This window comes from Pseudomonas sp. SDO5215_S409 (assembly GCF_054071325.1).
This window is the reverse complement of the sequence record NZ_JBSVWN010000005.1, coordinates 1-55,200: the sequence shown is the minus strand read 5'-3', so window position 1 is coordinate 55,200 and position 55,200 is coordinate 1. Positions and strand designations below refer to the sequence as shown.

Genomic DNA, 55,200 nt, shown 5'->3' with positions numbered 1-55,200 from the left:
GTAAAAGACCTGACCCAGCAAATTGCTGACCAGCACGCCGAAAACGAGCGCCTGCTGGAGCGTAACCGTGTGCTTGACGCGGAAGTGCTTGAGCTGAAAAAGGGCACTGAAACCGTCGAAGAGCGCGCCCGCCATGAGTTGGGCATGGTCAAAGACGGCGAAACCCTCTACCAGTTGGCCCAATGAACACCTGTTTACCGGCCTTCTGGGCCGTGATTCCTGCCGCGGGCGTGGGTGCCCGTATGGCCGCAGACCGTCCCAAGCAGTACCTGCAACTGGGCGGGCGCACTATTCTCGAACACAGCCTGGGCTGTTTTCTCGATCATCCAGACCTTAAGGGGCTGGTGGTCTGTCTTGCCGCAGATGACCCCTATTGGCCGACCCTCGCCTGCGCGAACGATCCGCGTATCCAGCGTGCCGATGGCGGCTCTGAGCGTTCCGGTTCGGTACTCAACGCGTTGCTGCACCTGCATGCATTGGGCGCCAGCGATGACGACTGGGTGCTGGTGCACGATGCGGCGCGGCCCAACCTGAGCCGTGATGACCTCGATACCCTACTGGCCGAGCTGGCGCACGACCCGGTCGGCGGCCTGCTGGCCGTACCGGCTCGCGATACGCTCAAGCGCATCGACAAACAGGGGCGCGTGGTGGAAACCGTGGATCGCAGCCTGATCTGGCAGGCCTACACACCACAGATGTTTCGCCTGGGCGCGTTGCACCGGGCCTTGGCCGACAGCCTGGTGGCGGACGTGGTGATCACCGACGAAGCCTCGGCGATGGAGTGGGCGGGGCAGGCGCCGCGCCTGATCGAAGGGCGATCGGACAATATCAAAGTGACCCGCCCGGAAGACCTTGAATGGCTCAGGTCGCGCTGGGCCAATCGGCGTTAAGCCGCCGGGTTCAGCCGCTGTACTCGGGCCGTCCGGCCAGCCCCTCTTTCAAAAACTCCACCAACTTTCTCACCTTTGGCGACAAATGCCGCTGCTGCGGGTACAGCGCCCACACCGCCGTATTCGGGGGCTGATGGGCTTCCAGCAACGACACCAGCGCGCCCGTGTGCAAGTGTTCCAGCACGTAATAATCCGGCAACTGGCAAAGCCCCACGCCTTGCAGCGTCGCGTCCAGCACCGCTTGCCCACTGTTACAGCGCCAGTTTCCCTGCACCCGTTGCGAAAATTCCCGCCCATCCTGGGCAAGCTGCCAGATATCCGAACTGCCGATCAGGCAATTATGCCGACTCAACTCCGACAGGCTGTGTGGCCGTCCGTACCGTTCCAGGTAGGACGGCGACGCACACAGATACATGCGCCGCGGCGCCAGGCGGCTGGCCACCATCCGCGAGTCGGACAAACGACCCAGCCGAATCGCCAGGTCCAGGCCTTCGTGCACCAGGTCCAGTTGGCGGTTGGTCAGTTCGATGTCCACGCGCAGTTGGGGGTACAGCCCCATGAAGCGCGTCACCAGCGGCACGATAAACCGCTCGCCGTACGCCACCGCGCAGGTCATGCGCAACATGCCCTTGGGTTCGCTGGTCAGGTCGCCTACGGCCCGCAAGGCTTCTTCGCGGCCGTCCTGCAATCGCTGGCAATGTTGCAAAAACGTCTGGCCCGCCTCGGTCAGCGCCACGCGGCGGGTGCTGCGGTACAACAGTCGGGTTTGCAAGCGTTCTTCCAGGCGCGCCACCTGCCGGCTGATATGGGACGACGATACGCCCAGGCGCTCGGCGGCCGCGGTGAATTGGCTGCATTCCGCCACGGCCACGAACTCATCGATTCCTTCCCAGCGGTTCTCTAGCATGAGGATTATCCCTGTACAGCAATAAAGTTTTGCTTTGGGCCGGATTATTCATCAGTTTGCGCTGTTTTACACTGCCGTCCTCACGTCGTTAACCCCTGGAGATACCGGATGATCAAGTCCCGCGCGGCCGTAGCCTTCGAAGCCAAGAAACCCCTCGAGATCGTTGAAGTGGACGTGGCCATGCCCAAGGCAGGCGAGGTGTTGTTGCGGGTGGTTGCATCCGGCGTGTGCCACACCGACGCCTACACCCTCTCGGGCGCAGATCCGGAAGGCATTTTCCCGTCGATCCTCGGCCATGAAGGCGGTGCGGTGGTTGAAGCGATTGGCGAGGGCGTGACGTCGGTGGCCGTGGGCGATCACGTGATCCCGCTGTACACGCCCGAATGCGGCCAGTGCAAGTTCTGCCTGTCGGGCAAGACCAACCTCTGCCAGGCGATTCGCTCGACCCAGGGCAAGGGTTTGATGCCGGATGGCACTACGCGGTTTTCCTACAAGGGGCAGCCGATTTTCCACTACATGGGGACTTCTACCTTTTCCGAATACACCGTGTTGCCGGAAATTTCCGTAGCCAAGATTCCTAAAGACGCCCCGTTGGAAAAGGTCTGCCTGTTGGGGTGTGGCGTCACCACTGGCATCGGTGCGGTGATCAACACCGCCAAGGTGCAGCCGGGCGCGACCGTGGCCATTTTCGGCCTGGGGGGCATTGGCCTGTCGGCGGTGATCGGTGCCGTGAAGGCCAAGGCTGCCCGCATCATTGCTATCGACATCAACCCGGCCAAGTTTGAAATCGCCAGGCAGCTGGGCGCCACCGATTGCATCAACCCGAAAGACTACGATCGCCCGATCCAGGAAGTGATTGTGGATTTGACCGACGGCGGCGTGGACTTTTCCTTCGAGTGCATCGGCAATGTTCAACTGATGCGCGCGGCCCTGGAGTGCTGCCACAAGGGATGGGGCGAGTCGATCATCATTGGTGTTGCCGGTGCCGGTCAGGAAATCGCCACCCGTCCATTCCAACTGGTCACTGGCCGGGTCTGGCGTGGCTCGGCGTTTGGCGGCGTGCGCGGTCGCACCGAATTGCCAAGCTACGTGGACATGGCCCAGAAAGGCGAAATCCCGCTGGATACCTTCATCACCCACACCATGGGCTTGGAAGATATCAACAAGGCGTTTGACCTGATGCATGAAGGCAAAAGCATTCGCACTGTCATCCATTTTTGAGAAGTGGCGGCACGCGTGAAGCGTGCTGCTGGGAGCCTCCCCATGCCGTTGGAAAACCTGTCCTGCCAGAAAAGTTTCGGTGGCTGGCACAAGCGCTACAAGCATCATTCGGCGGTGCTGGGCTGCGACATGACCTTTGCCGTCTACCTGCCGCCGCAAGCGGAGCAGGGCGGCACGCTGCCGGTGTTGTACTGGTTGTCGGGGCTGACGTGCACCGACGAGAACTTCATGCAAAAGGCGGGCGCCCAGCGCATGGCGGCCGAGCTGGGGTTGATCATCGTGGCGCCAGACACCAGCCCCCGTGGGCCGGGCGTGCCGGGTGATCCGGATAACGCCTGGGACTTTGGCCTGGGCGCAGGCTTTTACCTCAATGCTACGCAGGAACCCTGGGCCAAGCATTATCGGATGCATGACTACGTGGTGCAGGAATTGCCGGCGTTGGTTGAAGCGCATTTTCCTGCTTCGCAAAAGCGCGGGATCAGCGGCCACTCCATGGGCGGCCATGGCGCGTTGGTGTGTGCGTTGCGCAACCCCGGGCGTTACCAGTCGGTGTCGGCGTTTTCGCCCATCAACAATCCGATGGATTGCCCGTGGGGCCAAAAGGCGTTCTCCCGTTACCTGGGCGAAGAGCGCTCCAAATGGCGCGAATGGGATGCCTGTGTGCTGATCAGCGAAGCCTCGGAAAAACTGCCGCTGTTGGTGGACCAGGGCGACCGCGACGACTTCCTCGCCGTGCAGCTCAAGCCGGAGACCCTGCAGCAGGCGGCAAAAGCGGCCCAGCATCCGCTGGAGCTGCGCCTGCAACCGGGCTATGACCACAGCTACTTTTTCATCGCCAGCTTTATCGACGACCACTTGCGGCATCACGCACGTGCTTTGCTCGGTTAATGTGAGGCAAAAGTAGGTAGAATCACGCCCTGAATAAAATCGGGGCGTTTTTTTATGCGTATTGGCCACGGCTACGATGTGCACCGTTTCGCCACAGGCGACTTCATCACCTTGGGCGGCGTGCGGATCGCGCACCACCACGGGTTGCTGGCGCATTCCGACGGCGACGTGCTGCTGCATGCCTTGAGCGATGCCTTGCTCGGCGCGGCGGCGCTGGGGGACATCGGCAAGCACTTTCCGGACACCGATCCCACCTTCAAGGGCGCCGACAGCCGCGTGCTGTTGCGTCATGTGGTCGGCCTGATCCACGCCAAGGGCTGGAAGGTCGGCAATGTGGACAACACCATCGTCGCCCAGGCGCCGAAAATGGCGCCGCATATCGAAGCGATGCGTGCGCTGATCGCCGCCGACCTGCAAATTGAACTGGATCAAGTCAACGTGAAAGCCACCACCACCGAAAAACTCGGCTTTACCGGCCGCGAAGAAGGCATCGCGGTGCATGCCGTTGCGTTGTTACTGCGCGCATGAACGAACTGCAACTGCTGGGCCCAAGGGCCTATGGCGAGGCCCTGGGCAACGCGGTGCTGAAGGCCACGGCCGAAGACTTCCAGGTGGACGAAGTGCTCGACATCCCGCTGACCGGCGAGGGTGAGCACCTGTGGCTGTGGGTGGAAAAACGCGGCCTCAATACCGAAGAAGCGGCGCGGCGCATCGCCAAGGCGGCGGGGGTGCCGTTGCGCACCGTCAGCTATGCCGGGCTCAAGGACCGCCAGGCGCTGACCCGTCAGTGGTTCAGCGTGCAACTGCCGGGCAAGGCTGATCCGGATATGTCCGCGGCGGAAAACGACACCCTGAAAATCCTGAAAACAGCGCGTCATAAACGCAAATTGCAGCGCGGGGCGCATGCGGCCAACGGCTTTACCTTGCGCCTGACGCAACTGGCAGGCGACACCGCCGCCATTGACGCCCGCCTGCAGCGGATCGCCGAACACGGTATCCCCAATTATTTCGGCGCCCAGCGTTTCGGTCACCAAGGCGGCAACGTCGTGGATGCACGTGGCTGGGCAGCCCGCAAGGCGTTGCCGGAACAGCGTAATGTGCGTTCGCGCCTGCTCTCGACCGCGCGCAGCTTTTTATTCAATAAGGTGCTGGCGGCGCGGGTGGCCGATGGTTCCTGGCAAAAAGCCCAGGTCGGCGACTTGCTGGCGTTTACCGACAGCCGCAGTTTTTTCCCGGCGGGGGAGGCCGAGTGCAGCGACCCGCGCCTGGCCCTCCTTGATTTGCACCCTACCGGGCCGCAGTGGGGCGAAGGTGATTCGCCCGCGTCGGGGGCAACCTTCGCGCTCGAGCAGGCCGTGGCCGCCGGTGAAGCGGACCTGCGTGATTGGCTGGTCAATGCGGGCATGAGCCAGGAACGTCGCATTCTGCGACTGCCCATTGGCGGGCTGTCGTGGCATTATCCCGAGCCTGACATTCTGCAATTGGAATTCGTCCTGCCGGCCGGATGCTTCGCCACTGTCTTGGTGCGCGAGCTTGTCGATCTGGTGCCGGTGGGGCAGACGGACAGCCCATGCGTATTCTGATATCAAACGACGACGGGGTCACCGCCCCCGGCCTTGCCGCGCTTCATGCTGCGCTGGCCGACTACGCCGAGTGCGTGGTGGTGGCGCCCGACCAGGACAAAAGCGGCACCAGCAGCTCGCTGACGCTCGACCGTCCGTTGCATCCGCACACGCTGGCCAATGGCTTTATCAGCGTGAACGGCACGCCGACCGATTGCGTCCACTTGGCGATCAACAGCCTGCTGGACCGCGAGCCGGACCTGGTGGTGTCCGGGATCAACCTGGGCGCCAACCTGGGCGACGACGTGCTGTATTCGGGCACGGTGGGCGCGGCGCTGGAGGGCCGTTTCCTGGGGCGGACGGCGTTTGCGTTTTCGCTGGCGTCGCGCCAACTGGACAACTTGCCGGTGGCGGCGTATTTCGCGCGCAAGCTGGTCGAGGCTCACGCATCGCTGAACCTGCCGCCGCGCACGGTGCTGAACGTCAACTTTCCCAATTTGCCCTTTGAACACATCCGCGGTTTCCAGCTGACGCGCCTGGGCCACCGCGCCCGTGCGGCGGCGCCGTTGAAAGTGGTCGACCCGCGCGGCAAGGAAGGCTACTGGATCGCCGCCGCTGGCGATGCCGAGGACGGCGGGCCGGGTACGGATTTTCATGCGGTGATGCAAGGCTACATCTCGGTGACGCCGTTGCAGCTCGATCGTACCTTCAGTGATGCCTTCAGTAGCCTCGATGGCTGGCTGGAGGGCCTGCGCTGATGGCTCGTGAACAAGACGACCTGCTGCGCCGGGGTATCGGGATGACTTCCCAGCGTACCCGTGAACGCCTGATCCAGCGCCTCTATGAAGAAGGGCTGTCCAACCCTCAGGTGTTGGAAGTCATCCGGCGTACCCCTCGTCATCTGTTTGTCGACGAAGCCCTGGCGCACCGCGCCTACGAAGACACGGCACTGCCTATCGGCCACAACCAGACCATCTCCCAGCCTTATATGGTGGCGCGGATGAGCGAGTTGCTGCTGGCGGCGGGCCCCCTGGACAAGGTGCTGGAGATCGGCACCGGCTCCGGCTACCAGACGGCCGTACTGTCGCAGCTGGTGGAGCGAGTGTTTTCGGTGGAGCGGATCAAGGTGCTGCAAGACCGGGCCAAAGAGCGCCTGGTGGAATTGAACCTGCGCAATGTGGTGTTTCGCTGGGGTGATGGCTGGGAGGGGTGGCCGGCATTGGCGCCCTACAACGGCATTATCGTGACGGCGGTGGCGACCGATGTCCCTCAGGCTTTGCTGGACCAGTTGGCGCCTGGCGGGCGCCTGGTGATCCCGGTGGGGTCAGGAGAAGTGCAACAATTAATGTTGATCATTCGCGAAGAGGACGGGTTTTCGCGCCATGTATTGGGGGCTGTGCGCTTTGTGCCACTGCTCAATGGTCCATTGGCCTGATCAATTGTCAGTGCGCAGTGAATTCTCTTGTCGGGTGTGTGTCTTACAGCGGGGTTCGGGTAGTCAACAAGTGCGCTGGCTGGAATAAACGCGAGGATTTTTTGTTTAAAATCGTGTCTCCAGTAAAAAGCCAGCGGCCCGTTATACTTGCGTCATATTTCAAGCCTGATACAGGCGTTTATAGTCAGCCACCACAAAGGGAGCGGCGGGTGAGTCTCACAGGTTTTGCGCAGCGTATGAGTCACACAAGTTTTCAGCGACTGGTGCTTGGCCTTGTCTTGAGTTCCCTGTTGGCTGCGTGTTCAAGCACGCCCTCCGGTGCGCGGGTGGTTGACCGCAATAATGCCGTGCCGCAGAAACCCACTGTTACAACTGGGCAATACGTCGTGCGCAAGGGCGATACGATGTTTTCGATCGCCTTCCGGTATGGCTGGGATTACAAGGCGCTGGCCGCCCGTAACAACATCCCTGTGCCGTACACGATACATCCGGGCCAGACGATTCGCTTCGACGGGCGCACCGGTTCAACGCCGACAACTGTAGTTACAAACACGGCATCCTCGCCCTCGTCGTCGAGCAAAACCACAATCATCACCCGGCCTGCAGGCACCGTCACGCCGGTGGTTGCGAGCAAACCTGCGCCTGCGCCACTGCCGCCTGCCGGGCCTGCACCCACCGGCTGGGGATGGCCGTCGAACGGTATTCTGATTGGAAAATTCTCTTCAAACGGTAGTTTGAATAAAGGCATTGATATCGCCGGAGATTTGGGACAGCCTGTTTTAGCTGCGTCTGATGGGACAGTGGTTTACGCCGGGAGTGGTTTAAGGGGCTACGGCGAGCTGGTCATCATCAAACACAGCGATACCTACGTGAGCGCCTACGGTCATAACCGCAGGCTGCTGGTTCGGGAGGGGCAGCAGGTCAAAGTCGGACAGACAATTGCCGAAATGGGGTCAACTGGTACAGACCGGGTGAAACTGCACTTCGAGATTCGCCGTCAGGGTAAGCCTGTTGATCCGCTGCAATTCCTGCCAAAACGTTGACGTGTTACCAGCCTGTTCCATCCCGTAGAAGGAACAGGCTCCAGCGCTGCCAAGGATAAAGGCGTCGCTTGAGCTTGAGGTCGAACTCACCAAAGGACTATAACAATGGCTCTCAGTAAAGAAGCGCCGGAGTTTGACATCGACGACGAGGTTCTCCTGATGGAGACGCTTGTCGAGACGGAATCGATGTCGAATGAGGGACCTGCTGTACCTTCAGTTCGCACCAAATCCAAGAACTCCACCGCGTTAAAGCAACACAAATATATTGATTACACGCGGGCGCTCGATGCGACCCAGCTGTACCTCAATGAAATCGGTTTTTCCCCCCTGCTGACCCCTGAAGAGGAAGTCCATTTTGCGCGCTTGTCGCAAAAGGGCGACCCGGCCGGGCGCAAGCGCATGATTGAAAGCAACCTGCGGCTGGTGGTGAAAATCGCCCGGCGCTATGTCAATCGTGGCCTGTCCCTGTTGGACCTGATCGAGGAAGGCAACCTGGGCCTGATCCGGGCGGTGGAAAAGTTCGACCCTGAGCGGGGCTTCCGCTTTTCGACCTATGCCACCTGGTGGATTCGCCAGACCATCGAACGGGCGATCATGAATCAGACCCGCACGATCCGTTTGCCTATCCACGTGGTCAAGGAACTCAACGTGTACCTGCGGGCAGCGCGTGAGCTGACGCAGAAACTCGATCACGAACCGTCGCCTGAAGAGATCGCCAACCTGCTGGAAAAACCGGTAGGCGAGGTAAAGCGCATGCTGGGCCTCAATGAGCGGGTGTCCTCGGTCGACGTCTCCCTGGGCCCAGACTCGGATAAAACCCTGCTGGACACCCTGACTGACGATCGTCCCACAGACCCTTGTGAGCTGTTGCAGGACGACGATCTGTCGCAAAGCATCGACCAGTGGCTTTCGGAGCTGACGGACAAACAGCGCGAGGTGGTGATACGCCGCTTCGGGTTGCGCGGCCACGAGAGCAGCACGCTGGAAGACGTTGGCCTGGAGATTGGCCTGACCCGCGAGCGGGTGCGCCAGATCCAGGTGGAGGGGCTCAAGCGTCTGCGCGAGATCCTGGAGAAGAACGGCCTGTCGAGCGAATCACTCTTCCAGTAATGCGGCTGAGCCCAATGTGGGAGCCGTTTTTGTAGGGCCAGCCTCTACACAAAACGGCTCCCACATTTTTTTGTGCCCGGGAAACCTCAAATCGCGGCCACAAAAAAGCCCCGCTTTTAAGGGCGGGGCTTTTGACTGATTCAGTACAAGTTAGATAACTTGAACTTCTTCAGCTTGCATGCCTTTCTGACCGCGGGTAGCGATGAAAGAAACCTGTTGGCCTTCTTTCAGGCTTTTGAAGCCGTCGGATTGGATAGCTTTGAAGTGAACGAACAGGTCGTCACCGGATTGTGGAGTGATGAAGCCGAAGCCTTTTTCATCGTTGAACCACTTAACGGTACCAGTTTGGCGATTAGACATGGTGTATCTCCTTGGACAAAGTTAACTGCGACTCAGGAAAAGCCCTGGCCGAGACTGAGTGCAAAGAGCAGGAAAAATTCTTGGAGATGGTTGGATCGAAATTCAACATATCGTGTAGAGATTCTCAGTGACACAAGCAGCACAGTGGCGCCACCTTAACCCTTTTTCCGGAACGTGCCAATGGTATTTCCCAAGGTTTTGCCTTTTTCGTGACTGGCGGCGCTCCGGGAGCGTATCGACCGGCCTGACCGGCCACCTGGCCCGTGCCGCACGGGCTACACGGGCCCAAGAAAAATGACCGGCCCTTTGAACCCCGGGGCCAGCCCCGGTAAGATGCCCCACAGAATTTTTTCACCTCGTTATTCAGGAAAAGCCGCCATGAGCATCAAATCGGACAAGTGGATTCGCCGCATGGCGCAAGAGCACGGCATGATCGAGCCCTTCGTAGAGCGCCAGATGCGCGGCGAAGGTGCCGAGCGCCTGATCTCGTTCGGGGTTTCCAGCTACGGGTACGACGTACGTTGCGCCGACGAATTCAAGGTGTTCACCAACATCAATTCGGCCACCGTCGACCCCAAGAACTTCGATGAAAAGAGCTTTGTCGACGTCAAGAGCGACGTCTGCATCATCCCGCCGAACTCCTTCGCCTTGGCGCGCACCGTCGAATTCTTCCGCATCCCCCGTGACGTACTGACCATCTGCCTGGGCAAGAGCACCTACGCGCGCTGCGGCATCATCGTCAACGTGACCCCGCTGGAACCCGAGTGGGAGGGCCACGTGACCCTGGAGTTCTCCAACACCACCACGCTGCCGGCCAAAATCTACGCCAATGAAGGCGTGGCGCAGATGTTGTTCCTGCAGTCCGACGAAGCGTGCGAAGTGTCCTATAAGGACCGTGGCGGCAAGTATCAGGGCCAGCGCGGCGTGACTCTCCCACGCACCTGATAGAAACCTCCTACACGCCGAAGGAATTTGTCGGCGATATCGGACTCTACTCAAGTGTACCGCCCGGCACGCGCCAAACGCGCCGGGCCACGCTTGAGGAGTGTCCTTATGAAGCTTGATCCGCGAATCAGCGCCGAACTTGCCCGGCTTGAACCCAACCAGATTGGCGTGCTCGCCTGGTCCTTGATGGCTGACCCCGCCGCTGGCGGCATTCCCGGCCAGCCCGAACCCGACTACCCCCAACCGACCGAGCCCGGTGAGCCGACCCTGCCGGACGAGCCGCCGCCCGCGCCTGTGGCCTGATGGCCCTGTGGGCGTCGGATAACCGGCGCCTACAGGGGCCAGATCGTCTGGTCACCCACCACCACGACCTGATGCCCGTCACCTGCCGTCACCCCGTACCCTCCAGTAAACGCGCCAAACGCCGGTAGCAGGCTCACCTGCTCACCTATCAGGAAACACGGCAGTCGCAGGCTCTGGCGCCCCTTGCCGCGCAGGCGGTACACCGGATGCACATGCCCTGCCAGCACGTGATGGCTTGGGTGTGCGTCGGGCTCATGTTGCAGGGCGAATGGCCCCATCAGCAGCGGCTCGGTCACCACCTCGATGTGCAGATCGTCCGGTGGGTCGCCCGCGCGTTTGTCGTGATTGCCGCGGATCAACGTCAGGCGCAGGTGCGCATGCTGCGCGCGCCACGCGCGTAGGGCGCCCAGCGTGCCGCTGGCGTGCGAGCCGGGGCCGTGGAGGAAGTCCCCCAGGAAAACGATCTGCTCACAGGCATAGCCCGCGAGCAGCCGGTCCAGGCGCTCCAGGTTATCGCTCGTGGTGCCTTGCGGCACGGGCTGGCCCAGCGCGCGGTACGCCGAGGCCTTGCCAAAATGCACGTCGGCAATCAGCAGGCAGCGCCGGGCAGGCCAATACACCGCCTTGTCGGCCAGCAGCCACAGGGTTTCGCCTGCCAGTTGCAGAGGGTAATGAGCGGGCATCAGGTTTTCCCGTTATCAGCGACTTTTTCCAAGTCCTTGACCATCCGAGCGATACGCTCCGACAGCTTCTCCGAACTCAGGCTCTCGCGAAACCGCTCCACCAGCAGCGGAAAGGCCAGCGGCGTGGGGCGCTTGAGCACGTGTACATCCAGGGTCAAGGCCGACAAATGACGCAAGGTGTCCTCCAGCCGTCGAATATCGAGTTCTTCGCGCAACACTTCTTCACCGGCCTGGGCCAGCAACAGGTTTTGCGGGTCATATTGCTTGAACACTTCAAAAAACAAGCCGCTGGAGGCCTGCACCTGGCGCGTGCTTTTCGGTGCGCCGGGGTAACCGGCAAACACCAGCCCGGCGATCCGCGCGATTTCGCGAAAGCGGCGCAGGGCTAACTCCCCGGCATTCAGGCTGGCCACCACGTCCTCCAGCAAGCCGTCGGAACTCAACAGCGGGCCCTCCAACAACGCGAGCCAGTCCACCGGCGTGGCGCTCAGCAATTCCAGCCCGTAGTCGTTGACCGCGATCGAAAACGTCACCGCCTGTTGCCTGCTGACCCGCCAGGCCAACAGGCTCGCCAACCCCAAGTGCACCTGGCGCCCGGCGAAGGGGTACACAAACAGGTGCCAACCTTCGCGGGACTTGAGCGTCTCGGCCAATAAATGCTCCCGCGTTGGCAGGCCGGACCAGCGCAACTGGGTTTCCAGCAGCGGCTGCACGGCGCGCATTTCCGGGCCCTCATAGTGGCCCTGCGCGGCCGCATCAAAACGTTCCACCACCGCCTGCGCCAGTTCGTTGGAGAGCGGCATGCGCCCGCCGTTCCAGCGTGGCACCGCTGCTTTTTTGGCGGTGCTGCGCCGCACGTAAGCGGTCATGTCCTCGACCCGCACCAGCTCCAGCAGGCGCCCGGCGAACAAAAAACCGTCGCCGGGCCGCAGCCGCGCAATAAAGCCTTCCTCGACACTGCCCAGGGTCTTGCCGCCGCCGCCCTTGCTCCAAAACTTCAGCTGCACCGTGGCATCGCTCACGATGGTCCCCACGCTCATGCGATGGCGCCGGGCAAGCCGCGCATCGGGCACGCGCCACACGCCGTGTTCGTCCGGTTCTGCCCGGCGGTAATCGGGGTAGGCGCTCAACGAGGAGCCGCCATGGCGCACAAATCCCAGCGCCCAGGCCCAATCCGCCTCGCTGAGGTCGCGATACGCCCAGGTGGTGCGCACCTCGGCCAGCAGCGCGTGCGGGGTAAAGCCGCCGCCCAGCGCCATGCTCACCAGGTGTTGCACCAGCACATCCAAGGGTTTGTGCGGCGATTGCCGGGCCTCGATGCGCCTTTGAGCGATGGCGTCCTGGGCAGCGGCGGCTTCGATCAGTTCCAGGCTGTGGGTGGGCACCAGCGTGACTCGCGAGGGGCGCCCCGGCGCATGCCCGGAGCGCCCGGCGCGCTGCATCAGGCGCGCAACGCCCTTGGCCGAGCCAATCTGCAACACCCGCTCCACGGGCAAAAAGTCCACGCCCAAATCCAGGCTGGAGGTGCACACCACGGCCTTCAGATGCCCGTCTTTCAAGGCGCGCTCCACCCAGTCACGGGTGTCCCGCGACAGCGAGCCGTGGTGCAGCGCAATCAACCCGGCCCAGTCAGGGCGCGCCTGTAGCAGTGCCTGATACCAGATCTCCGACTGCGCCCGCGTATTGGTGAACACCAGGCAACTGCGGCTGGCGTCGATTTCTGCCACCACTTGGGCGAGCATTTTCAAGCCGATATGCCCGGCCCACGGGAACCGTTCGATCACCGGCGGCACCAGCGTGTCCACGATCAGTTGCTTGACCGTCTGCCCTTGCACATTGATCCCGTCACCCTGTGGGATCAAAACCTGCAGCGCGTCAGCCTGGTTACCCAAGGTCGCGGAAATGCCCCACACCATCAGCCCCGGCTGCCAGCGCCGCAGCCGCGCCAGGGCCAGTTGCAACTGCACCCCGCGTTTATTGCCGATCAGTTCGTGCCACTCGTCCACGATCACCATGCGCACGTGGGACAGGCTGGTTTCGCTGTCGGCCCGGGCCAGCATCAGCGTCAGGCTTTCCGGGGTGGTGATCAACGTGGTGGGCAGGCGCCGGCCCTGGCGCGCGCGTTCGCTGCTGCTGGTGTCGCCGGTGCGCAGGCCGATGCTCCAGGGGATCTGCAATGCCTCAAGCGGTGCTTCAAGGGCGCGGGCGGTGTCGGCGGCCAGGGCGCGCATGGGCGTGATCCACAGCACCGTCAACGGTTCGGCGGGCGGTTTGCGTTTAGCGGGCGACGGCGGGCGGGTGATGGCGAATCGGTTGAGGGCGGCGAACCACAAGGCATAGGTCTTGCCGGCGCCGGTGCTGGCGTGGAGCAAGCCCGACTGGCCCGCCTTGACCGCCTTCCACACCTGCTTTTGAAAGGCGAACGGCGTCCAGCCTTGGGCGGCGAACCACTGTTTGGCGTAGTCGGGGGTTTTGGCCATGCGCAGATCTCTGAAGGTCTATTTCACAGACCTGCGCAAGCGGCCAAAGGTTTACTTCAGGTTGCCGCTCAAGAACTGTTGCAGGCGCTCGCTTTTCGGGTTGCCCAGCACGTCTTCCGGCGCGCCTTGTTCTTCCACCAGGCCTTTGTGCAAAAACAGCACCTGGCTCGACACCTTGCGCGCAAAGCTCATTTCGTGGGTCACCATGATCATGGTGCGGCCTTCCTCGGCCAGGCCCTGGATCACCTTGAGCACTTCGCCCACCAGCTCCGGGTCGAGGGCCGAGGTGGGTTCGTCGAACAGCATCACTTCAGGCTCCATCGCCAGCGCCCGGGCAATCGCCACGCGCTGTTGCTGGCCGCCGGAGAGAAACGCCGGGTATTGCTCGGCGACGCGGGCGGGCAGGCCCACTTTGTCCAGGTAGCGGCGGGCGCGGTCCTCGGCGTCCTTCTTGCTGCAGCCCAGCACCCGGCGCGGGGCCATGGTGATGTTTTCCAGCACACTCATGTGGCTCCACAGGTTGAAGTGCTGGAACACCATCGCCAGGCGCGTGCGCAGGCGCTGCAATTGGGCGTCGTCGGCCACGCGCATGCCGTGAGCGTCGCTGACCATGCGGATCTGCTGGCCGTCCAGGGTCATGGCGCCGTCGTTGGGCTGTTCCAGAAAGTTGATGCAACGCAAAAAGGTACTTTTGCCCGAGCCACTGGCGCCGATCAGGCTGATCACGTCACCGGTCTTGGCCTTGAGCGAAACCCCTTTGAGCACTTCATTGTCGCCATAGCTTTTATGCAGGCCTTCAACGGTCAGTTTGTACATGGAGCGTGCATCCTCAAGGCGAAAGTAGGTAGCCGCTGCGGTAGGCCTCAAGGCCTGCGACATGGGCGATGACCATGCCGGCGGTGGCCATGCGGCGCAGCGAGCGGGCATACAGCAGGCCGGCATTGCGACAATGCACCGGCGTGACGCGGTCGTTGATGGGGTCGATGATGTCGGCGATCAGTTGCCCGGCCTCCACGTATTCGCCGGGCAGCACGCTAAACACCAGCAGGCCGCCCACCGGCGTGGCCACAGGTTCCACGGCCGCCAGCGGCGTAGCGGGGTAGGGCAGGGCCGGCAGCGCGGCGGGTTCGCCGGCGATCGCGCCGAAGTGCGTCAGGTAATCCAGGATCGCCTGGCAGTCCAGGCCCGCCAGGCCATGGTTGACGTCGCCTTGGCCGCGCAGTTCGACGGTCACCGAAAAGCTGCCCATGGGGATGGGAAAGCGCTCGCCGAAACGTTGCTGCAACTGCCACCACACCAGGGTGAAGCACTCGTCGAACGACTGCCCGCCCGAGTCGGTGGCCAACAGGCTCGCTTCCGAGCCCAGATAACGCGCCAGCGGCTCCACCTGCGGCCACGCCTCGGGGGTGGTGTACAGGTGCGCCACGGCTTCGAAGTCGCAGTGCAGGTCCAGCACCATGTCGGCATCGCTGGCCAGGCGTTGCAACACCAGGCGTTGGGACTGCAACTGAGTCGCCGGTGTTTGTGCGGCCAGGGCCAGGGTCAGGGCATCGCGGATCAGTTCCACGTTGTGCCTGGGGTCATCGCCCAGCAGGTCTTGGACCTGGTTGCCCACCTCGTCGCCAAGGTCGACGAACAGGCGATTGAAGTTCTGCCCGCTTTCGAGCTCGTAACGCCCCAAGGGTACGTCCATGAGCACTTGCTCCAACCCCGTGGGGTTGGCGATGGGCACCAGCACCACTTCGCTCAGCAGGCGGCCGGCGGCCTCCAGTTCCTTGAGGCGGGCTTTTAAATGCCAGGCCACCAACATGCCCGGCAATTCGTCGGCATGCAGCGACGACTGGATATAAATCTTGCCCTCGGCAAGCTCGGGGCCAAAGTGAAAGCTATGAATCTGCCGCGCCGTGCCGGGCACGGGCGCGAGCAGTTCGTGGGTCCGATGACGCATGCGCGCTCCTTAGTGGCTGGGCCCGAGAAAGGCCAGCCAACGGCGCTCCGCCAGACGAAACAGACCGACCAGGGCAAAGGTCACGGTCAGATAAATCAGCGCAGCGATACCGAAAGATTGGAAAGTCATGTAGGTGGCCGAGTTGGCGTCCCGGGCCACTTTGAGAATGTCCGGGATCGTCGCGGTAAAGGCCACCGTGGTCGAGTGAAGCATCAAAATGACTTCGTTGCTGTAATACGGCAGCGAGCGGCGCAGGGCCGAGGGCATGATCACGTAGGTGTACAGCTTCCAGCCGGTCAGGCCATAGGCCTTGGCCGCCTCGACTTCACCGTGGTTCATGCTGCGGATGGCCCCGGCGAAAATCTCGGTGGTGTAGGCGCAGGTGTTCAGGGCAAAGGCCAGCAGGGTGCAGTTCATCGCGTCACGAAAGAACGCATCCAGTACCGGCTGCGCGCGCACGGCCGCGATGCTGTAGATGCCGGTGTAGCAGATCAGCAACTGGATATACAACGGCGTGCCGCGAAACAGGTAGGCATAAAATTGCACCGGCCAGCGCACCCAGCGGTTGCGCGAGACGCGGGCGATGGACAGCGGGATCGACAACACAAAGCCGATGGCGATCGAGGCGCTGAGCAGCCACAGGGTCATGGCCAGGCCGGTGATGTGCTGGCCGTCGCTATAAAGGAACGGGCGCCAGTATTGCTGCAAGAGTTCGATCATCGCACGGCCTCCCGGGACCCAGCGGCGTAGCGGCGTTCAAGGCGGCGCAGGACAAAGTTGGACGCGCTGGTGATCAACAGGTAGATCAACGCGGCGAGTACCAGGAAAAAGAACAGTTGGTAGGTGCTTTTGCCCGCATCCTGGGCGGCCTTGACCAGGTCTGCCAGGCCGATGATCGACACCAGCGCGGTGGCCTTGAGGATCACCATCCAGTTGTTGCCGATGCCCGGCAGGGCAAAGCGCATCATCTGCGGGAAGGTCACGAAGCGAAAGCGCTGCCAGCGCGTCAGGCCATAGGCCGTGGCGGCCTCCAGCTGGCCGCGTGGCACGGCCAGGATCGCGCCGCGAAACGTCTCGGTAAAGTACGCACCGTAAATAAAGCCCAGGGTGATGACCCCGGCGCCGAATGGGTCGATTTCGATGTAGTCCCATTCCATGAAGTCGGTAAAGCTGGTCAGCCAGATTTGCAGGCTGTAGAAAATCAGCAGCATCAGCACCAGGTCCGGGATGCCCCGAATCAGCGTGGTGTAGACCTGAGCGGGAACGCGCAGCAGGCGCAGGCTGGACAGCTTGGCGCTGGCGCCGAGCAAGCCCAGCAACACGCTCACGGCCAGTGACGCCACCGACAACTTGACGGTCATCCAGGTGCCTTGCAACAACAGCGGGCCAAACCCCTTCAAGCTGAAGGCGCCGAGCCCCAGGGTCTGCAAAAGATTTTCAAGCATGAATTCACAACCTATCGCGATAAAAAAGCGCCCATCGCGGGATGGGCGCCACGGTGTTATTTACCGCTGTACAGGTTCAGGTCGCCGAAGTGTTTTTTCTGGATAGTGGCGTAGGTGCCATCATCGTGTAACGCTTTGATACCTTTATCGATAAGCGCCTTGAGCTCTTTGTTACCTTTTTTGATACCGACCGCGGTTTTGGCGGGCAGCAGCGGGTCGTCGATGGCGCCACTCACTTCGTAGTCAGCACCGGCTGGCGACTTCAAAAAGCCCAGTTCGGCTTGCAGCATGTCCTGCACCGAGGCGTCGAGGCGGCCGGACGTCAGGTCGGCGTACACTTGGTCCTGGTTGGCGTAGGCCTTGGTGGTCACACCGGCCTTGTCCAGCACGGCCTTGGCGTAGGCTTCCTGGATGGTGCCTTGCTCGTAGCCCACGGTCTTGCCCTTGAGGGATTCAGGGGTGGAGTAACCCGCGCCCTTTTTGAACACCAGCGAGGTCGGGCCGGAGAACAGCTCTTCGGAGAAATCGATGGCTTTTTGACGCGCCTCGGTGACGGTCATCGACGAGATCACACCGTCGAACTTGTTGGCGTTGAGGCCCGGGATCATGCCGTCGAAGTCACTTTCGACCCATTTGCACTTCACCTTCAGCTCGGTACAGATGGCATTGCCCAAGTCGATGTCGAAGCCCACCAGGCTGCCGTCGGCGGCCTTGGATTCAAACGGTGCGTAGGAGGGGTCGACACCAAAACGCAGTTCCTTGTATTCCTTGGCCGTGGCGACACCCGCAGCCATGCACAGAGCCAGTGCAGAAAGGGTCAGCAATGCTTTTTTCATTATGTATTCCCTGGAAACCAAGATAAGCGCTTGTGGCGCGTTTAAGACTGTTACTGAACGGCGTCAGACGTTACACAAGTAGCAATTTCTGCACCATAGTGCCGAATGAGCGTTTTAAAAGGTGGGATCCAAGCAATCTGCCACTACCCCATGCCCGAAATCGGGCATGCAAAGTCCGGCGCACCAACTTGGTTCAAAAGCGGGCTCACTTGGCGTGGGCAGAGGTTAGCCGAGCAAGTCCTGCAGCGTGGCCAAACTGTCGGCGTCGTCCACGGTTTTGTCCTGGCGCCAGCGCAGCATGCGCGGAAACCGCACCGCAATCCCGCTCTTGTGCCGCTTGGACAGCGCAATGCCTTCAAACCCCAGCTCGAACACCAGGCTGGGCGTCACGCTGCTCACCGGACCGAACTTTTCCACGGTGGTCTTGCGGATAATCCCGTCGACCTTGCGCATTTCCTCGTCCGTGAGGCCCGAGTACGCCTTGGCGAACGGCACCAGTGTGCGATCACGGCTGCCGGGCGGCCCGTCCCACACGGCAAACGTGTAGTCACTGTACAAACTGGCGCGACGGCCGTGGCCGCGCTGGGCGTAGATCAACACCGCGTCGACGCTGAAGGGGTCGACTTTCCATTTCCACCACACGCCCATGTCTTTGGTGCGGCCCACGCCGTACAGGCCGTCGCGGGCCTTGAGCATCATGCCTTCCACGCCCAGGCGGCGAGAGGCTTCCCGCTGGCGGGCAAGGTCTGGCCAGTCGGTGCCGCTCAGCAGTGGCGAGGCCAATAGGGTTGGCTGGTTGCACTGCGCGATCACCTGCTCCAGCTGGGCGCGGCGCCGGGCCTGGGGGTGGCTGCGCCAATCCTGGCCTTGATGTTCCAGCAGGTCATAGGCCAGCACGGCGACGGGCGCCTCTTCCAGCACCTTTTTGCTCAAGGTCTTGCGCCCGATGCGCTGTTGCAACAGCGCGAACGGCTGCACCGACGGTTCGGCTTGTTCCAGCAGTGCGCCGGGCGCTGCCTTCCACACCACGATCTCGCCGTCGATCACGGTGCCATCCGGCAGGCCGTGCACCAGGTCATGCAGCTCCGGGAAACGTTCGGTCACCAGCTCCTCGCCTCGGGACCAGATCCACAGCCGCCCGTCGCGCTTGACCAACTGGGCGCGGATGCCGTCCCACTTCCATTCGACCTGCCAGTGGTGCGGCGCACCGATCAGCGCGTCGAATTGCTCCACAGGGTGCGCCAGCCCGTGGGCGAGAAAAAACGGATACGGCTGCCCACCGCGTTGGGCGTGTTCGTCGTCCGATTCGGCGGCGATCAACTTTAAGTAACCTTCGGCCGTAGGGCGATTGGACACGTCGGTGTAGCCCACCAGCCGTTGGGCCACGCGTTTGCTGTCCAGGCCTGCCATCGCCGCCAGCGCCCGCGTGACCAGCAACTTGGACACGCCCACGCGGAAACTGCCAGTGATCAGTTTGATGCACACCATCAGGCTCGGTGGGTCCAACTGCGCCCACAGCGCAGGCAAGCGTTCAGCCAGTGCCGAGGGCGGCAGGCCGCGCAGTGGCAGCAGCTTTTCTTCCAGCCACACGGCCAGGCCGTCTTGGGAGGTGTAGGGCGATTCGGGCAGTAGCAAGGAAATAGTTTCCGCCAGGTCCCCCACCGACTGATAGCTCTCCTCGAACAGCCAGGGCGCGATGCCGGCCGCTTCGGTGGCCATGTCCCTTAAAAGTTTTGTCGGCACCAATTGCCGAGGCCGCCCGCCCGACAAAAAGTACACCGCCCAGGCCGCGTCCTGCGGCGGCGCCTGGAGGAAGTAGGCTTGCAGCGCGGCGAGTTTGGCGTTGCTCGACGTGGTGGCGTCGAGGTTGGCGTACAGCTCGGCGAAGGCTTTCATGGCGTGGCCTCCTCTTCATCGTCGCCGTATTCGGTGGTGAACCCCCGGGCGTCCAGGCCTTTTTCCTGCAGGTGGCGCACCAATACGCCGACGGAGCCGTGGGTGACCATCACCCGTTCGGCGCCGGTCTGTTCAATGGCCCACAGCAGGCCGGGCCAGTCGGCGTGGTCCGACAGCACAAAACCCCGGTCCACGCCGCGCCGCCGCCGGGTACCGCGCAGGCGCATCCAGCCGCTGGCGAAGGCGTCGCTGTAGTCGCCAAAGCGGCGGATCCAGCTGCTGCCCCCGGCGGACGGCGGGGCGATGATCAGGGCCTGGCGCAGGAGCGGGTCGGTCTTTTGGATGTCGCCTGCATAAAGGGTGTCGGGAATATAGATGCCCGCCTCGCGGTACACCCGGTTCAGTGGCTCGACCGCGCCGTGGCTGAGGATGGGGCCGATGCTGGCGTCGATGCCGTGCAGGATCCGCTGGGCCTTGCCGAACGAATAACAGAACAACACGCTGGCCTTGCCCGCCGCGCTGTTGGCCTGCCACCAGTCGTTGATCCCGGCAAAAATCTGCGCCTGGGGCTGCCAGCGGTAGATCGGCAGGCCAAAGGTGGATTCCGTGATAAAGGTGTGGCAACGCACCGGCTCGAACGGGGCACAGGTGCCGTCGGGCTCGACTTTGTAGTCGCCGGAAGCCACCCAGACTTCGCCCTGGTATTCCAGGCGCACCTGCGCCGAGCCGAGCACGTGGCCCGCCGGGTGAAAGCTCAGTGTCACGCCGTGGTGCAGCAGTTGTTCGCCGTAGGCCAGGGTTTGCAGGTTGATGTCCTGGCCTAGCCGGGAACGCAGGATGCCCTCGCCGGGCGCGGCGGCCAGGTAATGCTGGTTGCCGGTGCGGGCATGATCGCCATGGGCATGGGTGATGACCGCGCGTTCCACCGGGCGCCAGGGGTCGATGTAGAAATCACCGGCCGTGCAATAGAGGCCTTCGGGGCGGGCGATGACAAGGTCCATGGCTGGCACCGGGGAAGTGGGCTTGTCAGTTATGAGGCGAAACGGGGGGCAGAAGTTCTAAAAAGCAGCGCAAGTCCCAGGGGCGGCGCCAGCATGCTGGCGCCCCCGCGGGCGGGTTACTTGCCGGGCACCAGGGTCAGGCGGGTGGTGCCGTAGGCCTTGTCAAAGTTCTGCGGCTGCATCGGGAAGCTCAGGTACTGGGCCTTCAGCCACGGGTTGATGCCGTTGAGGTAGTGCGGGCTGGCCGGGTTGCCCGACTGGCCGATGCCGATCTGCCCCATCATCGGCTCCACCTGGGCGAAGTCGACGATCATGCGCAGGGCCGGCACCTGGGTGGTGTCAAAACTCTGGCCCCAGTTGTACGGCGCGCTGTTGAGCGTGTTGTGGTCGCCGCCCGCCGCCAGTGGCCCGCGCAGGGTCTTGCCGCTGGCGTCTTTCCAGGTGTAGCTGTGCAACTTGCCCCACTGCCAGGCCTTGTGATCAGCGCCCAGCTGGCTGTCGCCTGCGGTGATGGCGGCCGCGAGGCTGCGCGCCAGAATCGCCGGTTTGTCGGTTTTCTGCTGGGTGCGCGCGTCGTTCCAGAACGGGCTGTCTTCGCGGCCCAGCAGGTGGTCGGCCAGGGCCGAGTACGACAGGTTGGCGTTGCCGATGAAGGCTTTCCAGGTGGCGCTGTTTTCCGGGCCCAGCTCGTCGAGGAAGATCTGCTTGGCGCTTTCTTGCAGGAACAGTTCATACATCGCCGCGTCAGCAGAGCTGGCCGACAGGCGCCCATCAAAGGCCATCAGGCGGTCCAGCGCCTCCCGGGCTTTTGCCCGTTCGGCGGGGGGCAGGGCCTCAATCGCCTGTTTGAGCGGCTGGGTCATGCCCGGCGCCTGGAACATGGTCTTGAGTTTGGCGGCGAACGGGGTGGTCTGGTCGTATTGCATGGCGATCAGGCTGCGGGTGTCATGCTTGCCGCTGCCCGCCAGTTGCGCGATGCGTTCGGCGCGCTCCGGTGCGGCCCACGAATTGGACAGTTGCATGCCATAGCCACGGGGCACGGTGCGCTGGTTGGCGGTGCCGATCCAGCCTTGCGGCGGGTCCTGATCGTAAGGGTGCAGCATGGCGTCGGCGTAGCCGTCCCAGTCGAACCGCCCGTCCCAGCCGGGGGAGGGCAGCAGGCCTTCGCCTTCACGACGGTTCGGAAAACGCCCGGTGACTTGCCAGCCAATGCTGCTGGCGTCGGCAAAGATCATGTTCAGGGCAATGGCGCGGATCTCGCGGGTCGCGTCCGAGGCCTTGCCGGCGTTTTGGGCGCGGGACAGGTCAAAGAACGCGTCCAGGCTCTTGTCGTCCTTGAGGTCGGCGGTCTGCAACGCCAGGCCATAGCCGCTGTTGAGCGACTGGGCACTGTTGAGCAGTGGCCCGTGGCGCGTTTCGTACACCGCTTCACGAATCGGCCGCTGGCCCTTGGCGAAGTAGGTTTCGTTACGCACGATGGCCGGCACCCACTTGCCGTTGTTTTCGTAGTAGAGCGCGCTGCCCTGGCGCTTGACCTTCTCCAGGAACAGGTCCTGGGTGTCGCCCGACACTTGGCTCATGCTCCAGGCCACCTTGCCGTTGAACCCCGACAGCAGCGTCGGCAACCCGGCAATCGACACCCCCGCCGCCTGGTATTTGGGCGCGCGGATCTGCACGTAGTTCCACAGCGACGGGGCCTGCATCGAGGTGGACAAGTCGTTGGCCATCAGGCTTTTGTTCAAGCGGCTGCGCTGCGGTGCAATCGCCCAGTTGCTTGAGCTGGAAACCCCCAGCGTATTGAGGGTGCCCAGGTGTTCGTTGACGGTATTGAGCGCGGCGAGGCCCGGGATCTGGCTCAGGTTGACGCCCTTGAGCTTGTCGGCCTCGGCCACCGGCAGCGGCTCGTCCGGGTAGCTTGGGGTGAGCCAGGCGAGTTTGTCGGCGCCGACCTTTTGCGCCAGCACCAGCGCAGACAGCTCTTGCTGAAGGTTGGTGGACTCACTGAAGTTCAGCAGGCAAAACAGCAGCGCCGAATCTTCCGGCTTCCAGTACTCGGGCTTGTAGCCGGTCTGGGCTAGGTCTGCGGGCAGCTTGTCGCGGTAGCGGAACAGGTAGGCGTTGACGCCGCGTGCGTACACCTCAAAAAAACGCTTGAGGCGCGGCGACGAGGCGTTGTACAGCTCGCCGGCGCTTTTTTTCAGGTTGACTGCCCGCATGAAGCGGTCCACGTCCAGTACGTCCGGCCCGGACATCTCGGCCAGGCGGCCCTGGGCCAGCAAGCGCAGGGTGACCATCTGGGTGATGCGGTCGCTGGCGTGCACATAGCCCAGGGAAAACAGCGCGTCATGGAACGTGTTGCTCTCGATCAGCGCGATGCCCTGGCTGTTGCGACGCACGGACACGTTTTGCGCCAGGCCCTTGAGGGGCTGCACGCCGGAGACAGGGGGCAAGGTGTCCTGGTTGCCCAGCGACTGGCAACCGGCCAGGCCCAAAGCCACTGCCGCGGCAACGCCCAACCGGGGGAAAAAATGTGAGAGGGCTGGCGAGGCCATGGCAAAGCTCCTGCGGGGGTGGCGTCAGTAAAGGCGCTACGTTAGTGAGCGCGGTGAAACGACGCAAGCAGGAGGCGCGGCTTATTTGCGGTGATCGCTCCCACACGAGGGTGGGAGCGAGCGCAGGCTTAAGGTTTGGGCGGGTTGACCTGCTGCACCAGCGCGTAGGCCCTGACCGTCGCCGGGCGTTGCTGGATGTGGTTAAACCAGCGTTGCACGTGTGGGAAGTCGGCAAGGTTCTGACCCTGGCGCTCGTGGGAAGCAATCCACGGGTAGATCGCCATGTCGGCAATGCTGTAGTCATCCCCGGCGACAAAGGCGCGGTCGGCCAGGCGGCGGTCCAGCACCCCGTACAGGCGGGCGGTTTCATCGACGTAGCGTTTAATGGCGTAGGGGATTTTTTCCGGCGCGAACAGGCTGAAGTGGTGGTTCTGCCCGGCCATCGGGCCCAGGCCGCCCATTTGCCAGAACAGCCATTGCAGCGCTTCCTGGCGACCGCGCAGGTCTTGGGGGATGAACTGGCCGGTTTTTTCCGCGAGGTACAACAAGATGGCGCCGGATTCAAACAGCGAAATCGGCGCGCCACCGTCGGTCGGGTGGTGATCGACGATGGCGGGGATGCGGTTGTTGGGCGCGATTTTCAGGAAGTCGGGCTTGAACTGGTCGCCCTGGCCGATATTGACCGGGTGCACCGTGTACGTAAGGCCCGCTTCTTCCAGGAACAGGGAAATCTTGTGACCGTTGGGTGTGGTCCAGTAATACAGGTCGATCATGAAGCGCTCCAGAGGGGGATGCTTGAATGGATGCCTGCCACTAGAGGTAGTGTTCGCCCGGCAAGAATTCAATGGGCCACCGCCCCCGGCGCACCGCTTTTTAGCAGGCCCCGTCCACCAACACCTGCAGCGTCTGCTGCGAGCACCGCTCGATCCGCACGTTCACGCCATACACCTGGGCAAACAGCTGCGGGGCCAGCACCTCATCTGCCGCGCCACAGGCAAACAACCGGCCCTGGCGCAGCACGGCCAGGTGGTCGGCGTAGCGGGCGGCCAGGTTGATGTCGTGCAGCACCACCACCGCAATCAGGTTGTGTTCGCGCACCAGGCCACGCACGCAGTCCATCACTTTGAGCTGATAGTTCAAATCCAGCGCGCTGGTGGGTTCGTCCAGCAGCATCACTTGCGGACGGCGGGCGATCAGTTGCGCCAGGCTCACCAGTTGCCGCTGGCCGCCCGACAGCGTGCTGAGCAATTGGTCCGCCAAGTGGGTGATGCCAATACGCTGCAACGCCTCGAAACCTTCGCGCAGACACGCCTCGCCCGACAGCGGGATGCCATCGACATTGGCCACCCGCAGCGCCGCGATCACGCTTTCCATCACGCTCAGGCCCAGGCCCGGCGGCAGGTTCTGCGGCATGTAGGTCACGCGGCGGGCGCGTTCGGCGACGGACATTTTCGTCAGGTCCACATTGCCCAGCCTGACCACGCCTTGCATCTTTTCCAGCCCCGCCACGGCGCGCAGCAAGGTGGACTTGCCCGCCCCGTTGGGGCCGATCAATGCCGTGAGGCTGCCGTGGGGCAGGGGCGGCAGGCTCAAGTCGTGGACAATCTGCCGGCGCCCGTAACTGACGTTGGCGTTGGAAATCGACAACCCCTGACTCATAACTGCCTCCCGCGCTTGAACACCAGCACCACAAAAATCGGCACACCCACCAAGGCGGTCACGATACCCACCGGCACAATCACCCCCGGCATGATCATTTTGCTGGCGATAGACGACAGCGACAGCAGCAATGCGCCGACCATCGCGCTGGCTGGCAGCAGGAAGCGCTGGTCTTCGCCCACCAGAATCCGTGCGATATGCGGACCGACCAGGCCGATAAATCCGATGGTGCCCACAAAGGCCACGGCGGTGGCCGACAACAGGCTGATGCGCAGCAACGAGAAAAACCGCAAGCGCTTCACGTCCACGCCAAAGCTCTGTGCACGGTCTTCACCCATGCGCAGCAGGGTCAGGCGCGGGGCGGCGGCAAAGGAGAAGGGCATCACCACGGCCACCACCAGCGCAAGAATGCCGAGTTTGTCCCAGTTGGCGCGGGTCACGCTGCCCAGGGTCCAGAACACCAGTTGTTGCAGCACGTCTTCGGTGGCCACCAGTTGCAGCAGCGCCACCACCGCGTTGCAGCTGAACACCAGCGCAATGCCGAACAGCACCAGGCTTTCCACCCCGGCGCCGCGCAGGCGGGACATGGCTTGCAGCAAAAACACCGAGGCGGCGGCGAACACAAAGGCCGACAGCGAGATGGCGCTGTTGGCCGACAGCCACAGGGTGGTCACCGGAAACACAATCACCAGCGAGGCGCCCAGCGCTGCGGCCGATGACACCCCCAGGGTGAACGGACTGGCCAGCGGGTTATTGAGGATCGCCTGCATCTCGGCGCCCGCCAGGGACAACGCGCAGCCCACCAGCACGGCCATCAGCGCGTAGGGCAGGCGCACGTTCCAGATGATCACCTTGTCGGTGGCACTCAGCAGGGCCGGGTGCAGCAGGCCGTCGAGCAGGGCGCCCAGGCCCATGCCGGACGGGCCGCTGGCCAGGTCGACGAGGATCGCGCCGACCAGCGCGGCGCCCATCAGCGCCAGCAGCCAGCAGCGCCGGGCCAGCAGGCGGCGGTAGCCGTGGCTGGCGGTGGCAAGGTCGAGGGTGTGAGTGGTCATGACGCTCCACGCCGTTCAATACAATGAAAATCCAAAGGGGGGAGCGGGCAAGCCCGTTCCCCCCTCTACCGTGTTTCGGCAGGGCGGCCTGAGTTACTTCGCCTGGCTGTCGATCCAGTACGCGCCCTGCAGCGGCATGCCGAGGAACTGCTGGTTCATCGCGTCCATGGTGGCCTGCGGGTCCAGCTTGGCGAACAACGCCGGGTGCACCCATTTAGCCAACGATTCGATGGCCAGCAAGTTGTACGGCGAGTTGTAGAAGTCATGCCACAACCCGTGGGAATTGCCCTCACGGATCGCCCGAAGGTTGGCAAACTCCGGCCGCGCCAGGACCTGGTCAAACGCCGCTCGCGCATCCGCCTCGGCCACGCCCGCGCCCAGGATCAGGCCGGGTTTGTGGTTGCCGGTGGCCACGTACACATCCGGGTCCGCCTTCAAGGCGTACTCGACACTGATGTCCCCCAGCGCGCCCGGCACCACGTCGGCGGCGATGTTGCGCCCGCCGACCAGCTTGATCACCTCACCCATGCCGCTCTTGCCGGTGGTGTGCCCCGGCGCCTGCCAGGCACCGGCCAGCAGTTCCAGGAACACGCTGGGGCGCGGGCCTGCGGGCAGGGTGGCGACGGCGTCGCTGATCACTTTGATGTGGCGGTCATAAAAGTCCAGGAAAGCCTTGGCCTGGGTTTCCCGGCCCAGGGCCTGGCCCAGCGCGGTCATGCTGGTGTGGGTGCCTTGCACCGGGTTGAGGCGAAAGTCGACAAACAGCACCGGCACGCCCGCCTTGGCCAGCACGTCGGCCACCGGGCTGTGCTCGGTAGGCCCGTGCCCGGAAATACTGAACACCGCCAGGTCCGGCTTGAGCGAGAGGATTTGCTCGGCGCTCACGCTTTGCTCGGACGCCTGGCCGATCAGCGGGATGTCTTTGACCGTGGGGAATTTCGCCACGTAGGCGTTGTAGGTGTGGGCGTCCAGCAGTTTCAAGTCGTTTTGCCAGCCGACGATGCGCTGGAACGGCGCGTCTTTGTCCAGCAAGGCAAACGCCGAAATCAGGCGACCTTCGCCGAGCACCACACGGGTGACATTTTCCGGTACGTCCACGGTGCGCCCCAGCACGTCGGTGACGTCATGGGCGGCGGCGCTTTCGGCGTGACCGAGCATCAGCAGGGCCAGCAGCGCGCCGAGCTTGAATACGTTACGGGGTTTCAACATGGCGAGAACTCCAGGTGAAGGCGGCGCATCAGACATCGCTCCAGCGCCGCAAAAGGTTGTGGTAGGCGCCGCTCAATTGCAGCAGCGCGTGGGCGTCGGCCTGTTGCGCGGTGAGGCGTTGAATCGCCACGTCCATGTCCAGCAACAACTGGCGCTGGCTGTCTTCGCGCACCAGGCTTTCGATCCAGAAGAAACTGGCGAGGCGCTCGCCGCGGGTCACCGGGTTGATCTTGTGCAGGCTGCTGCCCGGGTAGATCACCAGGTGCCCGGCGGGCAATTTCACGCGGTGTTCGCCAAAGGTGTCGCCAATCACCAGTTCGCCGCCGTCGTAGCTGGCCGGGTCAGCCAGAAACAAGGTGGCGGAAATGTCAGTGCGCACACGCTCGCGCACGCCCTTGAGGCCGCGAATGGCGTTGTCGATATGCCAGTCGAACGCCTCGCCGCCGCTGTAGCGGTTGAACAGCGGCGGGTAGATCTTCTTGGGCAGGGCGGCGGACATGAACAGCGCGTTGTCCGACAGCCGCGAGAGAATCTGCTCACCGAGGCGGATAGCCACTGGTGAATCCTCCGACAGCTGCCGGTTGTTTTTCGCCATGGCCGAACGCTGCCCGGCCGTCACCTTGCCATCTACCCACGGTTGGGCGAGCAAGCTGGCCACGGTGCTTTGCACCTCGGCGGGGCTGAGCAGGTTGGGGATTTCGATCAGCACGGCTCAGAACTCATAGTCGACACTGGCCGTGAGCGTGCGCCCGGCACCGGGGATGCCGTACAGCTGGAAGCCGTCCAGCGAGGAGCCGATCTGGCTGTAGTAGAACTTGTTGAACACGTTGTTGAGGTTGAGGTTGACCGTGGTTTGCGGCGTGACCTTGTACTGCGCGGCCACGTTGCTCAGCCAGTAGCCCGGGGCCTTTTCGTGGTCGCGGGTGTAGATGGCGAACACCCCGGACGGGCCGTTGGCGTAGCTGCTGTTGTTGTTCAAGCCGCCCACGTATTTGTTGTCGCTGTAGCGGCGGCGGCCCACGTATTGCTCGCCGTAGCTGAGGCTCAGCTTGTCGGTGAACGCGTAGGTGGTCCACAGGTTGGCGGTCAGGTCGGGAACGTTCTTGGCTTCCTCGCCTTTGTTGACGCCTTTGGTCTGGGTGCTCTTGAGCGCCGAGAAGCCACCGTACAGGGTCCAGCGGTCATTGACGTTGCCCTGCACGCCCAGCTCCACGCCGTCTACACGCTTGGCGGGCAGGGCGCGAACCGGGGCGGCTTCGCCGTCCTGGTATTCCCAGGAGTTGTCCAGCTCGGTGCGAAAGATCGCCGCCGTGACGTTCAACAGGTCGTGGGCGATGTCCCACTTGGTGCCGATCTCATAGGTCTTGGACTTGGCCGGGCTGTAGTTGCTGGTGCTCGCGGAGCCGAAGATCTGGTTGTTGGTGGACGCGCCCAACGCCGACGGCTGCGCCGCTTCGCTGTAGGACACATAGATGCTGCCGTTAGGCAACGGCTTGTACACCGCGCCGACGCGTCCGCTGACGGCGCCGTCGCTGCTGCTGATTTTGGCCTGGCCGCGCTGGGTGGTGTCGGCGTCCCATTGGTCGTAGCGCAGGGAACCGAGCACTTGCCACTGATCGTTCAGGGTGATGGTGTCGCCCAGGTAGACACCGGCGTTGTCGATCACCGAGCGCGGCTGGCCTTCGCCTTTGGTCACGTAGGTGCTGGCAAAGCTGTGGCTGGGGTCGCTCATGTCGAAGAACAGGTCGCCGGCCGGCACTTCGGCGTTGCGTTTCAGGCCGCCGTACGTCTCGTGGTAGAACTCCAGGCCGCTGACGATGGCATGGGAAAAGCTGCCGGTATTGAGGGTGAAGCTGAAGTCGGTCTGGTTGTCGAGGATGGTGTAGCGGGTGGACTGGCCAAAGTCGCTGCCGCGCAGGATGCCGTACTGGGTGTTGCCGTTATTGGTGTAGCCGGGGTAGGCCTTTACGGTGCTGTCGGGCACTTGGATCAGCGGTCCTACGCCGGTATAGCCCAAGGTCGCACAGCGGGTGCCGGTGCAGTTTTTCGAGCCGTCGGCGTTGGCCGCAAAGAACCGCGCCGGGGACAGCACGGCGAAGTTGTCGGTGCGCTCCCAGCGGGTCTGGTTGCGCAGGGTGGCGTCGTTCCAGGCAAAGTCGTGCTCGACCTTGGCGGTGAACGAGGTGGTCTTGGTCTGTTGGGTGTACAGGCTTGAATCGCCGTACCAGTTGGAGCGCTTGACGCCGGGCATGCGGTGGCCGTCAGTGCCACGCTGGATCGGCACGCCGCCGTCGGGGGTGTTGTCGTCCTTCTGGTAGAAGGTGTCGATGAACACCCGGGTGTCGGTGCCCAGGCCCAGGCCCAGGGAGGTGGCGAGGCCCCAGCGGTCGTAGTCCACGTCGTCGCGTTCGGCCACCTGGTTGTAGTGCTTCATCACGTTGACGCGCAGGGCCGTGGTGTCGTTCAACTGTTTGTTGAAGTCGCCGGTGAGGCGGCGATAACTGTCAGTGCCCACGCCCGCGGCAATTTTGTTGGCATCGCCCAGGTGCGCTTCTTTACTCACCAGGTTCACGCTGCCGCCAACGGCCGACACACCGGACTCGATGGAACCAGTGCCCTTGAACACTTCGGCCTGTTGCAGGTTGAACGTGTCGGTACGGGTCGACTGGCCCGCATCGCGCACGCCATCGACGGTCAGGCTCTGCTCCGAAGAAAAGCCGCGAATCGAAAACAGGTCGCCCCAGCCCAGATTGCCCTCGCCGGACATAAACGTGATGCCCGGCACGTTGCGCAGCACTTCCTGCAGGGTCTGGGCGTTCTGCTCCTTGAGCACCTGCTGGGGCACGATGGTGATGCTTTGCGGCGCATCCAGCAGCGGCTGGCTGATTTTAGCCGAGGTGACCCGGTCCACTTTGTAGGTGGACGTCGCTTCGCCATCGACCTTGATGGCCGGCAGGCTCAGCGCCGAATCGTTCGAAACGGGCGCCGGGGTATCGGCCCAGGCGGTGGGGGCGAGGCTGCCGGCGGCGAGCAGGCCGAACATCGGCGCAAGGGTCGTTTGCAGCGAAAGGGCGCGGGGTGTAGGCAATGGCATGCGAGGTGACCTGAGCTAAATTACAATTAATCTCATTTAGATTCGGTAGTCTAAAGACCGCTTACCGCCGCCATGCCGTGGCTTTGTATTGGTGGTGCGTGATTAGGGTTTCCCACAACATTCCATTACATTTGCGCGTATTCCTGGCTGAACTTTCGGCTATCTCCTAGCGTTTTGAGTTTCGGATCGAATGCCCATGGCCAAGCAAGACCACCTGCTGATCGTCGATGACGACCCGCAAATCCGCCAACTGTTGTGCGAGTACCTGAGCGATGCGGGTTTTCAGGTGTCCGCCGCCTGCGACGGCAAGGAAATGCGCCGGCGCCTTGAGCTCAACGTGATCGACCTGATAGTGCTGGACGTGATGCTGCCCGGCGAGGACGGCCTGAGCCTGTGCCGCGAGCTGCGGGTGAGTTCCAACACGCCGGTGATCATGCTCACCGCCAAGGGCTCGCTGATCGACCGCATCGTGGGCCTGGAAATCGGCGCCGACGATTACCTGCCCAAGCCCTTCGACCCACGCGAATTGTTGGTGCGCATCAAGGTGGTGTTGCGCCGGGTGCAGAGTTTTCCCGACCGGGCGCGGTTGGACGAGTCGCCGAGTATCCGCTTTGCCGGCTGGCAACTGGACACCCGCGCGCGGCAATTGCTCTCCCCGGAGGGCGTGGTGGTGAGCCTGGGCAATTCCGATTACCGCGTGTTACGCCTGCTGTTGCAGCACCCCAACCGCCCCTTAAGCCGGGACTTCCTGCTCAACCACGTGTTTGACAAGGACAGCACGCCGTTCGACCGTTCCATTGATGTGTGCGTCAGCCGCCTGCGCTCGCAACTGCCAGCGGCGCTGATCAAGACCGTGCGCAACGAGGGTTACATGCTGACGGCCGACGACGTGGTGGCGGGCTCGTGAGACTGCTGCCGCGTTCGCTGTTCGGGCGCCTGGTGCTGATCCTGGTGGGCGGTATGCTGGCCGCGCAGGCGTTGACCAGCAGTATCTGGTACGACATGCGCCACGGGCAGGTGCTGGAAATTCCCAGTCGGCTGATCGCCACGCGCCTGGCGGACGTGGTGCGCCTGGTGCACAGCGATCCGCAGCAGGCCGACCAATTGATCAAACTGCTCGACACCCCGCGCTTTCACCTGACCCTGAGCGACCAGGCCAGCGACGTGCCCAGCAGTATCAGCGTCAGCGACCGGGCCACGGAGCGGCTGCTGAACAAGGTGCTTTTGGAGAAAACCGGCTACAGCCAGCATTTGCACCTGCTGAGCCTGTCGTTGCTGGACGCCGAGGGCCAAAGCGCCGGGCTGTCGACCCTGCTCGGCGCCAGCCCCGTGCAGGGCCAGTTCCTGCTCGACCTGCGCTTGCCCGACGGGCGCTGGTTGCAAGTCGAAGCCATCGAGGAGCAGGGCTGGACCAGCACGTCGCCGCTGGACCTGCTGTTTGACTATGTGATGCGTATCTACCTGTTGCGGGTGCTGGTGCTGGTGATCATTGCACTGGTGGCGGTGCGCCTGGCGATCCGCCCGCTCAATGCCCTGACCAAAGCCGCCGAGGCCCTGGGGCGGGACATTCAGCGGCCGCCGCTGAAACTCACCGGCCCCACGGAAGTGCGCCGCGCCGCCCAGGCCTTTAATGCGATGCAGCAGCGCTTGATCGCCAACATCGCCGAGCGCACGCGTTTTCTTGCGGCCATTTCCCACGACCTGCGCTCACCGATTACCCGCTTGCGGCTGCGCACCGAGATGCTCGATGACAACCGCACCAAGGAGCGTTTTCGCAGCGACCTTGAAGAAATGGAACACATGGTGTCCAGCACGCTGGATTTTGTCAGCAGTGGCGAGATCAACGAAACGCGGCAAAACATCGACATCAACGCCTTGCTGCAAAGCCTGCAGGCCGACCTGGAAGACGTGGGCGAAACCGTCACCCTTGAAGGCCGCGCGAAACAACCCTTGCCGGGGTACGCCCGCAGTCTCAAGCGCTGTGTGCAGAACCTGCTGGAAAACGCCGTGCGCTATGGCTGCGACGTGGTGGTGCGGGTCGAAGACAAGCCCGACAGCCTGAAAATTGTCATCAGCGACCGGGGCCCGGGTATTCCGGCGCAGCAGTTGGCGCAGGTGATGGAGCCGTTCTACCGGGTGGAGGGGTCACGCAATGCTGAAACGGGCGGGTATGGCCTGGGGTTGAGCATCGCCCATACGATTGCCACGGCGCATGACGGACGGTTGGCGTTGAGTAATCGGGAGGGTGGGGGCCTGGAGGTCACGCTGCAGTTTCAGCGCAAGGTTTAGGTCGATAGAGGGCTGGGCTTTTGCGTAGATGGTGAGGCCGTCGCGGGCACGCCCGCGAGGGCCGTCAACGCGGGCTCATGTCTGGATGAGCCCGGCCTTGGGTGAGCGCTACCGATCGGTCGCTCAGGCCCCGTGGCACTTCTTGAATTTCTTGTCGCTGCCGCAAGGGCAAGGGTCGTTGCGGCCAACGTCTTTCAGGGCGTTGCGCACGGGCTCCTGGTGAGCATGGTTGCAGTGCGGGCCGTGGACATGGCCGTGGTCGTGATCATGGTGATCGTGATCGTGGTTGCAGTCAGGACCATGGACATGGGGTTGCTGGGTCATTGATGTCGCTCCGGAATAAAATCGCCGGGGATTATCTCGCCATTGCGGGCCACGTGCACGTTGTTACCGATGAATAATCCGGTTTTCAAGGCGCCCTCCAGCCGATACGGCACGGGCAGGCTGGGGTTTTTCAGCATGCTCACCACATCACGCACCTGTGGCCACAGGTTGGTGCGCACCGACACCTTGAAAAACGCATGGCTGTGCGGCGGCACGGTGAGCCAGTCGCTGGACTCGCCTTCGGTGAGCAACAAGTCGCTCAAGGTGACCTTGTAGATCAGGCCGCGTACGGTCAGGTCGTCGTCACTGCGGTTGTCGACCCGAAAGTACAGTTTGAATTTTTGCTCAAGCAGCTTGATCCGCGTGGGCTCGACCTTGACCAGGCTGACTTGGGGGGCGGGCGCATCGTCGGCAAACCATGACGCACACCCCGAGAGCCCAAGCGTCAACGCCAGCAGAAAGCTGTAAGTCCTGAATCGTCGTGCCAGAAAAACCATGCCATTACTCCGTGTGAAGTTTCAGCATAGCAAGTGCGAGCCTGCCCGGTGGCAACCAAAATCAGAGGTAGCCTGCGCAGCACTTCTTGTATTTTTGCGCACTGCCGCACAGGCACGGGTCGTTGCGGCCGGTTTTCAGCTCGACGGTGGGGTCGATGAAGTACCAGCGCCCGGCATGTTGTACGAACGATGAACGCTCCTTGTGGCTGTGTTCGCCGGTGCTGTCATGCCAGCGGGCGATGAATGTCACGAAGGCATGTTCGGGCTGGCCACCGAACACCTCGCAGCTTTCCACCTCCAGCCCAAGCCAGGTGCTTTGCGCGCTCCAGGCGCCGATGGCGGCGGTGTCCAGGCCCGCTTGTTGCGCGGGCACGGTGGTTGCCACCAGGTAGTCCACCAGGCCCAGCACGTAGGCGCTGTAGCGCGAGCGCATCAGGGCGTCGGCGCAGGGAGCCGGGTGGCCGGTGTGATAATGGCCGCAGCAGGCGTCCAGCAGGTTGCCGCTGCCGCACGGGCAAATGGATGGGCTCATCGGGTTACCACCAATACTTTCCGAAGTTTTCCGGGTTGGCCCAGAAGCGGGCGTTCAGCCAGTCCGGCACCTGTTTGTAGTCAAGCAGATCATAGGTAAACAGCGTCAGTACCTGGGTGTCGCGCTTGAACCCCTCGCTGGCTTGCAGCGCCAGGGAGAAGAAGTCGGTGTCTTTCCAGCCACAGGCGGCCAGGTCCACCAGCACCGCGATCCGGCTGGCGTTGAGGTTGCGCACGCCGCCCAGCAGAGTCAGGCCTGCCGGTTTTGACAGGTGCTCCAGGCAGTCCACCACCAGCGCCAGATCAAAACGCTGCGCCGCAAGCTCGGCGGGCAAGGGGCCGGGGGCGGCGAAGGCCACGACGGTGTCCGGGTGCGCCTGTTTGAATGCATCCAGCGCAGGAAACTGGCTGGCGCCCATTACCAGCAGGCGTTTGGGCGCGTGAAGATCCAGCAAGGCGGCAAGCGCTTGCTGGGGCGTACGGGAAGAAATACCGGCGGTCATCACAGATCCTCGCATCAGAACTGTAAAGACTAGCCTGCCTGAGCGTGCGGGCCTAGAGCGGGCGGCGTGAATAAACCGCGAAACCCAATGAATACGGGGTGAAACGGGCTGGCGCGGATGAAAAGGTGGGGCTTTACTCCACCCATCGGCCGGTGGCCGATCCCCCTCAGGAGAAATCAAATGAGCATCATGCGGACAGCTTTACCCTTGGTTCTGCTAACCGGAGTATTGACAGGTTGCGCAGGCTTGCAAAAAAGCGATTGGCCCACCTGTGCCGCTGTCGGTGGTGTGACCGGCGCCGCCATTGGCGCCACTGAAAGCACGGCGTACGCAGGCGGCGGCGCGCTGCTGATCGGCACGCTGGCTGGCGCCTATTGCTGGGTGCATGGCGATGGCGATGAAGACGGCGACGGCGTGCCAGACAGCCGCGACAAGTGCCCAGGCACCCCTAAAGGCGTGCCGGTCGATGCCGATGGTTGCCCACCGGCCGCTGCGCCTGCCGTGGTGGAAGAAGTGGTGGTGGTCAAGGAAGAAACCATCGTGATCCGTGACGTGCATTTTGAATTCGACTCTGCACGCCTGACCCCGGCCGACAAAACCAAGCTCGACACCATCGTCACCCGCCTCAAGCAGGAAGCCTCAAGTGCGCAGTTGCGGGTCAGCGGGCATACCGACAGCGTAGGAAAAGATGCCTACAACCAGAAACTGTCGGAAAAACGCGCCCGGTCGGTGGTCGACTATCTGGTCAGCCAAGGGATTGCGCGCAGCAGTGTTGTCTCGGTGACCGGTGCCGGGGAAACCCATCCCGTGGCCGATAACAAAACCGCCGAGGGCCGCGCGCTGAACCGCCGCGTGGAAATCCAGATCAACCGCTGATTCATCCCTCCCGGCCCCTGGGGAACAACCAGGGGCCACTTTGTCTATTTTTTTCACCTTCACTGGCCAATCGCCCGTAGAAGTCGTTACTGTTCGCCCAAAGAATAATGGGTCAGGGGAGCAGGCGGCATGAAGGTGTTTTGGGGGGTGGGGAAGTTACTCACGTTGTTATTTTGGGTCGTGGTGGTGGTCAATCTGTTCGCCCCACTGGTCAATCCGTTTCACCTGTTGGTCAATCTGGCGGGCAGCTTGTTGTTTCTGACCCATTTGCTGGAGTTGCTGTTGTTCAACGGCAGCCTTAAACACCGTGCCCATCCCTGGCTTGATCGTTTGCAGATCCTGCTGGTCGGCATGTTTCACGTGCGCAGCCTGTTCGCCCCCGTTGCCGTTGATGAATTAAACAAGGAAGCCAATCATGCGTAAGGTGTTTTTATTGGCCTTGTTGGTCAGCCCCGTTGCCCTGGCCCAGAGCATCAACGTCGAAACCAACTCCTTGATGCGCTTGCCCAGCAGCCCCGGCGTGTTGCAGCTCGAGCGCCTGGACGTGGCCGACTACGGCACCTTGCTGGTGCCCGCCACAGTCACTCAACTGACCGTGGACCAATTGCACCTGGGCCGTGAGGCGCGTATCGCCATTGTGCCGGCCGCCGCCCCGCTGCAATTGCTGGTGGGCCAGGCGCAGTTGGAGCATGGCAGCCAGATCACCTCCCGTGGCGCCCCGGGCACCCACGAAAAACCGGCCAAGCCGGGCCGTGACCTCACGCTTCGCATCAATGCGCTGACCGCTGAAACCCTGTCGGTGGACGCCCGCGGCGGTGCCGGTGCGCAAGGGTATGCAGGCCTTGATGGCGCCAATGGCGTGGACCCGGGCTGCACCTGGGGCTCGGCCGGGCGCGGTGCCAATGGCGACAACGGCGGTGATGGCTTGCCGGGCGCCGCCGGGGCGCAGGTGCGTGTCGAGTTGCCGCAGGATTACCCGAGCGAGCAGATCAAGGTCTGGGTCGACGGCGGTGCCGGTGGCCTGGCGGGCACGGCGGGCAAGCCGGGCCGGGGCGGGCAGTCCAAGGGCTGTGTGGTGTACCGCGCCGACGGCGGCGAAAAAGGCCGCCCCGGCCTTGAAGGCCAGCCGGGCCCAGTCGGGCCAGCGGGTGCCCTGACCATCCAACGGCTGTAAGCGAACCCGCTCCCACACAAAAGCCATCAGCGTGGGGGAGCGGGGCGATACAGGCCGCGTCAGAACATCGGGCGAGCCGACGCCACCGCCACTACCACCAGCCCCACGATCAAATTGATCCCCACCAAACGGCGGATCTGCCCCAGTGCCGCCGCACCGGCGGGCCAGTCTTGCGCCGCTACGGCCGTGCGCAGCTCAGGTAATTTCAGCGCTTGGATGCGGATAAACAGCGCCGTCATCACCAGATACAAGCCCATCATCACCTGCACATAACGCGGCGCGGTTTCAAAACCGCTGAAGCGCAGCTGCAACAGGCCCACACCGCTGATCGGCAAAACCAGCACGGCCACCCACACCCATACGAAAAAACGTTGAAACACATTCACCCAGAGTTTCAGCCGGGCAGGGCCTTCAAGTGCCGCCATTGCGGCGGGTCGCAGGATCATCCAGGCGAAAAACATACCGCCGACCCAGACCAGGGCGGCCAATACATGCAGGGTGTAAGCGAGGCTAAAGACGGTCATCGTGGTACTCCGTTCTGCGCGGGATTCATTAGCGGGGTATGATAGCCGCCGATCCGAACCACTGAAAATTTATCCAGCGTTTTTTGCGCCCGACTATTCATGATCAGCACTGAACTCAAAACCACGATCCAGGGCGCCTACTCGCGTTTTCTCGAAGCCAAGGGCTTGAAGCCGCGTTATGGCCAGCGCCTGATGATCGCCGAAGTGGCCAAGGTCCTCGGGGACATCGACACCGACGACGAAGGCCGGCGCGACGGCGAGCCTGCCGTGGTGGCGGTTGAAGCCGGCACCGGCACGGGTAAAACCGTGGCCTACAGCCTGGCCGCCATCCCCACCGCCAAGGCCGCCGGAAAGCGCCTGGTGATTGCCACCGCCACCGTGGCCTTGCAGGAACAGATCGTCTACAAGGACCTGCCGGACCTGATGCGCAACAGCGGCCTGAACTTCAGCTTTGCCCTGGCCAAGGGCCGTGGCCGCTACATGTGCCTGTCCAAACTCGACGTGCTGCTGCAAGAAGGTCACGCGCAAACCGCCACGGCGCAGCTGTTCGAGGAAGAAGGCTTCAAGATCGAGGTGGATGAGGCCAGTCAAAAGCTGTTTACCAGCATGATCGAGAAACTGGCCGGGAATAAATGGGACGGCGACCGCGACAGCTGGCCCACCGCCCTGGAAGATTCCGACTGGGCGCGCCTGACCACCGATCACAGTCAGTGCACCAACCGCCATTGCCCCAACTTCGGCCAGTGCGCCTTCTACAAGGCCCGCGAAGGCATGGGCAAGGTCGATGTGATTGTCACCAACCACGACATGGTCCTGGCCGACCTGGCCCTGGGCGGCGGTGCCGTGCTGCCCGACCCGCGGGACACCCTCTACGTGTTCGACGAAGGCCACCACCTGCCAGACAAGGCCATCGGCCACTTCGCCCACTACACGCGCCTGCGCTCCACGGCCGACTGGCTGGAGTCCACCGCCAAGAACCTCACCAAACTGCTGGCCCAGCACCCGCTGCCGGGCGATCTGGGCAAGCTTATCGAGCAAGTCCCGGAGCTGGCCCGCGAGATCAAGACCCAGCAGCAATTCATGTTCAGCGCCTGCGAGCAGGTGGCCGACTTCAAGCCCGGCGAAGACGTGGAAGGCCGTGAGCGCCCGCGCCACCGTTTTGTCGGCGGGTTGATTCCCGAGCACATGCGTGAAATGGGTATCGAGCTGAAGAAGGGCTTTTCACGCCTGACCGACCTGTTCACCCGCCTCACCGATCTGCTCAAGGAAGGCATGGACGGCGAGGTCAACATCGGCATCGCCAGCAACCAGGCCGAAGAATGGTATCCGTTGTTTGGCAGCCTGTTGTCCCGCGCCCAGGGCAACTGGGAATTGTGGACGGCCTTTACCGTTGAAGACCCCGAAGACAACCCGCCCATGGCGCGTTGGCTGACCCTGGCCGAAAGCGGCGCGCTGTTTGACATCGAAGTCAACGCCAGCCCCATCCTGGCCGCCGACATGCTGCGCCGCAACCTGTGGAACGTGGCCTACGGCGCCCTGGTGACCTCGGCCACCCTCACGGCGCTGGGCACGTTTGACCGTTTCCGCATGCGCGCCGGGCTGCCGAAAAAGGCCGTCACCGCGGTCGTGCCCAGCCCCTTCCATCACGCCGACGCCGGGGTGCTGCGGGTGCCCGACCTCAAGGCCGACCCCCGGGATGCGGCGGCCCACACGGCCGCGATCATCCGCGACCTGCCGGAGCTGGTGGAAGGCTCCAAGGGTACGCTGGTGCTGTTTTCGTCGCGCAAGCAAATGCAGGACGTGTTCGACGGCCTGGACCGCGACTGGCGCAAGCAGGTGTTTATCCAGGGCAACTTGTCCAAACAGGAAACCCTGAACAAACACAAGGCCCGCGTTGACGGCGGCGACTCCAGCGTGTTGTTTGGCCTGGCCAGTTTTGCCGAGGGCGTGGACTTGCCCGGCGCTTACTGCGAGCACGTGGTGATCGCCAAGATCCCGTTCTCGGTGCCTGATGATCCGGTGGAGGCCGCACTGGCCGAGTGGATCGAAGCGCGGGGCGGCAACCCGTTCATGGAGATCTCGGTGCCGGACGCTTCGCTCAAGCTGGTGCAGGCGTGCGGGCGCTTGCTGCGGACCGAGCAGGACCGGGGCACCATCACCCTGCTGGACCGCCGCTTGGTCACGCAGCGCTACGGCAAGGCTATCCTCAATGCCTTGCCGCCTTTCCGGCGCGAAATTTCTTAAGCCCGCGTGGGCAAAATCGCCCACCGCGTGGTCTATCTGCGCATTGCTTGACGTCATCAGGCCATTCACCGGCCTTCAGGGAGACTTTTGTTCACATGATTCGCACGCTGCCCGCCCTTTTTGCCCTGCTGTTCGCCACGCCGTTGCTGGCAGCGCCGGTGGGGCAACAGACGCTGTTCAACTTTGTCAGGCCGACCGATGTGGTCAAGGTCGCGACCCAGGACGCCAGCCTGCCTCAATACAACGCCGAGCAAACCCCGGAAGGCGAAGTGCTGCGCCGGATCGTCTTCAACCCGGCGGCCGAGCCCAGCCTGGTGTTGAGCCCGCAAAGCGGCGTGTTGGACTGGTCGCAGGCTGGCGCGCTGAGCCTGCGCCTGCAAAGCGCCATGGACTGGGCGCTGACCTTATACGTGAAAGTTCAGAGCCAGGACGGCAAGACCCTGTTGAGTCGCATCGACTTGCCGGCCGGCCCTGCGCAAACCTTGCTGGTGCCGCTGCAAGCCAATACGCCGTTGAGCCAAGGTATGAAGGCCGGGCCGCCGATGCCGGTCACCGTTGAGGGCCAGCGCGTGCTGCTGGCCAGCAGCGAAGGTGACATTGACCGCAGCCAGGTGGTGTCGGTGACGATTTCGATGATCAAGCCCGCGGTTGCGCAGAGCATTTTGCTCGAGCGGTTTGGCGTGCAGGACAGCGAACCGGTGCTCAAGGCCGCCTACACCGGGCTGGTCGACGCTTACGGCCAGTCCACCCGCGCGCGCTGGCCGGAAAAAGTCAGCAGCGACGAGCAGTTGAAGACGGCCGCCGCCAAGGAGCAACAGCAGCTCAAGGGCTGGCTTGCCGAGCGGGACAAGGCGTCGCTGGACAGGTTTGGCGGCTGGAACAAAGGCCCTGCGTTTGACGCCAGTGGTTTCTTTCGCACCGAAAAACGCGACGGGCGCTGGTATCTGGTCACCCCCGAGGGGCACCCGTTCTATTCCCTGGGCGTAAACACCGTGGCGGCCGACGACAATCAGACGTATGTCGCGGGGCGCGAGTGGATGTTTGCGGCGCTGCCCAAGTCGGGCGAGCCGTTTGACCGGTATTACGGCAGCGATGACAGCCGCAGCGGCAATGGCTCCGATCAAGGACGCCACTTTAATGCTGGGCGCTGGTACGACTTTTACGGGGCCAACCTGCAACGCACCTACGGCCAGCCCTGCGTGGCGGATGCGCCGTGTGCACCGCAGGGCTTTGACCAGAAACGCTGGGTGAGCCACACCCTGGACCGCCTGCAAGCCTGGGGCTTCAACACCTTGGGCAATTGGAGCGAGCCGAAACTGGGCGATGCCGACCGCGTGCCGTACACCTTGCCCCTGTCGATCGTCGGCGATTACGCCAGCATCAGTACCGGCACCGACTGGTGGGGCGGCATGCCCGACCCGTTCGACCCGCGCTTTGCCATGGCCGCCGAGCGGGCCGTGGCCATCGCCACCCGTGACCATCGCGACGACCCCTGGCTGATCGGTTATTTCGCCGACAACGAACTGGCCTGGGCGGGCCCCGGTGATGACCCCAAATCCCGTTACGCCCTGGCCTACGGCACGCTGCGCATGACCACCGACGTACCGGCCAAGCGTGCGTTCCTCAAGCAATTGCGCGACAAGTATCGCAACCAGGAGGGCCTGTCCAAGGCCTGGGGCATCGACCTGCCTGCGTGGGAGTTGATGGAAGACCCGGGGTTCGTACCGCCGATGCCGAATGCGCAGCACCCGGAAATCGAAGCGGACTTCAGCTACTTCCAGAAGACCTTTGCCGACGCCTACTTCAAAACCATCGCCGACGCGTTGAAATGGCACGCACCCAACCAACTGCTGTTGGGCGGTCGTTATGCCGTCAGCACCCCGGAGGCGGTGGCCTCCTGCGCACAGTATTGCGACGTGCTGAGCTTTAACCTGTACACCCTGAAACCGCAGGACGGTTACGACTTTGCCGCGTTGCGGGCGCTGGACAAGCCGGTGCTGATCACCGAGTTCAACGTGGGTTCGACCGATCGCGGGCCGTTCTGGGGCGGCCCGACCCCGCTGGCGCGTGAAGAAGACCGCGGCGCGGCCTATGCCAATTTCCTCAAGCAGGCCCTGGCCGAGCCGTCGATTGTCGGTGTGCACTGGTTCCAGTACCTGGACCAGCCGGTGACCGGTCGCCTGCTGGACGGTGAAAACGGCCATTTCGGCCTGGTGGGGATTACCGATGTGCCTTACCAGGGGTTTGTCGAGGCGGTGCGCAAAAGCAACCTGGCCACGGTCGAGCAATTGGGCAAGGAAGCGGAAAAAGCCCAGGCGATAGCCCCCGCGCACGCGGGCGGTAGCGGCAATGCCGAGCACTCCGGCAAAGGCGCCGGGCATGAAGGTGGGCATTCCGGCAAGGGCCATTGACGGCGCTTGATCGACACACGCGGGTTCCCAAACCCGCCAAGGGCTGGAACAATGTCGGCCACGTTTAGCGGTGGTTTTGCGAGGGGATTCAGGTGCAGATTCAAGGTCATTACGAACTTCAGTTTGAAGCAGTGAAAGACGCCTTCGCTGCGTTATTCGATGACCCTCAGGAGCGTGGTGCCGGGTTGTGTATCCAGATCGGCGGGCAAACCGTCGTCGACCTGTGGGCCGGCACCGCCGACAAGGACGGCGCCGAGGCCTGGCACACCGACACCCTTGTCAATCTGTTCTCCTGCACCAAGACCTTCACGGCGGTCACGGCCCTGCAATTGGTGGCCGAAGGCAAGTTGCAGCTCGATGTGCCCGTGGCCCGCTACTGGCCCGAATTTGCCGCGGCAGGCAAGGAGGCCATCACCCTGCGCCACCTGCTCTGCCATCAGGCCGGGCTGCCAGCCTTGCGCGAGATGTTACCCGCCGACGCCCTCTACGACTGGCCCTTGATGGTCAACGCGCTCGCGAGCGAAGCACCGTGGTGGCCATTGGGGCAGGGGCATGGCTATGCGGCCATCACCTATGGCTGGCTGGTGGGCGAGCTGTTGCGCCGGGCCGACAGCCGTGGGCCGGGTGAGTCCATCGTGGCGCGGGTGGCGCGGCCTTTGGGGCTGGACTTTCATGTGGGTCTGGCCGATGAAGAGTTTCACCGCGTCGCGCATATCGCCCGGGGCAAAGGCAATATGGGCGATGAAGCGGCGCAGCGCTTACTTCAAGTAACAATGCGTGAGCCTGAGGCGATGACGACCCGCGCATTTACCAACCCGCCGTCTATTCTGACCAGCACTAATAAACCCGAATGGCGGCGTATGCAGCAACCGGCGGCCAATGGTCACGGTAATGCACGAAGTCTGGCGGGGTTTTATAGCGCACTGCTCGACGGTAGTTTGCTGGAAGCCGATATGCTTGAAGAGTTGACGCGTGAACACAGCATCGGCATGGATAAAACCTTATTGACACAAACCCGCTTCGGCCTGGGTTGCATGTTGGATCAACCCCAGGTGCCCAATGCCACCTTCGGCCTTGGCCCACGGGCGTTCGGGCACCCAGGGGCGGGCGGTTCGGTGGGGTTTGCCGACCCGGAACATGATGTTGCCTTTGGATTTGTCACCCATACGCTGGGGCCCTACGTACTTATGGATCCACGGGCGCAGAAGTTGGCAAGAATATTGGCCGGTTGTCTGTAAATAGCTTGCTGTCTGGTGTTTTTTTGTTAAAAAGGCACTTACAAAAGACGTTGGGCAAAATAGGTAACTTTAATGTTCCGTAAGCGTCTGTTTTAACCGGTCATTCAGACCTCTGTTTTTCTCTCATTTTGTGGATATCTCATGTTATCGAACAAGTCCTTGGCACTGGCACTCTGCCTAACTATTACTGGCTGTGCACAAACTCCACAAAATGATGCCGAAGGCGGGCATTGGTGGTCCTTTGGCTCGGACAAGGCGGCGACCAAGGATGCCGTGAGCCAGACCGCCGCCCAGCCAGACGCCAAGCCGGCCGTCGCAGCCAAGCCCGCCGCACCTGTGGCTGCGGCCGCTGCGCCTGCTCAAGCCGCTGCCCCTGCCCCGGTAGCCAAGGCCGACACCGGCTCCAGCTGGTGGCCGTTCTCGTCGAAAAGCGACGATGCCAAGGCTGACCTGAAAGCCGATCTCAAGGCCGCAACGCCTGCTCCGGCAGCCGCTGCCGCCCCAGCCGCCGCGGCGCCGGTGGCCAAGACCGATACCGCTACCCACTGGTGGTGGCCGTTTGAAAGCCAGCCCAAGCCACTGGCCAAGGTTGACGTGGCCAACGTGCCAATGCCCGATCCAAAAATTACCCAGGCCTGGCTGGACGACTACGAGCCGCGCCTGCGCGCCGCGATCAAGGACAGCAACCTGCAACTTGAGCGTCGCGACAACGTACTGGTGGTGATTGCCCCGGTTGACGGCTCCTACAACCCGAAACGCCCGGCCATGTTGCTGCCAGTCACCCTGGGCCCGTTCACCCGTGTGGCCAAGGCTGTTGAAGGCGACCCGAAGACCGCCGTGCTGGTCTTGGGCCACGTCGACACCAATGGCGCCGAGCCGCAAAGCCAGGCCCTGACCAAAGAGCGTGCGCAGTCCATCGCCTCGATCTTCAGCCTCAGCGGCCTCAAGCAGGACCGCCTGATGCTGCGTGGCATGGGCGACCTGATGCCTCGCGCCGCCAACGACAGCAACCAGGGCCGTGCCCTGAACCGCCGCATGGAAATCATGTTCACCCAGCGCACCACCATGCTGGCCTTGCTCAGCAAGTACAACTCGGCCAACCCGCCTAAGGCTGAAATGGTTGCGGTGCAGGACGTGCCTGCGCCCGCGCCGGTGGTGAAAAAAGCCGCGCCGGCTAAAAAAGCACCGGCCAAGAAAGCCGCGGCCAAACCCGCCGCCAAAAAGGCCCCGGCCAAGCCTGCCGCCAAGAAACCTGCGCCGGCCAAGGCCGCGGCTCCGGCTGCGTCGAACGACCAGGCAAAAAACTGATTATCTGAAACAGAAGGATAACGCTGCATGACCCAGGCACTGGCCGATATGCGCCGTGACTACACGCGGGACGGTTTGAGCGAGGCCCAGGCCCCGGACGAGCCGTTTGCCTTGTTCCACCAATGGTTCGGTGATGCGGTAAAAACCGAACAACCGCCGGTGGAGGCCAATGCCATGACGCTGGCGACCGTCGATGCCGACGGTCGTCCACACTGCCGCATCCTGCTGCTCAAGGGCCTGGATGCGCAGGGTTTTACCTTCTTCACCAATTATCAGAGCGCCAAGGGCGAGCAGCTCGCGGCGCGGCCTTTTGCAGCCATGACGTTTTTCTGGCCGAGCCTGGAGCGCCAGGTGCGTATAGAAGGGCGGGTGGTCAAGGTGACGCCGGAGGAGTCGGACGCTTATTACCAGGTGCGCCCGCTGGGCAGTCGCCTGGGCGCCTGGGCCTCGCCGCAAAGCCGGGTGATTCGCGACCGCGAGGAGCTGCAGGATTTGCTCACGGCCACCGAACAACGTTTCAGCCAAACCCAGCCCGATTGCCCTGAACACTGGGGAGGCTACCGCCTGCTGCCCGAGCGCATCGAGTTCTGGCAAGGCCGCGCCAGCCGGTTGCATGACCGTCTGAACTACCGCTTGCAGGGGGCCGACTGGACCCGCGAGCGTCTGGCGCCCTGAACCGCTCTTGGCGCCCCTCTCGTTGTGCGCCCGGTTGCGCTGACGTCCTTCCTGACAAATCTCGTCGTGATGTGGCAATTACCGTTCGTCGAGTTTTTGGGTACAGCCTGTCTGTACTAGGGCTGAATGAAAGCAATTTTTTGCCGGGCATGCCGTGACAGGTGGGCAAGCCGAAGCGTTTAATGAATACCTGTCCTTTGGAGTTGATGCTATGCGTAAGTCCGTATTACTGGTTGCCTGCTTTACCACCTTGTCTCTGCTTCTGGGTGGCTGCGCCTCGAGTCTGACCGGCGACTCGTACTCCCGTGACGAAGCACGTCGTGTACAAACCGTTCGCATGGGGACCATCGAGTCGCTGCGTCCGGTGAAAATCGAAGGTACCAAGACCCCAATCGGCGGCGCTGCCGGTGCAGTCATCGGCGGCGTTGGCGGCAGCGCCATCGGCGGCGGCCGTGGCAGCATCGTCACCGCGGTCATCGGCGCCGTCGCTGGCGGCCTGCTGGGTTCGGCCACCGAAGAAGGCCTGACCCGCACCCAAGGTGTTGAAATCACCGTTCGTGAAGACGACGGCAGCATGCGTGCCTACGTGCAGGCGGTGCAGGAGAACGAAGTCTTCCGCATCGGCGACCGCGTTCGCATCATGACCGTCGACGGCACCAGCCGCGTTACCCGTTAAACGGTAAACCGCCGGAAACAGAAAACCCCAACCGGGTGACGGTTGGGGTTTTTTATTGGGCGGAATCTGGCAAACCGATTACAGCGTCAGGTTCAAGGCTGAACACCCGCTCGCTTACGACTGGCCATCGCCGTCACCGCATAACCCACCAAGGCGGCAAGTATCGACCCGGTCAGAATGCCCATCCGGTCTTCACCGGCGTATTCACTGGCGCCCGGCACGAATGCCAGTGAGCCGACGAACAGGCTCATGGTAAAGCCGATGCCACACAGAATGGCTACGCCAAACACCTGCCCCCAGTTGGCGCCAGCGGGCAGGGCGGCCAGGCCGGTCTTGATGGCGAGCCAGGTCAGGCCGAATACGCCCAGGGTCTTGCCTACCAGCAGCCCGGTGGCGATGCCCAGCGGGACGTGGTGGGTGAAGCTTTCCAGCGTGATCCCCGACAGCGAAACCCCGGCGTTGGCAAAGGCGAACAGCGGCAGGATGCCGTACGCCACCCACGGGTGCAGGGCGTGTTCCAGGGTGAGCAGGGGGGACGGTTCGGCATTTTTGGTGCGCATGGGAATACACAGCGCCAGGGTCACGCCCGCCAATGTGGCGTGCACACCGCTCTTGAGCACGCAGACCCAGAGGACCAACCCGACAATCAGGTACGGCGCCAGCTTGATGACGCCCAGGCGGTTCATCGCGATAAGCGCGATCAGGCAGGCACCTGCACCGGCCAGCGAGGCGCCGGACAAGTCGCTGGAATAAAACACCGCGATCACGATGATTGCGCCAAGGTCATCGATGATGGCCAGGGTCATGAGGAACAGTTTGAGTGACACCGGCACGCGCTTGCCCAGCAGGGCCAGCACGCCCAGGGCGAAGGCAATGTCGGTGGCCATCGGGATCGCCCAGCCGCCGAGGGCATCGGGGTAGTCCTTGTTCAGCGCCCAATAGATCAGCGCGGGTACCACCATGCCACCGATGGCAGCGGCACCGGGCAGTACCACTTGTGACGGCTTGGACAGGTGACCGTCGAGCAACTCGCGCTTGACCTCCAGGCCAATCAGCAGGAAAAACAACGCCATCAGGCCGTCGTTGATCCACAGCAGGGAGGGCTTGGCGATTTTCAGTGCGCCGATCTGTGCCACCACGGGCACGTCGAGAAAGCTGGCGTAGAGGTGCGACAGCGGCGAATTATTGATGATGAGCGCCAGGGCGGCCGCGGCGATCAACAACAGGCCGCTGGCGGCTTCCAGCTGGAAGAAACGGGTGAACGTGCTACGCAGAGGCAAGGGATGCTCTCCAATGAAGGTCAGTAGGGGCTTACCCTAACCCGTACTCTTAGTTGTTAAAACAAAAGTTATATTCTTATTTGTTATAAGAAGGCGAGTGGGTCAGCGTTGCGCCAAGACCTGGCAATTGTGTGTCCAATTGAGCCACTACTGTATCTGTGTGGAGTGTAGGAAACCTCTTAAGATCAGCGCTGAAATTCTTAGAGAACCCCCATCATGAGTGACCACCGTTCCTGGGCCCGCGAAGCCATTCGTGTCATCGAAGCGGATTTCCAGCGCAGCGCCGACACCCATTTGATTCCGTTGCCACTGCCCGGATTGCCCGGGATCGAGCTGTATTTCAAAGACGAATCCAGCCACCCCACCGGCAGTTTGAAACACCGGCTGGCGCGCTCGTTGTTTCTGTACGCCCTGTGTAATGGCTGGCTCAAGCCCGGCGCGCCGGTGATCGAGGCGTCGAGTGGTTCGACCGCCGTGTCCGAAGCCTACTTCGCCCGTTTGCTGGGCTTGCCGTTTATTGCCGTGATGCCAGCCACCACGTCCCTGGAAAAAATCGCGCAGATCGAGTTCTACGGCGGCAAAAGCCACCTGGTCAAAGACCCGACGCAGATCTACGCCGAGTCCGAGCGCCTGGCGCGGGAAAGTGGCGGACACTTCATGGACCAGTTCACCTACGCCGAGCGGGCCACCGACTGGCGGGCGAACAACAACATCGCCGAGTCGATTTTCCAGCAGATGCGCTTTGAGCATCACCCGGAGCCCAGCTGGCTGATTTCAAGCCCCGGCACCGGCGGCACCACGGCGACCCTGGGCCGCTACGTGCGTTACCGCCAGCACTGCACGCGGGTGCTGTGCGCCGATGCCGAGCGTTCGGTGTTCTTTGACTATTACCAGACGGGCGATGCCAGCTTGCGCCTGGACTGCGGGTCGGGCATCGAAGGCATTGGCCGGCCACGGGTCGAGCCGTCTTTTTTGCCGAATGTGATTGATGCAATGGTCAAGGTGCCAGACGCGTTATCGCTGGCGGCCATGCATTACCTGGCGCAACGGTTGGGGCGCAAGGTGGGCGGGTCGAGCGGGACCAACCTGGTGGGCGCGCTGATTGCGGCGCAGCACATGAAAGCGGCGGGGGAGTCGGGGTCGATCGTGGCGATTTTGTGCGACGGCGGCGAGCGATATGCCACCACGTACTACGACTCGACGTGGCTGGCGGGGCAGGGTTACGCGCTAGAGGGCTTGATTGCGGCCGTTGCGGCCAGCGTCGAGCGGGGTGAGGCGCTGCCAAGCAGCGTGTTGCGCGCCAATATCTGAGCCGGGCGGGCGCCGGTCAACGGCCCCCGCCCAGTCCATCAAGCCTTGAGGCCCAGGATGTTACGGGCCACGGCTTCGGCAATGCGGATGCCGTCCACGCCTGCCGACAGGATCCCACCGGCATAACCGGCGCCTTCACCCGCCGGGTACAGGCCTTTGACGTTCAGGCTCTGCATCGATTCGTCACGGGTAATGCGCAGCGGCGATGAGGTGCGCGTCTCGATCCCGGTCAACACCGCGTCATGCAGCGAATAGCCCTTGATCTGTTTTTCGAACGCGGGCAGCGCCTCGCGAATCGCCTCGATGGCAAAGTCCGGCAGGGCCAGGGCCAGGTCACCCAGTGCCACACCCGGCTTGTAGGAAGGCTCCACACTGCCAATGGCGGTGGAGGGCTTGCCGGCAATGAAGTCGCCGACCAGTTGCGCCGGTGCCTCGTAGTTGCTGCCGCCGAGGATATAGGCGTGAGACTCCAGGCGTTCCTGCAATTCAATCCCGGCGAGCGGGCCGCCCGGGTAGTCCACCTCTGGGGTGATACCGACCACGATCCCGGAGTTGGCATTGCGTTCGTTACGCGAGTACTGGCTCATGCCGTTGGTCACGACGCGGTTGGGCTCCGAGGTCGCCGCGACCACGGTGCCGCCCGGGCACATGCAGAAGCTGTACACCGAACGGCCGTTCTTGGCGTGGTGCACCAATTTGTAATCGGCGGCGCCGAGTTTCGGGTGCCCGGCATATTTGCCCAGGCGGGCGGCGTCGATCAGCGACTGTGGGTGTTCGATGCGAAAGCCCACCGAGAATGGCTTGGCTTCCATGTACACGCCACGGCCGTGGAGCATGCGGAACGTGTCCCGGGCGCTGTGGCCCAGGGCCAGAATCACGTGCCTGGACAGAATCTGCTCACCGCCGTCGACCACGACGCCATTCAACTGGCCGTCTGCGATCAGCACGTCGGTGACGCGTTGCTCGAAGCGCACTTCACCGCCCAGGGCGATGATCTGCTGGCGCATGTTTTCCACCACGCCGGTCAGGCGGAAGGTGCCGATGTGCGGCTTGCTGACGTAGAGGATTTCTTCCGGGGCGCCCGCCTTGACGAACTCGTGCAGCACCTTGCGCCCGTGGAATTTCGGGTCCTTGATCTGGCTGTAGAGTTTGCCGTCGGAGAACGTCCCGGCGCCGCCCTCGCCGAACTGCACGTTGGACTCGGGGTTGAGCACATTTTTACGCCACAGGCCCCAGGTGTCCTTGGTGCGCTGGCGCACTTCACGGCCACGCTCAAGGATGATCGGCTTGAACCCCATCTGTGCCAGCAACAGCCCGGCAAAAATCCCGCACGGCCCAAAACCGACCACCACCGGCCGCTCGCTCAGGCCGTGCGGGGCCTGGCCCACCACCTTGTAGCTGACGTCTGGCGCCGGGTTGACGTTGCGATCATCTGCGAACTTGAGCAGCAGGGCCGCCTCACCGTTGGCGTGCAGATCGATGGTGTAGATAAAGTACAGCTGCGACGATTTCTTGCGTGCGTCGTAGCTGCGTTTGAACAGGGTGAAATCGAGCAGGTCATCACTGGCGATGCCCAGGCGCTGCACGATGGCAGGGCGCAGGTCTTCTTCGGGATGGTCGATGGGCAGCTTGAGTTCGGTGATTCGTAACATGACGGGATCCGGTAGGCGGCGGGCAAAGAGGCCGGCTGTTTTGCAAACCGGCGATTATAAGCCCCAACGGCAGTTTCCCGTCATGCTAAAACGACGCGGGGTTGAATCAGTCGTCGCGCGACCCGCCGAAGGCCGCGCAACCCCGTTGCACCTGGCCATTGACCCGCAGCTCGGCCGTCATGTGTTGCAGGCTGCCGCTGACGCTGTCGACACAACGTTGCGGGGCCACCCACAGCTCGATGTGCTGGTTATTGGCCTCGGTCATCAGGTTGAAGCGGCCGTCGCCCAGTTGTTCTTCCACATAAGGCACGGCCAGCGGCGGCTGGCCTTCGCGTTCCAGCACCATGCCCTTGGCGGTGACGTTCATCGCCCAGGCGGGCTGGTGGCCGTTGGCGCGCAGGATCATGCGTTTGAAGTCCGGGTCATCGCAGGCCGAGGTTGCTCGTTCGACGCGGTACACCTGTTGCAGCTCCACCTGGCCCTGGGTGCCGCTGGCAACGCCGGAAAACTTGCCGCGCACGTCGGCGAACAACGTCCCTTGCTGGCCTGCAAGGGCTGCGGCTTCCTGCAGGATGCTGGTGCCGCCGGTGTCTTTGATCACGTAGTTGCGTGGGTCGTGGCAGGGCTGGAACACCAGCTTGTCGCCTTGTGTCGTCAGCTCGCCCTGCATACGCGTCAGGCCGGCGAGGGAGGGCTTGGCCGGCTCGCTGTCGAACATCTGGCAGGCGGCAAACAGGGGCAGCAGGGCGAACAGGGCAAGGGTACGGGCGGCACGCATATCGGGTCTCCAGGCAAGTGCCGCCACGTTACGCAGGCTTGCTGCGCACCACAAGCCCGGTGCACCGGTGCAGTTTAACCAACGATGTACGTTTGCCCGGTTTGCAGGCCTTCGACGCTTTTGGCGTAGGCCAACGCCACTTCGGCGCCCGGCGCGGGTTTGAAACCCCTGAAGTACGGTGCGTAGCTGCCCATGGCTTCCACCAGCACCGTCGGGCTGACCGAGTTGATGCGCAGGCCACGCGGCAGTTCGATGGCGGCGGCTTTGATAAAACCGTCCAGCGCGCCGTTGACCAGCGCCGCCGATGCGCCGGTGCGGATCGGGTCGCGGTTGAGGATGCCGCTGGTGAAGGTGAACGAGGCGCCGTCATTGGCAAACTCACGGCCGATCAGCAGCAGGTTGACCTGGCCCATCAGCTTGTCTTGCAGGCCCAGGTCGAAGTCGCTGGCGCTCATGTCGGCCAGGGGCAAGAAGTTGACGCTGCCGGCGGCGCATACCAGCGCGTCGAAGCGGCCGGTTTGTTCGAAGAGTTTGCGAATCGAGGCGCTGTCACGGATGTCGACGTGGAAGTCGCCGCTGGTGCGACCGATGCTGATCACTTCATGCCGTTGGGACAGCTCGGCCTTGATCGCCGAGCCCACGGTGCCGCTGGCGCCAATCAACAGGATTTTCATCGTGCCTTCCTCCAGATGTGTAGGTGAATGCTCAGTCTAGAGTGGTTTTTTGCGGCGATAAGCGCACTAATAGGCAACCTTTGGTTTTCAATTGGAAACAGTCGATGAGCGAGATGGATGACCTGGCCGCCTTTGCGGTGCTGATCGAAGCGGGCAGTTTTACCCTCGCGGCCCAGCAATTGGGGTGTAGCAAGGGGCAGTTGTCCAAGCGCATCAGCCAGTTGGAGGCGCAGTTTTCGGTGGTGTTGCTGCACCGCACCACGCGTCGCTTGAGCTTGACGGCGGCGGGAGCGGCGCTGTTGCCGCAGGCCCAGGCGTTGGGCGTGCAGGTCGAGCGGGCGCGTCAGGCATTGGCTCGGCTCAAGGATGACTTGGCCGGCCCTGTGCGTATGACGGTTCCGGTTTCGTTGGGGGAAACGTTCCTGGAGGGTTTGTTGCTGGAGTTTTCCCGGGCCTATCCGCAGGTGCAGGTTGAGCTGGACCTCAACAACCAGTACCGGGACCTGATCCGCGAAGGGTTTGACCTGGCCGTGCGCTCGGAAGTGGCGGGCGATGAGCGCCTGGTGGCCAGGCCGCTGCTGGCCTGGCACGAGATGACGTGCGCAAGCCCCGCCTACCTGGCGCAATACGGTGAACCGCAGACCCCCGCCGAGCTGGCTGCCCACAACTGCCTGCTCAACAGCCACTACCGTGGCCGCGAAGAATGGCTGTACCACCAACAGCACGAACTGTTGCGGGTGCGGGTGAGCGGGGCGTTTGCGTCCAACCACTACAACCTGCTGAAAAAGGCTGCGCTGGTCGGCGCGGGGATTGCGCGGCTGCCGTCCTACCTGTTGCAACCGCAGTTGGCGGACGGCAGCTTGCGCTGGCTGCTGCGCGACTACCAGACGCGCAGCATGCCGATGTACTTGGTGCACCCGTATCAGGGGGGCCTGCCGCGCCGCACCCAGGTACTGGCCGACTACCTGGTGGGTTGGTTCAAGCGCAGCGGCGAAGCGCTGGATCGCCTTTAGCGGTAACGCCGTGCGATCAGGTGGTCGATCGACAGCAGCCCCGGGCCCTTGGCGACCAGCAACAGCAGCAGGGCGATCCAGGTGCCGTGGGTCGGGTAGGCCTCGGGGTAGACGAACAACTGGATGGTCAACGTCATGCCGATCAGGGCCAGTGCCGAAAAGCGGGTGGCAAACCCCACCAGGATCAGCACCGGGAAAAAATGCTCGGCAAATGCCGCCAGGTGCGCTGCCACTTCGGGGGACAGCAACGGCACATGGTATTCACTGCGAAACAGCGGCAGGGTCGAGGGCGCCAGCTGCGGCACACCCAGCTGGAACGTGCCGCCGATCAGGTCGATGGCGAAGTTTTCGACCTTGGTCTGGCCAGACTTCCAGAACACCGCCGCAATCGAAAAGCGCGCGAGAAAGGCGATCAGGCTGTAGGGGATTTGTTCGAAGCGGCGGATGAGGCTTCGGATAACGCAGGCAGGTGCAGTGTTCATGGCGATACCTCTTGTTCGGAGTGCAGATGAGTAATGGCGCCGTGGCCGACCAGCAGTGCCAAGCATGGGTTCAGGTCGAATTCGGCGGCCGTATCCAGGGCGTACGCCACGGCCATTTCCAGCGGCCAACCATTGTTCAGGCTGTTGATAAAGGTCACTGAGCCGCTGTCGACGTTGAAGACTTTCACCTCCAGGCCCTCACGCAGCACCAGCGCGCTTTGCGGTTGCAGTGGGTCAAAGGTGGCGACGGCATCGGGTGTCTGGTGCGCGGCCCATATCGCCACCACGGCATGTGCCGAGTTCAGGGTGAACAACGAGGGGTGCAGGCCCACGCGCAACCTGGCCAGGTCCGGGTGCTGTTGCAGGTGGTCCATCACCGCCTGCTGAGTCAGCGGCTGTTGGTCGAGCGCGTGATACGCCTTGACCCGCAGGCGTTCCAGGCGCGCCACGTCCGCCAGGTACGCCACGCTGGCAGCGGGCGGGAACGCCTGGATGAAATCGGCGAAGTCCGCGCCGTACTCGCTGATCAGCGGGCTGGTGGGTGGGTAGTCCTGCACATACAGCCCGGCCATGGCGCCGAAAAACGCCTCGCCCACCAGTTGCGACGTTACCGGGTACGCGGCGGTCAGGGCATTGATCAACGAGCTGTGGACGTTGTTGCGATACACCGCAAACCGGCTGGCCGGGTCAGCGCCGTTGTGGCTGAACAGGCCTTGGGGGCACGGCTGCTCGGGTGTCAACAGCGCCTGGGTAAAGGCCGCTTGTGTGCTCATGCGCAAACCTCCTGCAGGCAGCGGTCTGCCTGACGGGCTTCGGCGTGCAACACATCAAAGGTCGGCACTTGGTTATCACGTTCGATCAGTGTGGGCACCGGCCCGATCCGCTCCAGCACCTGCCGGTAGAGACTCCACACGGCGTTGTCGATGGGCGCGCCGTGATCGTCAATCAGCAAGCGATCACCCAGGCTGTCGGTGTCTTCGGCAAACCCCGCCAGGTGAATCTCACCCACCGCGTGCAGCGGCAGGGCGTCGAGGTAGCGGATCGGGTCTTGCTGATGGTTGACGCACGAGACATACACATTGTTGACGTCCAGCAGCAGCCCGCAGCCTGTGCGACGGATGACCTCGCTGATGAAGTGCGTTTCTTCAAGCGTGGACTGCTGGAACTGCAGGTACGTCGACGGGTTTTCCAGCAGCATTCGCCGCTTGAGGGTGCTTTGTACCTGGTCGACGTGAGTGCATACCCGCGTCAGGGTTTCATCGTCGTAGGCCAAGGGCAGCAAATCATTGAGAAACACTGGGCCGTGGCTGGACCAGGCCAGGTGTTCGGAAAAAGAGTGGGGTTGATAACGCTCGATCAAGCGGGCCAGGCGCGCGAGGTGGTCGGTGTTCAGTGGGCTTTCGCCACCGATGGACAAGCCGACGCCGTGCAGCGACAGGGGATACTGTTCGCGGATCAAACCCAGGTAGTGATGGAAGGGCCCGCCCGCCACCATGTAGTTTTCGGCGTGCACTTCGAAAAAACCGATATCGGGTGCGTGCTCAAGCACGTGCGCGAAGTGCTCGTTCTTGAGTCCGAGCCCCGCCCGGCGGGGGAGGCCGGGCGCCTGAGTCTGGCAGACGGGAGAGTGAGGCAAACGTGTCATCTTCAGTACTCAGGCGCTTGAGCGGTTCAGGACTTGGCGGTGAAGGCAGCCACTTGGCCAAAGCCGGTCGGCGAGGTGGAGCTTGGGGTTTGCAGGCAGGTGCCAGCGGGGACCAGTTTCCAGGCGTTGGCCTGGTCTTTGACTTTCGAGGTGCCAGCGCAGGTCGTGCCAGCGCCTGCGGCGCAATCATTCTTGCCGGCTTCGGCGACACCGAAGCATTTCTGCATGTCGTCGGCAGCGTGGGCGGTGTTGGTCAGGGCGGACAGGCTCAGGGCAGAACCCAGGGCCAGGACGAGGGTAGCGGCGGACAGCGAACGGGTTTTAGTGGTCATGATGTGTCTCCAGTGTCGGGGTGGGTGAGCGGGCATTGTTGCCAGTTACACCACTAGATAAAGAGCCAAGATGTTCGTTACACGTGCGGTGAAAAATAGTTCGAATTGCCTGTTTCCAGGCACTTGAGCGGTTCAGGACTTGGCGGTGAAGGCCGCCACTTGGCCAAAGCCGGTTGGCGAGGTGGCGCTTGGGGTTTGCAGGCAGGTGCCAGCGGGGACCAGTTTCCAGGCGTTGGCCTGG

At 62.9% G+C, this 55,200-nt stretch carries 56 protein-coding genes and 1 pseudogene (1 of these 57 only partly in view); 25 read left to right on the top strand and 32 right to left on the bottom strand.

Going from position 1 to position 55,200, the window contains the following annotated elements:
• Both ftsB and ispD read left to right on the top strand, forming a co-directional pair.
• On the top strand, positions 1-186 hold the 3' portion of the coding sequence (gene ftsB, locus ACW9H9_RS04105; protein WP_457341828.1) for a cell division protein FtsB. 93 nt of this gene lie to the left of the window's left edge; the window shows 186 of its 279 coding nt (coding positions 94-279); its start codon lies off the left edge, out of view; the stop codon is at positions 184-186.
• The gene (ispD, locus tag ACW9H9_RS04100) at positions 183-890 is read left to right on the top strand and encodes a 2-C-methyl-D-erythritol 4-phosphate cytidylyltransferase (RefSeq protein ID WP_457341829.1); all 708 of its coding nucleotides are present in this window, start codon (positions 183-185) and stop codon (positions 888-890) included. The genes ftsB and ispD overlap by 4 nt, the downstream gene beginning before the upstream one ends.
• 10 nt (positions 891-900) lie before the next feature.
• Here ispD and ACW9H9_RS04095 read toward each other — a convergent pair whose 3' ends face one another.
• Complete coding sequence (locus ACW9H9_RS04095; protein ID WP_457341830.1) at positions 901-1,797, bottom strand: LysR substrate-binding domain-containing protein; 897 nt, start codon at positions 1,795-1,797, stop codon at positions 901-903.
• Positions 1,798-1,905: 108 nt separating this feature from the next.
• Here ACW9H9_RS04095 and ACW9H9_RS04090 point away from each other — a divergent pair, with 108 nt between their 5' ends.
• The 8 genes from ACW9H9_RS04090 (at position 1,906) to rpoS (ending at position 9,056) form a co-directional block, all read left to right on the top strand.
• Positions 1,906-3,018, top strand: coding sequence for an S-(hydroxymethyl)glutathione dehydrogenase/class III alcohol dehydrogenase (locus tag ACW9H9_RS04090; RefSeq protein ID WP_457341831.1), 1,113 nt, complete (start codon positions 1,906-1,908; stop codon positions 3,016-3,018).
• Positions 3,019-3,060: 42 nt separating this feature from the next.
• Positions 3,061-3,906 (top strand): S-formylglutathione hydrolase, encoded by an 846-nt coding sequence (gene fghA, locus ACW9H9_RS04085; RefSeq protein WP_457341832.1) that lies wholly within the window; start codon positions 3,061-3,063, stop codon positions 3,904-3,906.
• 54 nt (positions 3,907-3,960) lie between these two features.
• Complete coding sequence (ispF, locus tag ACW9H9_RS04080; RefSeq protein ID WP_457341833.1) at positions 3,961-4,434, top strand: 2-C-methyl-D-erythritol 2,4-cyclodiphosphate synthase; 474 nt, start codon at positions 3,961-3,963, stop codon at positions 4,432-4,434.
• Entirely contained in the window at positions 4,431-5,489 is a 1,059-nt protein-coding gene (gene truD / locus ACW9H9_RS04075) for a tRNA pseudouridine(13) synthase TruD (RefSeq protein ID WP_457341834.1), read from the top strand. The genes ispF and truD overlap by 4 nt, the downstream gene beginning before the upstream one ends.
• Complete coding sequence (gene surE / locus ACW9H9_RS04070; protein WP_457341835.1) at positions 5,477-6,226, top strand: 5'/3'-nucleotidase SurE; 750 nt, start codon at positions 5,477-5,479, stop codon at positions 6,224-6,226. The genes truD and surE overlap by 13 nt, the downstream gene beginning before the upstream one ends.
• Positions 6,227-6,267: 41 nt before the next feature.
• Complete coding sequence (locus ACW9H9_RS04065) at positions 6,268-6,903, top strand: protein-L-isoaspartate(D-aspartate) O-methyltransferase (RefSeq protein ID WP_457341881.1); 636 nt, start codon at positions 6,268-6,270, stop codon at positions 6,901-6,903.
• Positions 6,904-7,112: 209 nt separating this feature from the next.
• Positions 7,113-7,946 (top strand): peptidoglycan DD-metalloendopeptidase family protein, encoded by an 834-nt coding sequence (locus ACW9H9_RS04060; protein WP_457341836.1) that lies wholly within the window; start codon positions 7,113-7,115, stop codon positions 7,944-7,946.
• Between the two features lie 105 nt (positions 7,947-8,051).
• A complete protein-coding gene (rpoS, locus tag ACW9H9_RS04055) occupies positions 8,052-9,056 on the top strand; it encodes an RNA polymerase sigma factor RpoS (RefSeq protein WP_457341837.1) in 1,005 nt (334 codons plus the stop codon).
• Positions 9,057-9,206: 150 nt separating this feature from the next.
• Here the strand turns inward: rpoS and ACW9H9_RS04050 are convergent, their stop codons facing one another.
• Complete coding sequence (locus ACW9H9_RS04050) at positions 9,207-9,416, bottom strand: cold-shock protein (protein ID WP_002554837.1); 210 nt, start codon at positions 9,414-9,416, stop codon at positions 9,207-9,209.
• 378 nt (positions 9,417-9,794) lie between these two features.
• Between ACW9H9_RS04050 and dcd the strand changes: the two genes are divergently transcribed.
• Entirely contained in the window at positions 9,795-10,361 is a 567-nt protein-coding gene (gene dcd, locus ACW9H9_RS04045) for a dCTP deaminase (RefSeq protein WP_457341838.1), read from the top strand.
• A 108-nt stretch (positions 10,362-10,469) separates the two neighbouring features.
• Entirely contained in the window at positions 10,470-10,664 is a 195-nt protein-coding gene (locus tag ACW9H9_RS04040) for a hypothetical protein (protein ID WP_457341839.1), read from the top strand.
• Between the two features lie 29 nt (positions 10,665-10,693).
• Here the strand turns inward: ACW9H9_RS04040 and pdeM are convergent, their stop codons facing one another.
• The 16 genes from pdeM to ACW9H9_RS03960 all read right to left on the bottom strand — a co-directional run bounded on the left by pdeM (position 10,694) and on the right by ACW9H9_RS03960 (position 30,522).
• On the bottom strand, positions 10,694-11,347 hold the full coding sequence (gene pdeM, locus ACW9H9_RS04035) for a ligase-associated DNA damage response endonuclease PdeM (RefSeq protein ID WP_457341840.1): 654 nt from the start codon (positions 11,345-11,347) through the stop codon (positions 10,694-10,696).
• A complete protein-coding gene (locus ACW9H9_RS04030) occupies positions 11,347-13,827 on the bottom strand; it encodes a ligase-associated DNA damage response DEXH box helicase (protein ID WP_457341841.1) in 2,481 nt (826 codons plus the stop codon). Before ACW9H9_RS04030 ends, pdeM begins: the two co-directional genes overlap by 1 nt.
• A gap of 51 nt (positions 13,828-13,878) precedes the next feature.
• A complete protein-coding gene (locus ACW9H9_RS04025; protein ID WP_457341842.1) occupies positions 13,879-14,643 on the bottom strand; it encodes an ABC transporter ATP-binding protein in 765 nt (254 codons plus the stop codon).
• A gap of 13 nt (positions 14,644-14,656) precedes the next feature.
• Positions 14,657-15,775: a succinylglutamate desuccinylase/aspartoacylase family protein gene (locus ACW9H9_RS04020; RefSeq protein ID WP_457341843.1), complete on the bottom strand. Its 1,119-nt coding sequence runs from the start codon at positions 15,773-15,775 to the stop codon at positions 14,657-14,659.
• Positions 15,776-15,784: 9 nt separating this feature from the next.
• Positions 15,785-16,495, bottom strand: a complete 711-nt coding sequence (locus ACW9H9_RS04015) for an ABC transporter permease (RefSeq protein WP_457341844.1) — start codon at positions 16,493-16,495, stop codon at positions 15,785-15,787.
• The gene (locus ACW9H9_RS04010) at positions 16,492-17,220 is read right to left on the bottom strand and encodes an ABC transporter permease (RefSeq protein WP_457341845.1); all 729 of its coding nucleotides are present in this window, start codon (positions 17,218-17,220) and stop codon (positions 16,492-16,494) included. The genes ACW9H9_RS04015 and ACW9H9_RS04010 overlap by 4 nt, the downstream gene beginning before the upstream one ends.
• Positions 17,221-17,276: 56 nt before the next feature.
• Positions 17,277-18,056 carry a transporter substrate-binding domain-containing protein gene (locus ACW9H9_RS04005; protein WP_457341846.1) on the bottom strand — a complete coding sequence of 260 codons (780 nt, stop codon included), beginning with the start codon at positions 18,054-18,056 and terminating at the stop codon, positions 17,277-17,279.
• Positions 18,057-18,281: 225 nt separating this feature from the next.
• The gene (locus ACW9H9_RS04000) at positions 18,282-19,952 is read right to left on the bottom strand and encodes an ATP-dependent DNA ligase (protein WP_457341847.1); all 1,671 of its coding nucleotides are present in this window, start codon (positions 19,950-19,952) and stop codon (positions 18,282-18,284) included.
• On the bottom strand, positions 19,949-20,953 hold the full coding sequence (locus ACW9H9_RS03995) for a ligase-associated DNA damage response exonuclease (protein ID WP_457341848.1): 1,005 nt from the start codon (positions 20,951-20,953) through the stop codon (positions 19,949-19,951). Before ACW9H9_RS03995 ends, ACW9H9_RS04000 begins: the two co-directional genes overlap by 4 nt.
• Positions 20,954-21,069: 116 nt before the next feature.
• Positions 21,070-23,505, bottom strand: a complete 2,436-nt coding sequence (locus ACW9H9_RS03990) for a penicillin acylase family protein (protein ID WP_457341849.1) — start codon at positions 23,503-23,505, stop codon at positions 21,070-21,072.
• A 128-nt stretch (positions 23,506-23,633) separates the two neighbouring features.
• Entirely contained in the window at positions 23,634-24,278 is a 645-nt protein-coding gene (locus ACW9H9_RS03985) for a glutathione binding-like protein (RefSeq protein WP_457341850.1), read from the bottom strand.
• 100 nt (positions 24,279-24,378) lie between these two features.
• On the bottom strand, positions 24,379-25,164 hold the full coding sequence (locus ACW9H9_RS03980; protein ID WP_457341851.1) for an ABC transporter ATP-binding protein: 786 nt from the start codon (positions 25,162-25,164) through the stop codon (positions 24,379-24,381).
• A complete protein-coding gene (locus ACW9H9_RS03975) occupies positions 25,161-26,219 on the bottom strand; it encodes a FecCD family ABC transporter permease (protein ID WP_457341852.1) in 1,059 nt (352 codons plus the stop codon). The genes ACW9H9_RS03980 and ACW9H9_RS03975 overlap by 4 nt, the downstream gene beginning before the upstream one ends.
• A 93-nt stretch (positions 26,220-26,312) precedes the next feature.
• Positions 26,313-27,428 carry an ABC transporter substrate-binding protein gene (locus ACW9H9_RS03970; protein ID WP_457341853.1) on the bottom strand — a complete coding sequence of 372 codons (1,116 nt, stop codon included), beginning with the start codon at positions 27,426-27,428 and terminating at the stop codon, positions 26,313-26,315.
• 28 nt (positions 27,429-27,456) lie between these two features.
• On the bottom strand, positions 27,457-28,137 hold the full coding sequence (locus tag ACW9H9_RS03965; protein WP_457341854.1) for a Fe2+-dependent dioxygenase: 681 nt from the start codon (positions 28,135-28,137) through the stop codon (positions 27,457-27,459).
• A 3-nt stretch (positions 28,138-28,140) separates the two neighbouring features.
• Entirely contained in the window at positions 28,141-30,522 is a 2,382-nt protein-coding gene (locus ACW9H9_RS03960; RefSeq protein ID WP_457341855.1) for a TonB-dependent receptor, read from the bottom strand.
• 196 nt (positions 30,523-30,718) lie between these two features.
• On the opposite strand from ACW9H9_RS03960, the gene ACW9H9_RS03955 reads away from it, so the two are divergent.
• Together ACW9H9_RS03955 and ACW9H9_RS03950 are read left to right on the top strand one after the other, a co-directional pair.
• Positions 30,719-31,429, top strand: a complete 711-nt coding sequence (locus ACW9H9_RS03955; RefSeq protein ID WP_457341856.1) for a response regulator — start codon at positions 30,719-30,721, stop codon at positions 31,427-31,429.
• Positions 31,426-32,811, top strand: coding sequence for an ATP-binding protein (locus tag ACW9H9_RS03950; protein WP_457341857.1), 1,386 nt, complete (start codon positions 31,426-31,428; stop codon positions 32,809-32,811). Before ACW9H9_RS03955 ends, ACW9H9_RS03950 begins: the two co-directional genes overlap by 4 nt.
• Before the next feature lie 123 nt (positions 32,812-32,934).
• Here ACW9H9_RS03950 and ACW9H9_RS03945 read toward each other — a convergent pair whose 3' ends face one another.
• The 4 genes from ACW9H9_RS03945 to ACW9H9_RS03930 form a co-directional block, all read right to left on the bottom strand.
• Complete coding sequence (locus tag ACW9H9_RS03945; RefSeq protein ID WP_457341858.1) at positions 32,935-33,135, bottom strand: SEC-C metal-binding domain-containing protein; 201 nt, start codon at positions 33,133-33,135, stop codon at positions 32,935-32,937.
• A complete protein-coding gene (locus ACW9H9_RS03940) occupies positions 33,132-33,632 on the bottom strand; it encodes an LEA type 2 family protein (RefSeq protein ID WP_457341859.1) in 501 nt (166 codons plus the stop codon). The genes ACW9H9_RS03945 and ACW9H9_RS03940 overlap by 4 nt, the downstream gene beginning before the upstream one ends.
• Positions 33,633-33,693: 61 nt before the next feature.
• Positions 33,694-34,164 carry a YchJ family protein gene (locus ACW9H9_RS03935; protein WP_457341860.1) on the bottom strand — a complete coding sequence of 157 codons (471 nt, stop codon included), beginning with the start codon at positions 34,162-34,164 and terminating at the stop codon, positions 33,694-33,696.
• Positions 34,165-34,168: 4 nt separating this feature from the next.
• Positions 34,169-34,666 (bottom strand): DUF6231 family protein, encoded by a 498-nt coding sequence (locus tag ACW9H9_RS03930; protein ID WP_457341861.1) that lies wholly within the window; start codon positions 34,664-34,666, stop codon positions 34,169-34,171.
• Between the two features lie 180 nt (positions 34,667-34,846).
• Between ACW9H9_RS03930 and ACW9H9_RS03925 the strand changes: the two genes are divergently transcribed.
• From ACW9H9_RS03925 to ACW9H9_RS03915, 3 genes are all read left to right on the top strand, one after another.
• Entirely contained in the window at positions 34,847-35,542 is a 696-nt protein-coding gene (locus ACW9H9_RS03925) for an OmpA family protein (RefSeq protein ID WP_457341862.1), read from the top strand.
• Between the two features lie 129 nt (positions 35,543-35,671).
• On the top strand, positions 35,672-35,965 hold the full coding sequence (locus ACW9H9_RS03920) for a DUF1145 domain-containing protein (RefSeq protein WP_457341863.1): 294 nt from the start codon (positions 35,672-35,674) through the stop codon (positions 35,963-35,965).
• Positions 35,958-36,716, top strand: a complete 759-nt coding sequence (locus ACW9H9_RS03915) for a collagen-like protein (protein WP_457341864.1) — start codon at positions 35,958-35,960, stop codon at positions 36,714-36,716. Before ACW9H9_RS03920 ends, ACW9H9_RS03915 begins: the two co-directional genes overlap by 8 nt.
• 59 nt (positions 36,717-36,775) lie before the next feature.
• Here the strand turns inward: ACW9H9_RS03915 and ACW9H9_RS03910 are convergent, their stop codons facing one another.
• Positions 36,776-37,240, bottom strand: coding sequence for a CopD family protein (locus tag ACW9H9_RS03910; protein ID WP_457341865.1), 465 nt, complete (start codon positions 37,238-37,240; stop codon positions 36,776-36,778).
• A 99-nt stretch (positions 37,241-37,339) separates the two neighbouring features.
• Between ACW9H9_RS03910 and dinG the strand changes: the two genes are divergently transcribed.
• The 6 genes from dinG to ACW9H9_RS03880 all read left to right on the top strand — a co-directional run bounded on the left by dinG (position 37,340) and on the right by ACW9H9_RS03880 (position 45,792).
• A complete protein-coding gene (dinG, locus tag ACW9H9_RS03905; protein ID WP_457341866.1) occupies positions 37,340-39,484 on the top strand; it encodes an ATP-dependent DNA helicase DinG in 2,145 nt (714 codons plus the stop codon).
• A 95-nt stretch (positions 39,485-39,579) separates the two neighbouring features.
• Positions 39,580-41,895, top strand: coding sequence for a beta-galactosidase (locus ACW9H9_RS03900; RefSeq protein ID WP_457341867.1), 2,316 nt, complete (start codon positions 39,580-39,582; stop codon positions 41,893-41,895).
• A 92-nt stretch (positions 41,896-41,987) separates the two neighbouring features.
• Positions 41,988-43,133, top strand: coding sequence for a serine hydrolase domain-containing protein (locus ACW9H9_RS03895; protein ID WP_457341868.1), 1,146 nt, complete (start codon positions 41,988-41,990; stop codon positions 43,131-43,133).
• Between the two features lie 141 nt (positions 43,134-43,274).
• Positions 43,275-44,441, top strand: coding sequence for an OmpA family protein (locus ACW9H9_RS03890; RefSeq protein WP_457341869.1), 1,167 nt, complete (start codon positions 43,275-43,277; stop codon positions 44,439-44,441).
• Positions 44,442-44,468: 27 nt separating this feature from the next.
• On the top strand, positions 44,469-45,116 hold the full coding sequence (pdxH, locus tag ACW9H9_RS03885) for a pyridoxamine 5'-phosphate oxidase (RefSeq protein WP_457341870.1): 648 nt from the start codon (positions 44,469-44,471) through the stop codon (positions 45,114-45,116).
• A 211-nt stretch (positions 45,117-45,327) separates the two neighbouring features.
• Positions 45,328-45,792, top strand: coding sequence for a glycine zipper 2TM domain-containing protein (locus ACW9H9_RS03880; RefSeq protein WP_457341871.1), 465 nt, complete (start codon positions 45,328-45,330; stop codon positions 45,790-45,792).
• A gap of 92 nt (positions 45,793-45,884) precedes the next feature.
• Here the strand turns inward: ACW9H9_RS03880 and nhaA are convergent, their stop codons facing one another.
• Positions 45,885-47,072: a Na+/H+ antiporter NhaA gene (gene nhaA, locus ACW9H9_RS03875; RefSeq protein ID WP_457341872.1), complete on the bottom strand. Its 1,188-nt coding sequence runs from the start codon at positions 47,070-47,072 to the stop codon at positions 45,885-45,887.
• Between the two features lie 213 nt (positions 47,073-47,285).
• Between nhaA and ACW9H9_RS03870 the strand changes: the two genes are divergently transcribed.
• Entirely contained in the window at positions 47,286-48,383 is a 1,098-nt protein-coding gene (locus ACW9H9_RS03870; protein WP_457341882.1) for a PLP-dependent cysteine synthase family protein, read from the top strand.
• A gap of 38 nt (positions 48,384-48,421) precedes the next feature.
• Here ACW9H9_RS03870 and ACW9H9_RS03865 read toward each other — a convergent pair whose 3' ends face one another.
• From ACW9H9_RS03865 to ACW9H9_RS03855, 3 genes are all read right to left on the bottom strand, one after another.
• Positions 48,422-50,035 (bottom strand): NAD(P)/FAD-dependent oxidoreductase, encoded by a 1,614-nt coding sequence (locus ACW9H9_RS03865; protein ID WP_457341873.1) that lies wholly within the window; start codon positions 50,033-50,035, stop codon positions 48,422-48,424.
• A gap of 106 nt (positions 50,036-50,141) precedes the next feature.
• Positions 50,142-50,813 carry a COG3650 family protein gene (locus ACW9H9_RS03860; protein WP_457341874.1) on the bottom strand — a complete coding sequence of 224 codons (672 nt, stop codon included), beginning with the start codon at positions 50,811-50,813 and terminating at the stop codon, positions 50,142-50,144.
• Positions 50,814-50,887: 74 nt separating this feature from the next.
• Complete coding sequence (locus tag ACW9H9_RS03855; protein ID WP_457341875.1) at positions 50,888-51,487, bottom strand: short chain dehydrogenase; 600 nt, start codon at positions 51,485-51,487, stop codon at positions 50,888-50,890.
• 104 nt (positions 51,488-51,591) lie between these two features.
• Here ACW9H9_RS03855 and ACW9H9_RS03850 point away from each other — a divergent pair, with 104 nt between their 5' ends.
• The gene (locus tag ACW9H9_RS03850) at positions 51,592-52,500 is read left to right on the top strand and encodes a LysR family transcriptional regulator (protein ID WP_457341876.1); all 909 of its coding nucleotides are present in this window, start codon (positions 51,592-51,594) and stop codon (positions 52,498-52,500) included.
• Here the strand turns inward: ACW9H9_RS03850 and ACW9H9_RS03845 are convergent.
• From ACW9H9_RS03845 to ACW9H9_RS03825, 5 genes and pseudogenes are all read right to left on the bottom strand, one after another.
• A complete protein-coding gene (locus ACW9H9_RS03845; RefSeq protein WP_457341877.1) occupies positions 52,497-52,982 on the bottom strand; it encodes a DoxX family protein in 486 nt (161 codons plus the stop codon). The two genes, ACW9H9_RS03850 and ACW9H9_RS03845, sit on opposite strands and share 4 nt — an antisense overlap.
• On the bottom strand, positions 52,979-53,755 hold the full coding sequence (locus ACW9H9_RS03840) for an HvfC/BufC N-terminal domain-containing protein (RefSeq protein ID WP_457341878.1): 777 nt from the start codon (positions 53,753-53,755) through the stop codon (positions 52,979-52,981). The genes ACW9H9_RS03845 and ACW9H9_RS03840 overlap by 4 nt, the downstream gene beginning before the upstream one ends.
• Entirely contained in the window at positions 53,752-54,627 is an 876-nt protein-coding gene (bufB, locus tag ACW9H9_RS03835; RefSeq protein WP_457341879.1) for an MNIO family bufferin maturase, read from the bottom strand. The genes ACW9H9_RS03840 and bufB overlap by 4 nt, the downstream gene beginning before the upstream one ends.
• A 26-nt stretch (positions 54,628-54,653) precedes the next feature.
• Positions 54,654-54,959: a BufA1 family periplasmic bufferin-type metallophore gene (locus ACW9H9_RS03830; protein ID WP_457341880.1), complete on the bottom strand. Its 306-nt coding sequence runs from the start codon at positions 54,957-54,959 to the stop codon at positions 54,654-54,656.
• Positions 54,960-55,091: 132 nt separating this feature from the next.
• Positions 55,092-55,200: pseudogene (locus ACW9H9_RS03825) on the bottom strand (DUF2282 domain-containing protein); the annotation flags it as partial.

Coding starts and splice junctions, on each gene's coding strand:
- ispD (WP_457341829.1), top strand. CDS start 183: ATGAACACCTGTTTACCGGCCTTCTGGGCCGTGATTCCTGCCGCGGGC.
- ACW9H9_RS04095 (WP_457341830.1), bottom strand. CDS start 1,797: ATGCTAGAGAACCGCTGGGAAGGAATCGATGAGTTCGTGGCCGTGGCG.
- ACW9H9_RS04090 (WP_457341831.1), top strand. CDS start 1,906: ATGATCAAGTCCCGCGCGGCCGTAGCCTTCGAAGCCAAGAAACCCCTC.
- fghA (WP_457341832.1), top strand. CDS start 3,061: ATGCCGTTGGAAAACCTGTCCTGCCAGAAAAGTTTCGGTGGCTGGCAC.
- ispF (WP_457341833.1), top strand. CDS start 3,961: ATGCGTATTGGCCACGGCTACGATGTGCACCGTTTCGCCACAGGCGAC.
- truD (WP_457341834.1), top strand. CDS start 4,431: ATGAACGAACTGCAACTGCTGGGCCCAAGGGCCTATGGCGAGGCCCTG.
- surE (WP_457341835.1), top strand. CDS start 5,477: ATGCGTATTCTGATATCAAACGACGACGGGGTCACCGCCCCCGGCCTT.
- ACW9H9_RS04065 (WP_457341881.1), top strand. CDS start 6,268: ATGACTTCCCAGCGTACCCGTGAACGCCTGATCCAGCGCCTCTATGAA.
- rpoS (WP_457341837.1), top strand. CDS start 8,052: ATGGCTCTCAGTAAAGAAGCGCCGGAGTTTGACATCGACGACGAGGTT.
- ACW9H9_RS04050 (WP_002554837.1), bottom strand. CDS start 9,416: ATGTCTAATCGCCAAACTGGTACCGTTAAGTGGTTCAACGATGAAAAA.
- dcd (WP_457341838.1), top strand. CDS start 9,795: ATGAGCATCAAATCGGACAAGTGGATTCGCCGCATGGCGCAAGAGCAC.
- ACW9H9_RS04040 (WP_457341839.1), top strand. CDS start 10,470: ATGAAGCTTGATCCGCGAATCAGCGCCGAACTTGCCCGGCTTGAACCC.
- pdeM (WP_457341840.1), bottom strand. CDS start 11,347: ATGCCCGCTCATTACCCTCTGCAACTGGCAGGCGAAACCCTGTGGCTG.
- ACW9H9_RS04030 (WP_457341841.1), bottom strand. CDS start 13,827: ATGGCCAAAACCCCCGACTACGCCAAACAGTGGTTCGCCGCCCAAGGC.
- ACW9H9_RS04025 (WP_457341842.1), bottom strand. CDS start 14,643: ATGTACAAACTGACCGTTGAAGGCCTGCATAAAAGCTATGGCGACAAT.
- ACW9H9_RS04020 (WP_457341843.1), bottom strand. CDS start 15,775: ATGCGTCATCGGACCCACGAACTGCTCGCGCCCGTGCCCGGCACGGCG.
- ACW9H9_RS04015 (WP_457341844.1), bottom strand. CDS start 16,495: ATGATCGAACTCTTGCAGCAATACTGGCGCCCGTTCCTTTATAGCGAC.
- ACW9H9_RS04010 (WP_457341845.1), bottom strand. CDS start 17,220: ATGCTTGAAAATCTTTTGCAGACCCTGGGGCTCGGCGCCTTCAGCTTG.
- ACW9H9_RS04005 (WP_457341846.1), bottom strand. CDS start 18,056: ATGAAAAAAGCATTGCTGACCCTTTCTGCACTGGCTCTGTGCATGGCT.
- ACW9H9_RS04000 (WP_457341847.1), bottom strand. CDS start 19,952: ATGAAAGCCTTCGCCGAGCTGTACGCCAACCTCGACGCCACCACGTCG.
- ACW9H9_RS03995 (WP_457341848.1), bottom strand. CDS start 20,953: ATGGACCTTGTCATCGCCCGCCCCGAAGGCCTCTATTGCACGGCCGGT.
- ACW9H9_RS03990 (WP_457341849.1), bottom strand. CDS start 23,505: ATGGCCTCGCCAGCCCTCTCACATTTTTTCCCCCGGTTGGGCGTTGCC.
- ACW9H9_RS03985 (WP_457341850.1), bottom strand. CDS start 24,278: ATGATCGACCTGTATTACTGGACCACACCCAACGGTCACAAGATTTCC.
- ACW9H9_RS03980 (WP_457341851.1), bottom strand. CDS start 25,164: ATGAGTCAGGGGTTGTCGATTTCCAACGCCAACGTCAGTTACGGGCGC.
- ACW9H9_RS03975 (WP_457341852.1), bottom strand. CDS start 26,219: ATGACCACTCACACCCTCGACCTTGCCACCGCCAGCCACGGCTACCGC.
- ACW9H9_RS03970 (WP_457341853.1), bottom strand. CDS start 27,428: ATGTTGAAACCCCGTAACGTATTCAAGCTCGGCGCGCTGCTGGCCCTG.
- ACW9H9_RS03960 (WP_457341855.1), bottom strand. CDS start 30,522: ATGCCATTGCCTACACCCCGCGCCCTTTCGCTGCAAACGACCCTTGCG.
- ACW9H9_RS03955 (WP_457341856.1), top strand. CDS start 30,719: ATGGCCAAGCAAGACCACCTGCTGATCGTCGATGACGACCCGCAAATC.
- ACW9H9_RS03945 (WP_457341858.1), bottom strand. CDS start 33,135: ATGACCCAGCAACCCCATGTCCATGGTCCTGACTGCAACCACGATCAC.
- ACW9H9_RS03940 (WP_457341859.1), bottom strand. CDS start 33,632: ATGGTTTTTCTGGCACGACGATTCAGGACTTACAGCTTTCTGCTGGCG.
- ACW9H9_RS03935 (WP_457341860.1), bottom strand. CDS start 34,164: ATGAGCCCATCCATTTGCCCGTGCGGCAGCGGCAACCTGCTGGACGCC.
- ACW9H9_RS03930 (WP_457341861.1), bottom strand. CDS start 34,666: ATGACCGCCGGTATTTCTTCCCGTACGCCCCAGCAAGCGCTTGCCGCC.
- ACW9H9_RS03925 (WP_457341862.1), top strand. CDS start 34,847: ATGAGCATCATGCGGACAGCTTTACCCTTGGTTCTGCTAACCGGAGTA.
- ACW9H9_RS03920 (WP_457341863.1), top strand. CDS start 35,672: ATGAAGGTGTTTTGGGGGGTGGGGAAGTTACTCACGTTGTTATTTTGG.
- ACW9H9_RS03915 (WP_457341864.1), top strand. CDS start 35,958: ATGCGTAAGGTGTTTTTATTGGCCTTGTTGGTCAGCCCCGTTGCCCTG.
- ACW9H9_RS03910 (WP_457341865.1), bottom strand. CDS start 37,240: ATGACCGTCTTTAGCCTCGCTTACACCCTGCATGTATTGGCCGCCCTG.
- dinG (WP_457341866.1), top strand. CDS start 37,340: ATGATCAGCACTGAACTCAAAACCACGATCCAGGGCGCCTACTCGCGT.
- ACW9H9_RS03900 (WP_457341867.1), top strand. CDS start 39,580: ATGATTCGCACGCTGCCCGCCCTTTTTGCCCTGCTGTTCGCCACGCCG.
- ACW9H9_RS03890 (WP_457341869.1), top strand. CDS start 43,275: ATGTTATCGAACAAGTCCTTGGCACTGGCACTCTGCCTAACTATTACT.
- pdxH (WP_457341870.1), top strand. CDS start 44,469: ATGACCCAGGCACTGGCCGATATGCGCCGTGACTACACGCGGGACGGT.
- ACW9H9_RS03880 (WP_457341871.1), top strand. CDS start 45,328: ATGCGTAAGTCCGTATTACTGGTTGCCTGCTTTACCACCTTGTCTCTG.
- ACW9H9_RS03865 (WP_457341873.1), bottom strand. CDS start 50,035: ATGTTACGAATCACCGAACTCAAGCTGCCCATCGACCATCCCGAAGAA.
- ACW9H9_RS03860 (WP_457341874.1), bottom strand. CDS start 50,813: ATGCGTGCCGCCCGTACCCTTGCCCTGTTCGCCCTGCTGCCCCTGTTT.
- ACW9H9_RS03855 (WP_457341875.1), bottom strand. CDS start 51,487: ATGAAAATCCTGTTGATTGGCGCCAGCGGCACCGTGGGCTCGGCGATC.
- ACW9H9_RS03850 (WP_457341876.1), top strand. CDS start 51,592: ATGAGCGAGATGGATGACCTGGCCGCCTTTGCGGTGCTGATCGAAGCG.
- ACW9H9_RS03845 (WP_457341877.1), bottom strand. CDS start 52,982: ATGAACACTGCACCTGCCTGCGTTATCCGAAGCCTCATCCGCCGCTTC.
- ACW9H9_RS03840 (WP_457341878.1), bottom strand. CDS start 53,755: ATGAGCACACAAGCGGCCTTTACCCAGGCGCTGTTGACACCCGAGCAG.
- bufB (WP_457341879.1), bottom strand. CDS start 54,627: ATGACACGTTTGCCTCACTCTCCCGTCTGCCAGACTCAGGCGCCCGGC.
- ACW9H9_RS03830 (WP_457341880.1), bottom strand. CDS start 54,959: ATGACCACTAAAACCCGTTCGCTGTCCGCCGCTACCCTCGTCCTGGCC.